This is a genomic window from Streptomyces sp. Ag109_G2-15 (assembly GCF_900215565.1).
GTDB lineage: Bacteria > Actinomycetota > Actinomycetes > Streptomycetales > Streptomycetaceae > Streptomyces > Streptomyces diastatochromogenes.
Window position 1 is genome coordinate 54,327 of sequence record NZ_OCNI01000002.1, and the last position, 54,334, is coordinate 108,660.

Below are 54,334 nucleotides of genomic sequence, written 5' to 3' on the forward strand. Positions count from 1 at the left end.
CTTGGAAGTCGCTGATCGCTGGCACCTGTTGCAGAACTTGTCCGCCGCGGTGGCGAAGACCTGCCACCAGCACCGCGACTGCCTGCGTAATCGTGCCGAGGAGGAGACGGTGACCGAGGTGCTGGAGCCGCCCCCGATGCTGTTACCGCCCGCGGAACTGCCCCGCCCGCAGATCATCGAACGCACCCGCCATCGCTACGAGGACATCCATCGCCTGCTGGAGAAACGCTGGACGATCAGCGCCATCGCCCGCCGTCTGAACCTCGATCGCAAGACCGTGCGCCGCTTCCGCGACACCGACCTCGACGAACTGCTGGTCTCCGCCCGCGAGCGCCGCCCCAACGGCGTCCTGGAGCCGTTCAAGGCATACCTCAACGCCCGCTTCACCGAAGCACAAGGCCAGGTCAGCGGTACCCGACTGTTCCTGGAGATCCAGGCTCGCGGCTACCGCGGCAGCCGCCAGGTCGTCCGCAAACACCTCGCTGCCCTTCGCGCGCACCGCCGAACCAGTCCGGGCCGACATTCCGAGCCCTCGCAAGATCACCTCATGGATCATGCGGCCCCAGGAGACGCTCACCGAGAGCCAGGACGAGCGCCTCCTTCAAGTCCGGCTCGCCTGCCCGGACATCACCCGGGCCTGCGATCTCGCTCGGGCGTTTGCCGACCTGGTCCGTCACCAGCGCGGCTACCTGTTGCTGGAGTGGATCCGGCAGGCAGAGCAAGTCGCGCCGAAGCCCACGAAGGGCTTCGCGGGCATTCTTCGCCAGGACCTCGACGCGGTGACCGCCGGTCTGACCTTGCCATGGAGCTCCGGGGTCGTCGAGGGACACGCAAACCGGGTGAAAACACTCAAGCGAGCTATGTACGGCCGAGCCTCGTTCGAACTCCTCCGGGTCCGGATCCTCACCCAGCCGTGAGCTCCACGGAACTGCGGGCAGAGCCGATTTCAGGGCTCTGACCGCAGTCCGTGAGCGGCCTGACAGCGATCAGCGATCAGGTACAAGGACAGGAAGGCGCAGGCCCTTTGGCCGACCCGCCGTAGGCACTTCATGTGCTCGCATGTGCCGGTCAGTCCTGGGCGCTTCGTGCTCTACCAAGCATTCCAGAGCCCGCCGTGACGGTGGCGGACCGGAGGGATATCTGCGTCGTCAAGGTCGTGGCCGGCGTGGTGCAATCCGCGGATCCGCTGGGCTTCGAGTCGACCCTGGAGCCGGGCCCGGCTTTCAGCCGTAGCGATCTCGGCAGAGAACGAGCCCTTTCTGCAATAGAGCACCATCCACTGCCAGGAGGTGATCCGGTGCAGCATCTTCGTAGGGGCAGGGCGACGGCCTTCGCGGGCGGCCTGGGCCAGTTCAGCGTGCATGTAGCGCAGGTCGTACAGGGACATCGTCTCCGAAGCGACGTCTCGGACGCGGAGTTGCCTGGGAGTTGTGCGGACGGTTCGGGACATCGAGAGCCTCCGTAGGGCCCTCTGGGCTTTCCAGAGGTACCTACGGAGGGTGCGTAGTGGTCAGCACGACTCAGCCCCCTCGTCGGTCGGACGATCTACCAGCAGGACAGTAGTCGCGCGGAGGCGTGGAGGCCGGGATTTTCTCCTCGCTCCGTTGCCAGGTCATGCCACTCCAAGATCATTCACGGAACTGCGGCCAGAGCCCAGTTCGCCTTCCGCAAGGGCTGCACCTACGGCACCGTGCTCGTCGACGTCGAGGCCGGCCGGGTCGTGGACGTATTGCCCGACCGTACCTCCGAGACGTTCGCGGCCTGGCTGGCTGAGCATCCCGGTGCCGAGATCATCTGCCGGAACCGCGCCACCGCCTACACCAAGGCAGCCAAGGAGGCCGCCCCGGACGCTTTGGAGATCGCGGATAGGTGGCATTTGCTTCAAAGCCTGTCGACCGCGGTGGAGAAGACTTGCCATCAACATCGCGATTGCCCGCGCAAACGCGCCAAGGAGGAGATGGTGACCGACGTACCCGAGGCGGCCCCAATGCTTTTACCGGCCGCCGAACTGCCCCGCACCCAGATCATTGAGCGCACCCGCCACCGCTACGAAGACATCCACCGCCTGCTGGAAAAACGCTGGACGGTCAGCGTCATCGCCCGTCGGCTGACCCTCGACCGCAAGACCGTGCGCCGCTTCCGCGAGACGGACCTCGACCAGCTGCTGGCCTCCGCCCGCGAGCGCCGCCCCAACGGCGTCCTGGAACAGTTCAAGGCATATCTGAATGCCCGCTTCACCGAGGCACAAGGCCAGGTCAGCGGCACCCAGTTGTTCCTGGCAATCCAGGCACGCGGCTACCGAGGCAGCCGCCAGGTCGTCCGCAAACACCTCCCGTCCTCCGCGCGGGCACCGCCGAACCGGTCCGGGCCGACAACCCCAGCCCCCGCAAGATCACCTCATGGATCATGCTGCCCCGCGAGACGCTCACGGACAGCCAGAACAAGCGGCTGCTTCAAGTCCGACTCGCCTGCCCGGACATCCCCCGAGCCTGCGATCTCGCCCGCGCGTTCGCCGATCTCGTCCGTCACCAGCGCGAATACCTGCTGCTGGAGTGGATCCGCCAGGCCGAGCAGGACGGACCGAAGCCCATGAAGGGCTTCCCCGGCTTCCTCCGCCAGGACCTCGATGCCGTCATCGCCGGCCTCACCTTGCCGTGGAGTTCGGGCATGGTCGAGGGCCACGTGAACCGGGTGAAAACGCTCAAGAGAGCAATGTACGGCCGAGCCTCGTTCGAACTCCTCCGGACCCGGATCCTCACCCAGCCGTGAGGAGTGCCACCTCGTGCTCATGTCATGGGGCGGGTCTGGTGGCAAATGCCGCTATGAGGGTGTCCGCCCTCAACCGCAGCTCGGGATCGGAAGTCCCCGCCACGCATACAGACACCTCATCGCCACCCACGGCCTTGGCAAGGTGCACTTCGACGTGATGGTCCGATCCGACGAGCGGATAGCTGTACCAGCGATCCGGGCGCTCATCATCGGTGGTCTCCAGGCCGAGTTCCACTGCCTGCCAGTCGGTGCCATCGAAGTCGTAGCTGGCATAGTGCGCCAAAAGAGCCAAGAAAGGCTGGACGTTCTCATTCCATATCCACCCCCGTACTGCGCGGTCCCCGTCTCCCTGTGTCACCCGGCCAGAGTGCCACACGTCTACGCCCGGCCCGTCGGTTGACCGTTCACGAAACTGCGGACAGAGCCCTGAAATCGGCCAGGGCCGCTCGCCGCCTCACTCGGTCCGGCGTTCAACGGAGTGACGGGCTTCAACGGAGTGAGGAGCTTCAACGAGCATCGCGCGTGTTTCGGCCGGGGCCACCGGCTCGTGGAATGTGCGGGTCATGTCGGACGACCAAGTGCGCCATCGGGGTCCCCCGCAGCAGCCGTCTACGCTCTCGGCATGCAGCGCAGCGATGTCACGCGGGACGACGGCACGTGGGTGGGCCTGTCCCTGGACGTACACGACCGCCACCAGCCCGGGCTGTGCGTGTTCACTGCCGGGCAGCGACTGCTGGTCTCCCAGCTGTCGCGGCCTGTGCTGCTCGCCGCTGTCGACGAGCACCTCCTGGGCGTGGACTTCTGGCGCACCGACGAGTATCGCTCCTTCGTCCCGCCGCTGCGCGCCGATGTGGGGCGCGCCCTGGCGGGCAGCCCGGAACGGTGGGCTCACCGCTTTGCGCAGTACCTCATCGACTCGCCGGACAGCCCGTTGCACGAGGGCCGGTGGCTGCTCTCACGCGAGAGTCCGCTCCGGCGCTGGCGCCACGCTGATACTTCACATGCCGAGTACTGGAACTCGATGCTCGTCGACGGCCATCCGGACGGATACATCGACTGGTTCGTCCATGCCGGTTCGTGGGAGGTCCTGCCGCTGCGGCCGATGCCCGATGACGACGACAGCCGGGTCAAGGCATACCGTAAGCAGGCCCGCGAAGGAACGCTCCCACCCGTCCTGTTGTGGTGGGTCAGCGGCCTGGACTGCCATCTGATCCTGGACGGTCACGCGCGGCTCGCCGCGGCGATCGCCGAGTCCATCGAGCCTCCGCTACTGCAGTTGCACCGCACGGTGCCGCGCGATGACCTGGCCGCACGCACCGATGAGGCCGTGGGCTTCTACGAGTACGAACTGGCACGCTTCGCCGAACTCCGTGCCGTCCACGGCCCCACCGTCCCGGACGGCGCCGCCACCGCCGGCCCACAGCTCGTCCGCCTCCTCCACGACCTGAACACCGCCGAACAGCTGACCTGGGCCTGGCCCCTGCCGGGCGGAGAGGCCCAGTGGCGTCGCATCGCACGCGAGGTGAGCGCCAGCCAGGACGGGCCCCGTATCTGAATCCTGTCGAATCCCTCCCGCTCACCGTCACGTCCGGGCTTACCGCCGTACCGCCAGGGGCGCGCACGCCGCGATGAAGGGGCGCCTCCCCCAGGCACGAGCTCTCACGCGTACGCGGGCTTTGGCGCAAGCCGCCTTCAGCAGGCGGTCCGCGGCCGAGTCGGTCCGCCCCGGCGGCCCTGGACCCGGCTGGCTGTCAGGCGACATGGGGAGATCCACTGGCAGGTCTGGGGTCACCGTCGAGCAGGAGATGGCCGATTTCAAGGTTCTTTCAGCGATCTCGTGAGAGAGACTCGTCGAAGGGGTCATGTAAGGCTGAATCGGTAGTCTGTGCGGGTGAAGTGCGAGTCTGTAACCGAGTTGGCGGAAGCCGAGTACCGAAGTGTCTGGGATCGCTTCTATGCGGAGTTCGCATTCCATCCGAGCGTCAACCCGGCCAAGTGGCCGGCCGTCAAGGAGCCGGCGGACTCCATCACGTGGAGCCTGGCGTCGCTTGACGAGGACCCGGGCTATGTGCGTCTCGACCGCTTCGTCACGGTTGTCGAACAGGGGCTGACCGCGTGCATCGAACCGCAGGCCAGGCTGTTCGCGCTCGACTGGCAGCACACCTCCTATTCTTTTGATCCCCATCGCGTCGGCGGCCCTGGGCAGGATCCATGGCCGCTGAGTCCCTATCCCGACGGTGATTACTACATCTACCTCTCTGAGGACTTCCAGCTTGGCAGCTTCGGGCACCCCTGGGAGGCGTCGGTGTGTCTGTTCGGCCAGAGGCTTCTCGATGCTGTGGCCGTCGAGGTTGACGACGTGCTGGGGCCGCCGCTGCGTCGTGCCGGCCGCCCATGTCCCGCCGTCTAGGGCCTCTGTTCTACTCGTTTTGCGTGAGAATCCGCGCACGCAGGGGAGAGAACGACGCGCGGCCGTACATGCTCCTCTCCAGAAGCTTGACTCTGGAGATGTGGCCTTCAACACGTGTTGCAGCTCAGCGGCTTGACGAGGCGAAGGCCAACTCGTCTGCACCAAACGGGCGTTCCTGCACGACGGGAGCGTCGGTCACGGTGATCTCCTTGCAGCCGAGGCCGGCACAGTCGGTGCCGGCGCCACGATGGTCATGCGCGGCCTGCCGTCGCCGCAACGCGGGCCGCCCCGGTTCACCCCGTCGGGGAATCCGCACGTCAACGGCACCGTGGCGCACTTCAGCCGAACGACTCAAAGGGGCCACCCGCACGGTGCGGCTTCCGGTCCAACAGAGCCGGTCCAGCCCAGGATTGGCTAGACACATTCCCGGACAGCGGCCGCCGCCCCCGGCATGTGCAGAAGGAGCTCTCCTCCGAGCAATGCTCAGGACCTGTGTGGATCGGCTCGGGGAGGACGTACCTTCCCGGGTGATTGATCGATAGGTCACCGAGCAAGACCGGTGTTCGCAGCACCGGCCGGGAAGGCACGTCCGTGCTCAGCGTAGTGAACGGCGACGGCACCACCGCCAACGGCTCCTCCCTGATTGACGAGATCGTCCGGGACGGGGCGAGAAGGATGCTGGCCGTCGCGCTGGAGGCCGAAGTGAAGGCCTATATAGCCGAGTTGGCCGATCAGCGTGACGAGAACGGCCACCGTCTGGTGGTACGCAACGGCTATCACCAACCCAGGAAGGTCACCACCGCGGCCGGCGTGGTGGAGGTGAAAGCGCCGCGGGTGAACGACAAACGCATCGACGAGGAGACAGGCGAGCGCAAGCGGTTCTCCTCCGCGATCCTGCCACCCTGGTGCCGCAGGAGCCCGAAGATCAGCGAGGTGCTGCCGCTGCTCTACCTACACGGTTTGTCCTCCGGCGACTTCGTGCCCGCGCTGGAGCAGTTCCTGGGCAGTTCGGCCGGCCTGTCTCCGGCCACGGTCACGCGGCTGACCCAGCAGTGGCAGGCCGACCACGCCGCGTTCATGGACCGCGACCTCGCAGAGGTCGACTACGTGTACGTGTGGGCCGACGGCATCCACCTCAATGTGCGCCTGGAGGAGGCCAAAGCCTGCGTACTCGTCCTCGTCGGCGTGCGGGCCGACGGCAGCAAGGAACTGGTCGCGCTCAAGGACGGCTACCGCGAGTCGGGGGAGTCCTGGGCCGACCTGCTGCGCGACTGTGCCCGCCGGGGGATGCGTGCCCCGGTCCTGGCGGTCGGCGACGGGGCTCTCGGCTTCTGGAAGGCCCTGGCCGAGGTCTTCCCCGCCACCCGGCATCAAAGGTGCTGGGTCCACAAAACGGCTAACGTGCTCAACGCTCTGCCGAAGTCCGCCCAGCCCAGCGCCCGCAAGGCGCTCCAGGACATCTACAACGCCGAGGACCGCCACCTCGCGGTCAAGGCGATCAAGACGTTTGCCCAGCTCTACGGCGCGAAGTTCCCCAAGGCGGTCAAGAAGATCACCGACGACGAGGACGAACTGCTGGCCTTCTACGACTTCCCCGCCGAGCACTGGATCCATCTGCGGACGACCAACCCGATCGAGTCCACGTTCGCCCCCGTCCGCCTGCGCACCAAAGTCACGCGTGGGGCCGGATCCCGCACCGCCGCCCTGGCCATGGTCTTCAAGCTCGTCGAGTCCGCCCAGCAGCGGTGGCGGGCCGTGAACGCACCCCACCTCGTCCCCCTTGTTCGTGCCGGGGCCCGCTTCGAACGCGGCCAACTGGTCGAGCGTCCCGCCACCGCCGCGGCATAGGGTCTGGTGCACCATGACTGACCATCACACCTACGGCACCAGCACCCACACCGCCAGCGAGCTGGTCCGGCTCGTCAGTGATCGCCTCGGGCAAGTCTTCACCGAGCGCGACAGCGATTACCGAGGCGTCTACCACCTCGCCAGCAGCCCCAACGGACGGATCGAGATCCAGCCCAACCCGATCCCCGGCGACGACAGCGAAGACGACCTCTATGCTCCGGAACACCCAGCGGCCCAGGTGCTGTTGCTCACCACCACTCCGACCGCGGACCCGGCCCTACAAGCCCGCCTGGGCTCCATCGAAGGGCTCATCCACCTGAACCACGAGACCGTGTGAATAGCTACTGATCCACAGCTTTTGACAATTGCTCGTAACGAAAGGCTCTGGCTGTGTCGCCGTTGGCCTGGTCTTCACTTGATTGGAGTCTGCGTCTCGCCGGCCAGACCGAGGTGGTCCTTGAGCGCGCGCTCGCCGGCGTCGGTGAGAGCGACGGCGCGGCTTGTGCCGATCCGAGTGATCCAGCCGGCGTCGAAGGTGTGACGACATAGAGCGGCGCCGACCGCGCCCGCGAGGTGGGGACGACGTTCGGTCCAGTCCAGGCACGAGCGAACGGGCGGGCGCCGCGTGGCAGGCGGTAGCACAATACCGAGTTCAGCGAGCCAGGCGGTCCCGGCACTGGTGAGAGTCAGTCCCCTCTCCCAGTCCAGCAGTCCCCGATCGGTCATCGCCTTGGTGATCGCGACCCCGAGAGCGCCAGCGAGATGGTCGTAGCATGTGCGGGCGCGGGCCAGCGCCCGGCTGCGGTTGGCAGCGGGCAGTGAGCGGGGCAGATCGGCGCGTCGAGGTGCCATCGAGGCAAGCTTTTCGATCAGTTCGGCCGTGTCGGGGTCGGCCAGACGAACGTAGCGACGGCGGCCCTGGCGCTCCTGCGTGAGCAAACCTCCGCTGACCAGGAGGTTCAAGTGCCCGGTCGCCGTCGAGGCCGCTACTCCGGCATGGCGCGCCAACTGGATCGCGGTCCATGCCCGGCCGTCCAGAAGGGCCAGGCAGAAGTTGGCCCGGGTGCCGTCGGCCAGCAGTGCGGCCAGGGCGGCCAGGTCAGGGCCCTCGATGCGAGCGTCATGGCTGCTCATCGTTGTCCATTGTCCACCTGCGATCCTTCGGCGCCCGCCGAAGCGTCCGCGTTCTACGGTCGGCCCCATGAACACCTCGACGCCCAGCAGCGTGTCCACTGACCTGTTGTCCGAACACGTGACCGTCACGCCGAGCATCCTGTACTTCGGAACGCCGGTCGTGCTGCTCTCCACGGAGAACGAGAACGGCTCTTTCAACCTTGCGCCGATGTCCTCGGCCTGGGCACTGGGCCACGTGATCGTCCTCGGTCTGGGCGCCGAGGGGCAGACCGCGCACAATCTCCGCAGCCGCCATGATCTGGTGGTCAACCTCCCCGCGCCCGCGCAATGGCGGGCAGTGGAACGATTGGCGCCGCTGACCGGGCGCACCCCGGTACCTGTGGACAAGCGTGCTTCCTTCCGCTTCGAACCGGACAAGTTCGCCGCCGCCGGTTTGCGACCTCAGCTCTCCGAGCTGGTTCGGCCGCCCCGCGTCGCCGAATGCCCGATGCAGTTGGAAGCCCGCGTTGCCCGGGCCCAACCCGATACCTCCGGAGAGTTCGTCATCGTCGAAGCCCATGTGCTCAAGGTGCACGCCGATCCCCGGATCGTCGTCACCGGGTCACAGCACATCGACCCAGCGGCATGGAGCCCGCTGATCTACAACTTCCGCCACTACTTCGGACTCGGCCGAGAACTCGGCCACAGTTTCCGCTCCCAGACAGCCTGACGAAGCCTGGCCCGCCGCGAAGAGCCATGCGCCTGGCGAGAGTTGAGCGCGTGCCCTCATCGGCATCCCACACTCGATTCAGACTATTCATACGGAATAATGCTGGTATCTGTGGCGGGGATGAGCTGTTCGAGGTCGAGCCGGTCGAGAAGCAGCAGCCGCGGCGTGGTCCGGCGGCGGTAGACAAGCGGTTCCGGGCGTTCGACCCGCACCAGGCCCTGCTGCCGCCGTCGCTGGACGACTGGCTGCCCGAGGGCCATCTGGCTCGGTTTGTCGCCGACCTAGTCGACGAGGTCCTCGATCTGTCGCCGGTCCTGGCCGACTACACCGAGAAGCGCGGCTTCCCGCCGTATGACCCCCGCTTGATAGTGCGCCTGCTGATCTACGGCTACACCACCGGCGTGCGGTCCTCCCGGGCGATCGAGCGCCGTTGCGTGGACGACGTGGCGTTCCGCTTCCTGGCCGCCGACCAGGCCCCGGACTACCGCTCGATCGCCCGCTTCCGCCGCCGCCACCTGGACGCACTCGCCGACCTGTTCCTGCAGTCGCTGCACCTCGCGCAGAAGCTCGGCATGGTCAAGATGGGCCGTGTCCCCCTCGACGGCACGAAGCTGGAGTTGAGGTCATACGTGACTGAGTTCGGCCACCTCGGCGCCGGGCGGCCGGAGCGGGTCTCGCCGCTCGCGCTCCCGCGCAGCGTTCCGAGCATGGCGGCGGGCGAGGTGGCCATCGACCTGGGCGTGCGCGGCCCCAACTTCACCACCGCCAGCGCATGCGCGTCTGGCGCCACCGCGATCGGAGTGGCTCGGGACCTGCTGCGGTCCGGTGCCTGCGACATCGTACTGGCGGGCGGCAGCGAGTCGGCTTGCTCGCGTATGACGGCCACGTGCTTCACGCGGATGCGGGCGCTGTCCCGGCGCAGGGCGGAACCGGCTCTGGCCAGTCGGCCGTTCGACGCGCAACGTGACGTGGCGGGTCAGCGGACGCAGCACGGCGTGGTCCTCGGTGTCGCGCGGGTACAGCGCGCGCAGGTCGGCAGTCATCATCCGGCGGCTGGCCGGGCGGGTGCAGCTCGATATGCGGCCGCAGCGCGGCGTACACGGCACCGGCCTTCCGCTCCACCAGCAGCCACGGCTCGTACCCTTCCCCCGCCAGCTCCTGGTGTTCCAGCACCTCCGCCCACCCCCACTGGAAGTCCCGCAACTCTTTGACGGCGGTGTCCCAGGCGGGAAACAGCGCGGTGTACGCCTCCTGGCGCCGGCCGCGCAGCCACTGCCCGTGCTCGATGCTGGCCTGGTCGGCGGTCTGCCGCTGAGTGCCGTGGTACCCCAGGTAGACGACGCCGAAGGTGCCGGCGAGGCCAAGTGCGGCGGTGAGGAAGACGGGCCACTGATCACTCATGGCATGCATCTTGCCTACATGGGCGCCGCCATGGAGCGGGTGAGGCAACATGCGGGCTGCCCCAGCCCCGGGCTCTTACAGAGTGATCCGTCCCGACAGCCACCACTCGAGGTACTTGGCCAGGTTCGGAGCCACCCAAGTGCGGCTGTCGTCCTCGTGGTTCCACGCAAAGACATCCGGCCGACCCAGCCCGGGGAGGAGTGCGAAGAGGTCTCCGTTTCCCGCATCTGCGAAGAAGAGCAGCGGATCGAAGGGCATGTAGAGCCTGGCGAGCTCTTCGTCCCTGCGAAGGGTGATGTTCTCAGCGGCGATCCGTTCGGCTGACCAGATGAGGCCTGCCCCGTACTCGCCTTCGATGCCGTTGCTTTCCCGAAGGAGAGCAGCAAGGTCCGCAGGCAGCGGATGCCCGAGCGCGGTCGCGCAGCTGAGCAGCGATGCCTCCGAGGCTGGCGGCTGGAAAACCGCCGGACCAGGCAGGGCAGTGACCAGTTCGGTCCACACGGCTGGAACGACCTCCATGAGACTGTTCGACTATCGAGTGTTCAAGCGGCCCCGTCGGCGTGCGCTGGTGTCTCACGCGTAGCGCGAGGCGCGACTGATCACCGCTCGGACAGTATCGTCCTGGTCCGGTCGGGCATCTGCGGCGCGGAGACAGCGAGCAGCAGGGGCGCAAACCGCGATTCGTCCGCAGGACGCAGGGCCTGGCGCAGCGTCACGTAGCGGACAGCCCGGGTCGGATCGCCGCCTCCGCGGACGATGCGCTTCCGCGTCGCCTGGCAGCGAGCTCAAATCCCGGGAACACCGTCCAGAGTCCCGCATGATCACTATGTGAAACGTGTACCGAAGCAGGTCGGACTGCTCTACGTCGTGCTCGTTGGGGCGTTCCTGGCGTGGTACACACGCGGCCACAAGGTCGAGCCTCTAGTCACCGTAGTCTCCGCGTTCACCGCCCTGCTCGCGCTGCCCGCCGCAGTAGTCGCCGTGCTCCGCCCCGGCAAGACGGGACTGGCGCCCACCCATCTGGGGGACGTGGCCGACCAGCTCGCCCAAGGGGTACGCCAGCAGTGGGAGGCCGAGGCCCGGCTACGCCGCCTGAACGACCCTTTCCCGCTGCCGGTCGCTTGGGAGGCAGCCGACGCGGACCTCGTCGAATCCTGGACGCAGCTGAAGGAGCTGGCCGAGGACTGGCCCGGCCAGTCCCCTGAAGCCGACTCTGCGTGGGCTGTCAACCCCGGGGGTCTGGCCGGCAAGGGGGGAGAGCTCGCCGAGGTCTTCGAGCGCGTCCCCACCCGCCGTCTGGTGGTCCTCGGCGAACCCGGCGCGGGCAAGACCGTGCTGCTGATCCGCCTCCTGCTGGGCCTGCTCGAGCACCGCCCGCCCGGCGGCCCCGTCCCGGTCCTCTTCCCTCTGGCTTCCTGGGACCCCGCCCGGCAGGACCTGTACACGTGGATGGCCGACGAACTCGCCCAGGACCACCCCGCTCTACGCGCCCTCATCCCCGCCAACCCCCCACAGGCCGGCACCTGCACCCAGGCGCGCGCCCTGCTTGCCCATCGGCTGGTCCTGCCCATCCTCGACGGCCTGGACGAGCTCCCCGAAAGGCTGCGGGCCCGGGCGCTGCACGCCATCAACCAGGCGCTTCCGGCCCGGCAGCCGCTGGTGCTCTCCAGCCGTACCACCGAGTACCGAAACGCCCTGACCACACCGGCAGGAGTGACCGTGCTCCTCAACGGAGCTGCGGGCATCCGTCTCCTCTCGCTGGATCCCGCGAAAGCGGCCGCCTACCTGGAACGCGACGCCGGAGGCCCGGGCACGAAGGCCACAGCCCGTTGGAGGCGGGTGACCGCTTCACTGGGCACTACCGCCGCCGTCTCCCAGGCACTGAGCACCCCGCTCGGCCTGTTCCTGGCCCGAACCATCTACAACCCCCGCCCCGACGAGCACCTCTCCGACCTACCTGACCTGTCCGACCCCGACGAACTCCTCGACCAGACCCGATTCCCCACCCGCCAGGACATCGACACCCACCTGTTCACCGCCTTCATCCCCGCCGCCTACCGCCCCCACCCCGACCAGCCCACACCTTGGAGCGCCCAACAGGCCCAACGCACCCTCGCCTTCCTCGCCCGCCACCTCGAACACAGCATCCACGGCACCCCCAACCTCGCCTGGTGGCAACTCCCCGCGCTCTGCCCCGACAGGCACTTGCGACAGGGCTCACTGTCGGCTCATGGCCGGACTACCAGCCAGTCTCCTGGCCTGGCTGCAAGTCGGGCTCCGGTCCGGGCTTGAGTCTGGGGGCGTTATCGGGTTCACGTGTGCAGTGATGGCCGGGGTCATCGCCTGGTCCGTACGAGACAGAAACCCAAGTTCAGGGATCCGCTGGAGCTGGAGAGGCAAATCCTGGCTCACCGTCGGACTCCCCTTCGGGCTGGTGTTCGGACTCATTGTCGTCGTCACGGTAGAGCCCGCGACCGGGTGGGGGCACGGGGTCGTGGCCGGACTCCTAGTCGGGCTCCTGTTCGCGCTCATGGGCGGAGTCAGGTCGGTACACCCTGACCTGGACAAGGCAGTGGGACCCGGCACGGTCCTGCGTCGGGATCGGCGCACCTTTTGGGTCATCACGATGGCGGTGGGGACCTTGGGCGCAATCGCGGATGGGATGGCAACCGCGTATGGGGTCGCAGGGCCGATTGGGATGCCAGTCTGGTCACGGGAGGGGTTCCTGTTCTTGCTCACAGCTGCGCTTTCGGGTTCGTGCTCGGACTCCCGCTCGGCTTCATGCTCGGACTCGCCCGGTCGGTGTGGATGCGGTTCCTGGTGGCTCGGACCGCATTGGCGGTGGCGGGGTGTGTGCCCTGGCGCTTCATGAGTTTCCTGGCCGACGCCCACGAGCGGCGAGGCGTACTACGCCAAGCGGGAGCCGTCTACCAGTTCCGCCACCTCGACCTTCAACGCCACCTCGCACAACACCAACCATGACCGGCCGCATTGTCGTTTCCCAAGAGCGCTGTGAGTGGTTCCCACTACGGTGGAGTCCGGCCGCTACACGTCGGCCTGACTCCGAGCCAGCTCCCGCCGACGCCGGGGGTGGCGACCGAGGACAGAGGGTCTCCGACTCACGTGCCGCATCAGCCCGTGCGTGGTCACGACGCCCACGGTGGGGATGCGTGGGATCTCCGCCGAAGGGGAATTCCGTGACCAGCGAGAAGCAGTTCAAGAAGGACGCCCGCGCGCTCGCGGATCAAGAGGGCATCTCCTACACCGACGCCTGCTGGCGCCTGTGGAAAGCGCCGGCCGCGCCGGCGGACGCGGTCCGGTACGGGTGGCAGCAGATCACGGTCGACGCGCTGTCCGCCGTCGTCGCCGAGCACGGCGTCGGACCGGTACGGGTGATCTGGTCCGAGGACACCCGCCGGCCGACGATCGCCGGACGCAACACCGGGCAGCGCTGGGGTGTGGCCGAGCCCGCCGCCGACGGCTACGTCATCCGCGAAGTCGCCGCGCCCGTGGGGGCCGTGGAGAAGGGCGCGCGGGTGCCCGTGCCGTACCGCACGGCCGGGTGGAGGTCGCCGCACTGTGGCCGGTGGTATGGCACTCCAATGACGAGCCGTTCTGGCGGTTCGTGCACAACGGCTGGTCCGTCGAGAAGCCCGGCCACTTCCCGGACGGGCTGGACCCGATGTGCCCGAGCCCCGATCTGCCCTACGAGGTACGCGGCTACACCGTCCCGGACGGGATCGTCGGTGAAGACCACTGGGGCGGCGCACCACGCTGGTGGACCAAGGCCTGGTGCACCGACCTCGACAAGGCCCGCGAGCTGGCCGATGCCCTGGTCGCCCACCGGCCGCACACCACCGAGCGTCCGGCCGGAGGGGACTGCGGGGAGCTGCGGGCCGAGGTCTGGGAGCAGGTCACCACGGACCGGTCCAAGCTGCCCAGCCGGGTCCACAGGGCCGATGCCGACCCCGACCGGCCGACGGTGCCGCACCTGCCGTTCGACACCTGGCCGCCCGGACTCCCCCGCGCCCAGGCCCGAACCCGCCTGATTCCCCGACGAGCAGCAGCCGCCGCACTACGAGCTGAAGGTATGGAACGAGCGCGACCGGTGGACGTCGCTCGCCTGGTTCACCGGCGGCCTTACCCCGGCCGGTATCGCGACGACGCTATTGCGGGTCAGGTCCACGCCGTACGCCATCACGTACCCCCGTGCTCGTGATCAACCAGGGCAGCACAGTACGGCTCCTTGACGAGCCGTGTAAGCGCCTGTGGATGGCCCGGCAGTCCGAAAGCGCCGCGCGGGCGGGACGTGCGTGTGTGGGATCTCGGCCAGGCGGCGCGCACGTCAGACTCCCCGCGGGCAAGTATCCACGCCCCCGCAGGCGGAGAAGGTTCTCCGAATCGCGCATGAACATCGACTTTTCCTCGCTTCGGCGCGGGCGTGGGCGTGCCAGGGAGGACTTTGCGATGACTCGCAACCGCCGCCGCAAGCTGGACATCCGCGCCGCCGCAGCCGACTCAGGTATCCGCTACACGCGGGCCCGCCGCCAGGCCCTCGAAGCACCCGGCGCCAGCATCCGTACCTACCGGGGCGACATCGGCATCTGCCGCACCTGCGGGCAGCCGGCCTACGACAGCAGCCGCGGCGCCAGCCACTTCGCCGAGCAGGAGGGCGCAGTGCTCTGCCCGGCCTTCTCCGCCGCCGCCAGCGTGCTCCGCATGGACTGGGACTGGCTGTCTCTGGAGCACGTCCGGGAGCGGTACCCGCGCACCGACGCCCCGTTCACGAGGAGGTACAGGCACCTGCGCGCCGACGGCCCGTTCCAGACGTTCACGGGCCCGGTCAGCGTGTGCTGCCACTGCGCTCAGCCCGCCTACCGGGACCCCGAGGTCGGCCCGGCGCACTTCACGAACCAATGAGACGGTGTCCACTGCCCGCGGTTCCCGCTCACCGGCGAGACCCTCACCATCCGGTGGCACCCGCGGTCGCTGGCCGACTGGAAGGCCGGATACCTCAACACCTTCTGACCGCAGGTCAGCGATGTCCTCGTCCCGGGTCTCGTGGCCCGGGGCGCAGAGCGGGGCGGCACGCCCTGCGGTCAGCTGGGGGTGCGGGCTGTGACCCTGGCGGGTCAGGGGTGCTGGTCCTTCTCGCCTGTCACAGCCGCCCCCAGAAGGTGGTGGACGGCGCGGACGGCGTCCTTCATCGCTTGGGCGGGAGCGTTCAGTTCGCGGCCGGTGATGTCGTCCGGGTACTCGCCGGCGGAGGTGAGCGTGTCGAGCGGGCCGGTCAGGGACGCCAGGGCAGAGGTCAGCTCGTACAGGGACCGCCTGGGGTCGGGGACTTCGGTGAGGTCGGTGCGCCGGGCGAGCTGCGAGGCCAGACTGCTGATCTGGGTGATCAGGTCCTCCGGGTTGGTGGGGTTCACTGAGCTCTTTCAGCGTTGCCGTTCCAGGGTGAGGACGGCCGCGGCGATTAACGTCATTCGATTCGGGCCGCATCGGGATCTGCGGAAGATGCGCCAGGACTTCAATCGTGCCTCGGTACCCGCGGACTCACCGCAGTGCGCTCCCACCCTCCTCACCACCGTCGGGTTCCGAGGGCACGTCGGCTTCCCTCCCCCGGCGGGCGGCGAGGAAGCGAGCGGCAGAGCCGGGCACGCCGACGCCGGACCGATGGGCCATGCCACGAGGGCTCCGATGGAAACTGTTCCCCTGGTCAGGGAGCCGACCGCCATGGCCTCTGTCCGTCCGTCAGGCGGCCGACCAACCAGTCCCGCCCGCACGAGGTCGAGACGGCTCGTCCATCGCGGGCGCTCCAGGACATCGCGAACCGGGACGGAACCAGCCTCGCCACGGTCCGCCTGGCTCTGCTGAAGGCCGGCACTCAACTGCGCCCCGCCGGGTCATATCCGGGCCGCCCGAGGAGGAAGTGAGCGCTCCGCTACAGGCGCGGGGTGGGCGCGATCCCGGCATCCGCGGTGGTGACCATCACCGAGCACAGCGTGCCCGGCCGGGCTCAGGGCATCGCCACGGGCCCGGACGGCAACGTCTGGTTCACCCAGCCCCAGGACGTCCAGATCGGGAGGAACTCCACTCCGGTCGGGATTGCCGCCGGTGCGGACGGCAATCTGTGGTTCACCGAATACAACAGCCACAAGATCGGGAAGATCACCCCGGCCGGGGCCATCACCGAGTACCCGGTGCCCACCGCGGGCTCGCGCCCGGACCAGGTCACCACCGGCCCCGACGGCAAGATGTGGTTCACCCACGTCAGCACCAACAAGATCGGCAAGGCCACCACCAGCAGTTTCGTCGACGAGGTCAGCGAGACAGTCCAGCTGGCCCGGACGTCGCGTCGTTTCTTCGATCCGCCCGACAGGGATCAGGCCGTCGAGGACGTCGACGACGAACTGGGACGCGGGGCATGGCTTCGAACTCGTCTCGTGAGTCGTCGTTCAGCACCGTGTGCGTATCAGGTGACGGATGCTCAGCGATGGCTGGGCCCGCCGGTCAGTCGATGCCTTCGATGATGCGGAAGTCGCGCTCGAAGCCGTCGGGGAGGGCCACCAGCGCCTTCTGGTATGCCTCGCTATCGTATGCCGCGACGGCCTGTTCGAAGCTGTCGAACTCGATCAGAACGACGCGTTGCGTGTTTCCGGCCTCGTGGGCGACGACTCGACCGCCACGGGACGGGATCCGGGACAGGACGCGCCCGCCCCCAGCCTGGACAGCCGGACCGGCCAGCTTGTCGTAGGCAGTCAGCCTCTCAGGGTTGGAAATGGCGGGGTAGACACTGACCCAGTAGCCCTTAGCCATGGAATCCTCCTGTGTTGGGCCGGACACGTCCGACTTCGAATTGACACTCAGATCGATCGATCCCGGCGCCGGGTACTGCGGTCAGTTGAATCGTCATATGCGCAGGTTAGGGCTTGATGTGCGGTCGAGGGAAAGACCAGTACGGGATAGACTCAGAACGGATCGTTATCAATCGGCAGGGAGGGCACGTGGCGCCGGATACGGTGAGCCTGCGGTACTTCCTGGTGCTGGCGCAGGAGTTGAACTTCACCCGCGCGGCCGCCCGGATCGGTATCGCACAGCCCGCACTCAGCGCCCGGATGCGCCGATTGGAGGCGGAACTCGGTACGGCCCTGCTGGTCCGCAACACGCGTAGCGTGGTATTGACCACGGCCGGCGCGGCTTTGGCGGAGTCCGCGCCGCCCGCGCTGGCGGCGCTGGACCGAGCATGGGACACCGCCCGGAGCGCGGCGGCCGGTGAACTGGGCACGCTGCGCATCGGATACAGCCTCAGCACCGGGGCCGAGACGGCACCGGCGCTGGTAGACAGGCTGATTCGCGGCAACAGCGGACTCGAGGTCGGCGCGGTCCCGATGGCGACTCCGGAGATCTCCCCCGCGGTCGCCGACGGCCGCATCGATGCCGGGATCACCCGCGGTGAACAGCCGGGCCGTGGCGTGCGCCGGTTCCTGCTGCGGCGTGCGCGCATCGGGGTCCAGCTGGCGCAGCACCATCCGCTGGCCGAACACCCGGAGATCGAGATCGCCGACGCGGCCGCGTATCCGCTGCGACTCCCGGACCGTGCGGCCAACCCCGTGATCCACGATCAGCTGTCCGCACTGTTCCGAGACACCCGACCACACCCCCGATTCCACACGCCCGCAGTCTCTTTCGACATGTCTCAGCGCGACCTGCGCGACGGGGTCACCCTCGCCCCGGCCGGAGAAGCCGCGGCCACGGCACAACCGGCCGGTCTCACCTGGCGACCACTGCGAGGCGCGCCCAGCCTGACGACCCACCTGGTCCTCCCACGCGAGCAGTCACCGCTACACCGCCGCATCCGTGCCGTCGCCAAAACCCTGGCGCACGAGCTGCACTGGCTGCCGGACTGACGCGCAAGCGGTCAAGCGAGACGGGCGCCTGCGGTGGCGAGGCCGAAGACCCTGCGCCCGGCGGACTGCGCGGTGATGACGACGACGGCGGTCTTGCTGAATGTCCGACACGACCTCGCTACGCCGGCGGATCAGCATCCGATGATGGCCCCGGGTCCGGTCCGAGTCGTACACCGCGGCGACATCCTCGCCCAGCCCGAGATCTCGGCGGATACCGCGCCTTCGCCGACGCCGAACCGGACAAGCACGGGTAACCGGCGGGAACGCCCGCCGTCAACGGCGTCCATGACGTCGGTCAATGCTTAACGCCAACCACTGTTCCATTGCTCCCCGAGGCCGGAAATGGCCACGCTCCTGAGACAGAAGCACGGCCATCGGCGTGAGAATGAGCAGAGAGCGGCAGGCCACAGCGTCGGCATGTGACGCGCGTTCTGAGATCCCACATCAGTCTAAGAACGCCGCACAGGGCACACACCCCTCGACCTCAGCCCATCAGGCGTCCGCCGTCCTGGGAGCCCTTCAGCGCGGGAGCGTGCCCTCCCGTGCCGTCGCGGGGCCTGCTCGTACTCGCCTGCGCCCCGGCTCGGGGCCGTCCTGCTGAGTGAACTCCGACAGGCGCCATCCGCCGGCAGCCCAACGCACGAAGCTCTACCAGTCGGTCAGGTCTACAAGGAGATCGCAGTGAGGGTCGTCCGGGGCCGGCTGTTGATGCTGCTCTTCCCCGATGAGGGCGGGGATTGAGGCGATCAGCGCGGTGCGCGTGTTGGTCAGGCGGATGTCGGCGCCGATGATGCCGGGCCGGTCGGGCCGCTGCACGTACAGGCGCATCAGGCCGTCGCCGTGCATCAGGAAGCCGATCAGGAAGGGGTTCTCGTCGTCGCCGGGTTCGGACAGGGCGCGCAGGACGGTGAGGGCCAGGCCCAGTTCGGGTTCCGGGTCCGGGGTGATCTCCTGCGGGCGAAGGCGGATGAGTGTCATCCCCATGGCCTCGCCGACGTCGCTGCTGCTGCAGATCTGGGTTCCGGTCAGGACGGCACGCAATACGCCGGGAACATAGCCAGGGGCCACCCGCTTGCCCGCCAGGGCCCGCGCCAGCAGGGAGACGCCTCTGGCTGGACTCTCCCTCGGTGCGTTCTGGTGGTGCACGGTCGAGGCAACCTCGGCTCCCCTGCAGGCGCCTCGCGCGCACCTCCTGCCCGGCACATGTCCTGGTAATCCCTGCCCGGCGCATGACGTAAGCTGGGCGCACCGACGCGGGGTGGAGCAGCTCGGTAGCTCGCTGGGCTCATAACCCAGAGGTCGCAGGTTCAAATCCTGTCCCCGCTACCAACGCACCGGCCCCCTCGACGCCAATCTCAAGGGGGCCGGAAGCATGTAGGACGCCGGGCCCACAGAGTGAACTCACCACCGACAAGCTCGCCCCGGCAGGTATGGAAGACGGCGCTGAGCAGTCGGTGCAGCCGGGGACGCTGCCGGGCGGAGCGCAGTTGTTCGGGTGGTTGCGCTTGATTCGGGTGTCGTTGAGCGTGACCGTGCCGGGCACCTTGAAGATGCCGCCCCCGCCACCGGCTCTGTTGTCGGCGACCGTTGCTGACGTCGGTTGTCGAGAAGACCTTGCTGATGAACATCTGGTTGCGCCGACTGCCGGCGTGGTCCGTGGAGACGGCGACGGCGTGCTGGCGGGCAAGCTCGGCGCGGACCTGCCCGATCTTCTCCGTTACCACGCTGACCGGCACGGCATGGACGAGGGCTGATGTCGTGGCGGGCGGAACCGGGAAAAGCGGCGGGGCAGGGCAGCAGTGTGCCGGGGCCCGAGCCGGTGCAACAAGCCGACGAACTCGTGAAGACTCACGGGCAAGTCTGGAAGCGAAGTGCACGGGCGCGAGCGCCAAGGCCCAAGGCTGTCCCCGTGCGCGGCGGGAACAGCCGATCCGGCCAGCGCTGTTGCACCGGCCGAGGGACCGGGGCCGCACGGGCGGGGAACAGAGGGACCAAAAGATCGTCCGCCCGACGCGATCCGGGGCCCCGGGTCCGGTACGCCCGGCCACCCGATATCGGGGCGACCGCTTATGCGCCTGCCCCGGACTCGGACAGAGGCCTATTCACACAGGAGGACTGTTTTATGAATGACCGACCCTTGACGCTCATGGCGGTGCACGCCCACCCCGACGATGAGGCCACTGGAACGGGAGGTGTCCTCGCGCGATACGCGGCGGAGGGCATTCGCACGGTCCTCGTGACGTGCACCGACGGCGGTTGCGGTGACGGACCGGGGGGTGTCAAGCCGGGCGATCCCGGGCACGATCCGGCGGCCGTCGCCTTGATGCGGCGTCAGGAACTCGAGGCAAGCTGCGAAGTCCTGAAGGTCAGTCATCTCGAGATGCTGGACTACGCCGACTCCGGGATGATGGGCTGGCCGGCCAATGACGCCCCCGGCTCCTTCTGGCAGACACCCGTGGAGGAGGGCGCTGCCCGACTCGCGGAACTCTTGCGGCGCTACCAGCCCGACGTGGTCGTCACCTACGACGAGAACGGCTTCTACGGCCACCCCGACCACATCCAGGCCAACCGCATCACGATGGCGGCGCTGGCGATGACCACGCTGACACCGAAGGTGTACTGGACGACGGTGCCGCGTTCGATGATGCAGCGGTTCGGGGAGGTCATGCGCGAGTTCGGTGCGAACGGGCAGGAGCCGGATCCCGCTGAGGCCGCCGCGATGGCCGACATCGGACTCCCCGACGAGGAGATCACCACCTGGGTGGACACCACCGCGTTCGGCGGCCAGAAGTTCGATGCGCTGGCCGCACATGCCAGCCAGGGCGAGAACATCTTCTTCCTCAGGATGGGCCAGGAGAGGTTCACCGAGTTGATGGGCGTCGAGACCTTCGTACGTGTCCAGGACACCACCGGAGCAGCCGTGCCCGAGAACGACCTGTTCGCCGGACTGCGCTGATCCGCCCGCCCCCCGAAGGTCAGAGAGCTCATGGTCCGTACGGCTCGATCGGGCGTGCTCGCACACCCGGAGGCTTGGCCGGGCAACTGGCGTTCCGCGCCCGGTGACAGGCAGACAGCCCGGTCCCGCACCACCTGTGGTGGTGCGGGACCGGGACGGGGCGGGGAGGTCGCTACACGAGTGGTCGTCGATGCCGAGAACAACGCTCTGATGTTCTCCCGGCAGCCGATCCCCTACCCGCGCGGGGATCGGCCGCGATACCTGCGCCAGCTCGGTCTCTACGGCTTCACCGGAACGGCCCTCAGCATGTTCCGGCATCTGCCGTGGAAATGCTGCGCTTCATCGAACACGGTCACGGCGTACGGATGCTCGGCGTCGTGGACGAAGGGTCGGAGGTCGACACCCCCGAGGACCTCGCGAGGGCCGGCACCTTGTTGCGGACTCACACCAAGAGTGCGATCTCCAACTCCTCCTGATGACCGCGGTCGACGGCCGCTCCCTGCAGTCCGGCGCCCTGCTCGCACGCTTCACCGCTGGCCTTGCCGGCGACGACCCCACCGGGCCGGAGGCGGAAGGCCGATTTCATCCCCGGCTGTACCCGCACCGGACCCTCCGTATGATCCGTCGCCAGGAGCGCCTTGTCCTGTGTTGAACTCGGCTCCAGCGCGCTCTGGGAGGTCTGCGAAAGGCATCCGACCCGCCGTGAAGAAGACGGACTGCACTGCTGGCTGACTCCCAGAAGCAGGAGCAGTTGGTCGTCGGGCTCCACTCCAGCTAGAGCGGGGCCGCCGACTGGCTGGCAGATGAGTGGAGCCGGGAGGTTCGGCCTCTTCGGGGGCCGTATGGCCCGTACCCTTCGTGGTGTCTACGGCGTCACGTAGCGAGCGCCATACTCTGGAGGCAACACCTCGTGCTCATTGCTCAGCGTCCGTCTCTGACCGAAGAGGTCGTCGACGAGTTCCGCTCCCGGTTCGTGATCGAGCCGCTGGAGCCGGGCTTCGGCTACACCCTCGGCAACTCCCTCCGCCGTACCCTCCTGTCGTCGATCCCCGGCGCTGCTGTCACCAGCATCCGCATCGACGGCGTCCTGCACGAGTTCACCACCGTGCCGGGCGTCAAGGAGGACGTCACCGACCTGATCCTCAACATCAAGCAGCTGGTCGTCTCCTCGGAGCACGACGAGCCGGTCGTGATGTACCTGCGCAAGCAGGGTCCGGGTCTGGTCACCGCCGCCGACATCGCGCCCCCGGCCGGTGTCGAGGTGCACAACCCCGACCTCGTCCTCGCCACGCTCAACGGCAAGGGCAAGCTGGAGATGGAGCTGACCGTCGAGCGCGGTCGCGGTTACGTCTCCGCCGTGCAGAACAAGCAGGTGGGCCAGGAGATCGGCCGTATCCCGGTCGACTCCATCTACTCGCCGGTTCTCAAGGTCACGTACAAGGTCGAGGCCACGCGTGTCGAGCAGCGCACCGACTTCGACAAGCTGATCGTCGACGTCGAGACCAAGCAGGCGATGCGTCCCCGTGACGCCATGGCCTCCGCGGGTAAGACCCTGGTCGAGCTGTTCGGTCTCGCCCGCGAGCTGAACATCGACGCCGAGGGCATCGACATGGGCCCGTCCCCCACGGACGCCGCCCTTGCCGCCGACCTGGCGCTGCCGATCGAGGAGCTCGAGCTCACCGTTCGGTCCTACAACTGCCTCAAGCGTGAGGGCGTCCACTCGGTGGGTGAGCTCCTGGCGCGCTCCGAGGCCGACCTCCTGGACATCCGCAACTTCGGTGCGAAGTCCATCGACGAGGTCAAGGCGAAGCTGGCTGGCCTGGGCCTGGGCCTGAAGGACAGCCCGCCCGGATTCGACCCGACCGCTGCCGCCTTGGGCGCGGACGACGACGCGGACGCGGGTTTCATCGAGACCGATCAATACTGAACGCCGCGCCGAGTCGCGCGGGAGCCACTCCTGGAGCGGCCAGGCAGATGCCGAGCCCTTCCCCCTCGACCCTCGAAGGCCAGGCATCCGCCCGCGAACACGAAAGCCGTCCCGGTGACACGGGGCCTGCCTCTTCGGCGTCCGCAACTCATTCGGCTTGCGGCCGCTGAGCGAGGACCGCGGTCTGCCGGTAGGCGCCTCAGACGGACTACGGAACGCGTTCAACGCGTGGGGCGGGCCACAGGACTCGCACGGAACGAGGTGGATCAGCCGGGCCGAGTTGGCAGCCGCCAACTGGGACGAGACCGATCGGTCCGGCACGCTCAGCCGAACCACCGTTGCCGGGGCAGGGACCCACTGGGCGCCGATCTGGAACGTGATGCGGACTTTGGCCGAGCTACATGGACCAGAGCATGTGCGACTCGTGGCCTGGTTCGACTCGATGCGCCCCCACCCCTTCGTTCGATTCCGCTCACGCGCGGCCCGCCGAGCCATAGCCGTACCTGTCCTGCCGCCACCACAATTGGAGCGAGAAGCCACCCTGCAGAGCCGGAGTGCCGATGCTCGACTCCTTGAATGTCGCGGTGTCACTCTTGATCGCCCTGGCCGCGCTGGCAGTGGCAGTGCATCAAGTCCGAAGGGCCACACGGATTGCCACGGACACCAACGGGCTCAGCGTTTTCTCGGCCCTCTACCGCGAGTTGCGGTCCGTGGAGTTCCGGCGTGACCTGGACCTGGTCATCCGCCATCCACCCCGGACGGGGCTGGTGGAGGGCTGGGGCGGTGACGGCACTCCGGAGGAGGAACGACGCATCGACGCCGCCTTCAACGTCTGCGCGACGCTCGAGTGGCTTGGCATCCTGATCGCATTCAGACTCATCGACGAGAAGCTCGTCGTCTCCGCGAATGCCACGATGATCATCCGGGCGTGGATCGCGCTGCAGCCCTTCGTTGAGCGTGAGCGTTCCCGTCGCCGCGACACCGGGATGGCCGGTGTCCCACCAGGCTTCATGCCCTTCTTCGAGCATCTGGCCGCTCGCACCGTCCAACACAGGTCCGGCGCCCGAGGCCGACAGCTGATCGCAAGCCTGAAGTTGAAAACAATGCCCGACACCCTCCACGTCCTCGACGTGGCCCCGCCACTTCAATCGCCCGATCCGCTGCCAGCCCCGCGCGGCCAGAGTACGGATCCCGCAACACCGCTGGACTGACCTCACAGCAGTTCTCCGCATCCGCCGCGGTGCGCGGCGTCGTGCATCCATCACACCTCGGCTCGACAACGGAGCGCGCATCCCGCTTCTCACGTAGTCATCACGGAAGCGCGGTCAGAAGGATGTCGGGATAGTCCTGGGAATCAGGTCGAGTGCCTGCGGGTAGCCCCTCAGACCTCGGGGTCGCGCAGGCCGACGCAGTCAAAGGCCCAAAAGACCTCTGAGTAAACGAAGGTGCCCGTCATCCACGGCTCGTGAGCGGACAACCGGGCGACCTGGAACGCGGCTTCAGGAATACGCAGCGACGGCGAACGGAAGCCCACCGCGCTGGCACCCTCGAAGCCCCGCGTGCCGTAGTAGCGCGGCGAACCCTCCAGGAATACCAACGGCACACCCTGGCTGTCGGCCGCCGCGAGGGCGTACTCGATGAGCTGAGTACCGATGCCCCGACGCTGGAACTCCGGGACCACGCCCAGCGGTGACAGGCACAGGACATCCACGATCCGGCGCGGAGCGTCCAACCGCGTCGCGCTCAGCAGGACATGCCCGACGATCCGGTCATCAACGGTGGCGACGAAGGACATCGGCGCCAACGCAGCCTCCGCAACGCGAAGTGCCTCCACGAGCCCGGGAACCCGCTCGCTGTCACCGAAGGCGCGCGTATGAACCTCGCGCACTTCTCGGTGATCGTCAGCGTTCTCTTGCCGGATCACCAGCCCGGCACCACCGGGAGCGATCCGGGAGCCTTCAGGCGCATCGTGTGACGTCATGGCCGCGAGGGTAGATCGCGGGGCGGCTCGTGCGCGAGGCAATTGCGCACCAGGTCGTAAGGGCTGGGTCTAAGGGTTCGCAGAGAATCAAGGTGTTGCTTCGCGGGATGCGGCTCGTTCTTGCGGTACGAGCGTCTCCGATGAGGTCCGTGGGCACCTCGCTGTGAAGTTCGGGGCGTTGTTCCCGCATCTGGACGAGCGTCAGCGGCGGCTCATGATGGGTGCCGAGGCCCGGATCCTGGGGCATGGCGGTGTCCGGGCGGTCGCGCGGGCGGCGCAGGTCAGCGAGACGACGGTCGCAAGGGCGTGGAGGAGCTGGAGGCCGGTGAGGAGCTTCTGGGGCGGGTCCGCAGGCCCGGTGGTGGTCGGAAGAGAAGGCTGCGGACCTTGATACGGGTCTGCGGCCCGCGCTGCTGGCACTGGTGCAACCCGACGAGCGGGGCGATCCGATGTCGCCGCTGCGCTGGACGGTGGAGTCGACCAGCAACCTCGCGGCCGCACTCACCCGTCAGGGGCACAGGGTGAGCGCGGACACGGTCGGAGACCTGCTGCGTGAGGAAGGCTTCAGCCTGCAGGCAGGCGCCAAGACCATCAAGGGCAAGCAGCACCCCGACCGTGACGAAAGGAACTCGTCGGCGACTACAGGAATGCTGGCTACCAGTGGCGGCCGGCGCCGGTGAGCCGGTACTGGTCAAGACGCACGATTTCCTGGACCGGCAGGGACCGGGCAAGGCGATCCCGTACGCGGGTGAGGGGCCGGGGCTCGGGACGGGTGTCGATGGCAGGGATGACCTGCTACAGGCCAGGCCAGCACCCAATGGCTTCGGGCACGTGGGCTGGGGAGGGCCGATGCCTCCACCGGGGCACGGGCCGCACCGGTACTTCTTCCGCCTGTACGCCCTGTCCGAGCCGCTGCCGCTGCACGACCGCCCGGGTGTCGAGGACGTGCACCGTGCCCTGAAGGGCAGGGAGCTGGCCTCCGGCACTCTGGTCGGGACCTCTCAGCGCTGAGCGCGTCACCGCTGGTCGTAGCCGTGGGCGCCGTACAGCCGGACGAACCGGGCCGCGGTGACCGTCCTGCGGTGCACCAGGTTCTGGGCCCGCCGCTCGTACAGCTCGACGCGCTCCTGCCCGCCCTGCCCGATCGGCTGGACGAGCCGGCCACCGGTGCGGAGCTGATCCACGAGCGGCTCAGGCACGCGCGGGAAGGCCGCGCAGACGATGACGGCGTCGTACGGGGCACGAGTCGGCATCCCGAGGGTTCCGTCGCCGAGTACGACCTCGGCATTGCCGACGCCCTGTCCGGCCAGCCGCAGGCGGGCCTCGTCGACCAGGTCGGGCCAGCGCTCGACGCTGACGACGTACGCGGCCAAGCGGGCCAGCAGCGCGGTCTGCCAGCCGTATCCGGTCCCGACCTCCAGGACCTGTTCGTCTCCGGTGAGGCCGAGAGCGGAGACCATCATGGCGATCAGCGAGGGCTGGGTGGTCACCTGCCCGTGGGGGAGCGGAACGGGCGTGTCCCGGTACGCGGATGTCACCTCGTCCGCGGGGACGAATGCCGCCCGGGGGATGCTCCGTACGGCCTCCAGGAGACGGGCGTCGGTCACGCCCACGGCGTGGGCGGCGCGGACCAGGTCCTCGGGGGTCCCTTCATGGGTCATCGGACCACGGGGCCGTGACGGCGGCGCCGGCGGCCCCGGTCGTGGTGCGTTCCAGAAGCCGCGCGGCGTGATCGTGCGCGCCGCCCGACGTCGCCTCGTCGCCCACGTGCTTGGCGCCGTTCTCGCGGTACTCGTTGCGGTGCCGGTGAGCGGGGTCCGGTTCCGGCCAGGCGCAGCCCGGGCAGTCGAAGCCCTTGGTCTCGTTGAGGTTGAGCAGCGTCAGCGCCGTACGGCGGACCGTCGTCTGCTCCAGGGAGTACCGCAGCGGGTTGGCCACCGCTGGCACGCCTACCGCCCAGGTCTTGGGCGGTGTGATCGAAACGTCCGTCTCCTCCGCGCCGCTCCTGTTCCTGTCCATGTGCCCCATCCGCCGCTCATAGGCTGCGCTGCCGCTCCAGCCCAGTGTCGGCATGTTCCGCGCACGGCGCGATCCGGGGCGGTCGGGCGCAAGGAGCGACCCGTGATCCGGGAGGCGCAGCGCGTCGGCGTCAGGACTTGGTCCCCGGGTCGGTGTACCGCAGCAGAGCGCCCACGCCCTCGTACAGCCTCAGCTCGCTCTCCGGTACGACGACCAGCTCGGCACCGGTGCCGACAAGGGCCCGGACGAGGGCCTCGTCGGCGCGTTCCTCGCGCGGGGCCCGCACGCCGAAGGACATCAGCTCCGCCTCGGTCAGGGCGAGCTGAGTGGGCTGGGAGCCCGCCCAGAGCCGCACCGAAGACCCTGGCGGCCGGTTCAGCAGCAGTGCCGCGACCTGGCCGCGCTGGAGGGCGGCGACGGTGGCGGCCAGCCCCTCCGTCATGGGGCCGTCCAGGGCACGCCGGCCGATGAAGATGTCCACGAGTTCCCGGTCGTGGGCGGCCATGCGGCCGCGGAAGACGCCGTCGAGCTGCGGCTCCAACAGGGCGCGTCCGGTGTCGGTGGGGGTCCTGCCGCCCACGCGTACGACCTTGTCCCGCAGGGTGTGCGGCAGGCGGCGGATCAGTACGTTGCACGCCCATTCGTCCCCGCCCACGACGACGGCGTCGGCATGGGCGCGCCGCGCCCGTTCGTCCAGCGGGTGACCGAGTCCGAGGGAGGTGCGGTGCCAGTTCGCCACCGCGACGTGGCGGTGCAGCCGCTCACCCGGGGTGACGGTGGACGCGGGCCAGGTGCCGGTCTCCGCCTCCAGAGTGACCCAGCCGTGGGTCTCGGCGGTCGGAAGGCCGCCGTAGTGGACGACTACAGCCATGTAGGGGATCTCCGGAAGGTGCTGGGTGACCAGGGGCATCGCGTCCGGCAGGGTGCTGTAGCGCGCGGAGTCGTGCTCGGGCGGCCTGGGCAGCTCCCCGTCCAGGACGAGCGTGCCGTGGGCGGCGAAGATGGCCTGACCGTGCATGCCCGGCACGTCTGTGTCGGCGCCGACCACCTCCTCCAGTACGTTCAGCAGCGCCGGGTCCGAGCCCTGACGGGACAGACTCTCGCGCAGCCGTCCCCAGCGCAGCGCGATCGCCCGCTCGGGATGCGGGACGTTTCGGGAGGTGTCCAGGTACACGGAGGCGAACGGGCCCGGCTCCGCGTAGAGGGGTTCAAGGAACGACAACCTCATCGCCACTCCTCGTCGATGGCTTCCCCTCCTTTGATGATGCGCGCCCCGGGGGCGATGGAGCTCGACGAGCGCAAAGCGGTGCGGAACGCGGGGCGGTCAGGCGCCGGCCGGCAGCAGCCGGCCCATCGTGAGCCAGCTGCGCCACCGCCACCGTCGACGATCGGGCCAGCGCCCTCTGCAGTACTGGCAATGCCGGTTTAGCTGCGGAATGGGCTGCGATAAGGACAGGACGACCTTCAACGCGCCTTTCCGGCACCGTGACGACACCGACTCCATGGCCGAGCACCAGATCGCACTAGCGTTCCGGGAACGCTTCGCCCGCCAGGATGCAGCCGAGGCCGCTCTGGACCAGCACCTCCAGCACACCACCGACCTCGTTCTCGGGGAGTCGGACGGTCCTGCGGCATGGCCGGTCGTCGCCGCACGGCCCGCACGCCTCATCCCCCGGATGGTGCCGGCGCTGTCACGGTCAGAGGCGCAGCACGTCATGTCCCAAGGCGCTAAGCGGGCGGAGACCCTGCTCGCCAGCGCCATCCCGATGCCGCGCCTTCTGGGCCCTCAGCTCTTCCATGATCTCCTCAACAACAATCCGCGCAAGGGCCTGCGACGCTGGGTCGACACCAACATGCTCGTCCCGGCCCGCGCCTCACGCCGGCGCGGCCTGCTGGTGGAGCTGCATCACGACGGCACCGTCGTCACCGCCGTCGACCTCTCCCACCTCGCCCTGCCGCCCAGTCACCCGGCGGTCCCACTGCCGGTGTCCTCACCGGTACTCATCAGCGCGGTCTTCGAGACCGTCGCCCCCAGCACCTGACTTCCGCCGGCCAACGGCTACCGCTGCCATTACGTCACCGACTGGATCGCCGACAAGACCCGCTGGGGCCTGAGCATCGACACCACCGAACAGGCCGCGCTCACCGAAGACCTGAGCCGATGCCCTGACGTCCCCATCACGGTCACCATGGCCCGCTAGTCCCGAAGAATGCCCCGTGCCCTGAACCGGCATGGGTGCCGTCGCGGGTCAGCCCCCTGCTCAATCGGCCAGACTGCGACCGCGGCTTGTGACCCGTACGTTGTGTCTGCACCCGTATGTCCGCAATCCGGACCAAGGAGCTGCGTTCTGGGCGCCGCCGGGGGCCCGCGCATGTCTGAGGCCGCCCCGGCAACACCGGCCGGGCGGCCTCAGGACCGCGGTTGCCGAAGGCGCGGGGTCACGCGAGACCAGTGTGAACCCGCCTCAGCGTGGCCGATCCGCCCTGGCAGCCCGGCCCGGCCGACCGCGGCGGCCCGGACGGCAAGGGGCTTCAGCGAGTGAACAGCTCGAGGTTCTTGCGGACGAAATCGGCTACTCCTGCAGCGGACCGCCCTGTGACCTCTGCCATGCCGTCTGCCTGGCGGTCGTAGCGGCCGGCCGCGTGTAGGCGAGCCATGGTGGAGATGTGCTGGAAGACATGGTCCGGCAGTCCCAGCGCCCCGAGATCGTTGTCGAGCCATTCCTGCAACGGGACGTCGGTGTAGCCGACTGTGCGGTGCAAAGCATCGGAAATCTCCGCGGCCAGAGCGGCGATGTCCTGTGATCGGGGGCCGGTCAGCTCATAGATCCGGCCGATGTGCCGGGCCGGATCGGCCAGAATCTCCTCGACGACCGCGGCAACGTCACCGGCCGCGATCGGGGAGGTTTTCGCCTTGCCGAAGGGCCACCTGATGACGTCGTCCTTGGCGATCGAGGAAAACGCGATCTGGAAGAGCGGGTTCTCCATGAAGACGGTGGGCCTGACCTGGACCACGGGCAGGCCTGACCAATCGAGAACCTGCTCGACCAGCCACTGCTGACGATGCTGATGCGACTCGGAGCCGCTGGTGGCGTCCATCTCGGAGACGGTCAGCTGCGACATGTTCACGAACGCCTCCAGCCCTCCATAGGCGCGCGCGACCGCCGCTGTGGTCACGGCGGCCAGCAGATACTGAGCCGACACGGCCATGCCGAAATACACCCGTCCGCAGCCGTCGAGGGCGTCGGCGACATCACGGGCACACGTCAGATCTCCGACCACGACTTCGGCGCCCGTCGCGCGCAGCGCCTGAGCACGGTCGTCATCCCGGCGCACCAAAGCACGGACCTGGAGGCCCCGGCGCTGAAGACCTTCCACCACTGTCCTGCCGACGGCGCCGACCCTGCCCGCAGCACCGGTCACCAGAATGGGCCGCACGCCTGCTTCCGGGGTGTAGTCCATGGGGGCAGCCTGCGGCCTGCACGACCAGGGCGCAACCGGGGTGACGTCCACCCCCGGACCACCCCAGGGAACGCTGTTTTTGAGACGATCGGATCCTCGCGGGCAGAGATCCGGGTGAGTCCGTCCACGGCGATCGACGACATGCGGCTGCCTGCGAAGAGATCCGCACGCGTCCAAAGCCCGGCCCGGCTCGCCCGCCCGCCCGAACACCAGGGCGACGCGCCGTGGACGGTGATGGCCGACCCGGAAGGCAATGTGTTCAGCGTCCTGGAGCCCCGAGAGCTCTACCGGGACACCGGGCCCATAGCCCCAGTGGTCGTCGACTGCGCCGACCCACGGGCCATGGTCCGGGTCTGGGGCGAGGCGATCGACTGGACCGTCCACGAGCTGACCGACGACCGCGCCCTGCTGCGCTCCGTCAAGGGCGTCGGGCCGTACCTGGAGTTCCGCCGCCCACCCGACGACGAGGCCGTATGGAACCGTGTCCATCTCGACGTGATGTCCGACCCAGTCGAGGATCAGGCGAAGGAGGTCGCCCGGCTCGAAGGCCTCGGCGCGATACGGGCCGATGTGGGTCAGGGTGACGTCTCCTGGGTCGTCCTGGCCGACCCGGAGGGCAACAAGTTCTGCGTCCTCGGCCGGGGCTGACGCTGAACTCCGTCCGCTTCCTCATGGCGGTGCGGCAGTGCGCGGCGCCGGGCCCCGCCCTCCCCGGCCGCTAACTCACGACAGCCTGACCGACACATACGGCAGAAGAGCCCTCTTTCCGCTGTTGGTGGGGAGCGCCCAGGCTTCCGCGGGGGTCAGTACAAGAAGTCTCGGCGAGTAGTCGTTGTAGGAGTGGAGGTAGACACCCTCGGCATCGGCTGGCATCGGCGCCTGGCTGTCACCGAGCAGGGTGTAGACCAACAGGAGTGGGAGTCAGGCGAGTCAGCCCCGGACGTACCGCGGGTACACGTTGATGTTCCGATCGCGCGAGGTCTTGACCTGGATCGGTTGGGGTCCAGCCGTAGTCGGCTGGGGAGACGAGCAGGTCGATGCCGTTGTATCGGATCGGGTCCGCGGTCTCCATCCGGCGTGCACGAGTTCACCGATGCGCCAGTGCCGTTCGATGGTCTCGACCTGCTGCGGGTCGAGGTCCGATGCCATCAACTGGCTCCGTTCAACGTCTCGTCCGGCCCCGGTTCCGCGAGATAGCGGTGCACAGAGGTCTTGGGGACGTCGGTCTTCGCGGCGATCTCGCCGAGGCTGCTCCCCTGCTGTTCGAGCAGCCGCGCGTACTCGATTTTGCCGGCGGGGTGGGCGACGGGGCGGCCGGTGCGGCGGCCAGCGGCTTCGGCCACGGCTCGGGCGTGGGCGGCGCGTTCGGCGGTGAAGGTGCGTTCCATCTCGGCGAAGAGTGCCAGCAGCAGGAAGGCGATGCGGCCCACGCCCTCGTCGGCGGTGTTGATCGGTAGCGGGTCGGCCAGTGAGCGCACGCCGATCTGCTTGCCGTTCAGGTCGTGGACAAGGTTGAGGACTTCGCGCAGGTTGTGGCCGCTTCCGGCCTCATCTCAACCGCAACGGCGAGTCAGTCGCCGAGGACCCGCTCCCACAGTAGCCCGTCCCGCCAACTCCCGTCGAGAAAGATCGAGGAGTGCGCGACGCCGTACGGGCTGAACCCGTTGCGGCGCAGCACCCGCTGCGACGGCAGATTCTCCAGATTGGTGGACGCCTCGGCGCGGTGCAACCCGAGTTCGTCCGTCATCACCCGGAGTACAAGCCCGACGGCGTGCCCGGCGTGCCCTTGATTCTGGGCGACGCTGGCGATCCAGTATCCGACGGAGCCGCGGCGCAGGTGCGGCTGCGGCAGGATGCCTCCGACGGTGACCTGCCCGATCACCTGGTCGTCGGCGAGCACCACGCCTGGCCAGACCGAGCCGGCCCGGTATCCGGCCAGCAGCCTGTCGATCCGCTCCGCCTGGCCCTCCGGGGTGAAGAAGTCGGCCGATTGGGCCGGTTCCCACGGCCGGAAAGCCTCGAAGTCCCGCACCCGATGCGCGGCTATCGGGGCGGCATCGGCGGGCTCGATCAGGCGGATCCTGGTGCTGTTGGGCATGGGCTGATCCTCGTCGCGGTGCGTCGGATGAGACCGGCCAGCCTATGCGAGGGTGCCCGCGCCGCCGCACCCTACGCCCGCCGAAGGATCGAGTCGATCGCGCAGCTCGTGTTCTCGATACCCTGCACGCAGAAAGTGCCTTCCACTTGGACCGACAGAACCCCTCGACAAGGTTCATCGTCCCAGCTCAGAAGGCACTTCGGTATTCCCTCCCCGCTTCCGGCCTCATCTCAACCGAAACGGCGAGGTTAGATGTCCGAGTCCGCGTCCGCCCCGCCCATCCCAACCCCTCCCTCAACTCCAGCCAGAGACAGGGCAAAAGCGCCGCAACGGGGATGTCAGCACCCGACCATGCCCGTACTCCGTGATGACCTGCGCGAACCCCAGGAGGCCGTGAGGGCCCGGGCAACCTCCATCACACCAGGCAGGCGCAACATCTGCCGCAACGGTGCCCCGGTCAGCGGTCCAGTGCGGGCAGGTGGGCCAGGCCGGTGTCAAGCATGATGCGGTCGACGGTCTCGTGCAGGGCGCTGTCGGCACCGATGACGGCCTCGAGCCCGCCGGGCAGCAGATCGCGCGGCCGGTACCAGTCGCGCAATTGCGTCTCGTCGACGTCATCGGCGATCGGCTTGGTGGCATGCCGGGCGAGAGTCTCGTCGAACGGCACGTCGAGGTAGTAGCCGTGGGTCGGGCCGCGGTGGTCGGCACGCAGTTGGGCGAGCATGTCGCCGTAGCGGTCGGCGTAGAGGATGCCTTTGGTGGTGGAGGCAGTGTCGACGGCTCGTCCCAGCCGGTGCCCTGCCCAGCGTCAGCGCCACCGCGTGCCCGCCAGGCCGTTTTGACCCGCCCTCCCCGGCCTGAAGGACGCCCCGTGCCGACCCGGCCCCCGTACACGACGGAGGCCGGGGCGGTCGCGGTGGTCCCTCACCTTCGTCCTCGCTGATTTCCAGAGCCTTGACAATGTCGTCGTCGGCGACTTCCTTGCCATTGCGCTTGTGGACGCTGCGGCTATTGATCCGGTCGGCGGACGACCTCATACCACGGGCCCGGGCGTACTTGCGCACTGTGCGGTGATCCTGCCCGGGCTAGCCGGCTGCACAACTGTGGGCGCGACCTGTATCGGTCAGGGCGTCTCAGCCATCCGTGTTCGAGGGGCCTTTCCGCTGCACCTCGCGCCGCCAGCGGGTGAGCTCGTGTCGGATGGTGAGCGTGTCCAGGTGGTAGCGGTAGCGGCCGTCCGTTCGCACTAGGTCCTCGAGCAGTTCGGCGTACGCTGCCACGGCGCCGACTGCGTCTCCGGCTTGTCCCCGCCATTGTGCGAGATTGCGCCGGGCTGTCAGTGTTTCAGGGTGATATCGGCCCTTGCTTCGCATGTTGTCTTCGAGTATTGCGGTGAAGGTGGTGGCGGCACCAGTCGCGTCCCCGGCTTCGCCCAGCTGGTGGGCGAGGTTGTTGCGGGCGATGAGGCTGATGGGGTGGTCCGGGCCCAGGACCCGCAAGGCATGCTCCAAGAGTTCGGCATACGAGGCAGCCGCGCCTAAGGCGTCCCCGCCATGTCCCCGCCAGTAGGCGAGCTCATTGCGGGTGTGGAGGGTGATTGGGTGGTCTGGCCCCAAGATCCGCGTTCGGGCTTCGAGGAGTTCGGCGAAGGCTGTCGCAGCGCCGGTCGCGTCCCCGCCATATCCCTGCCAATGGGCGAGGTTGTGTCGGGTGGCGAGTGTGTCGGGGTGGTCCGGGCCCAGGACCCGCACCTGGTCCAGCAGGAGTTCGGCGTAGGCGGTGGCGGCGCCTGACGGGTCCCCGCTATGTCCCCGCCAGTGGGCGAGTTCGTGTCGGGTGGCGAGTGTGTCGGGGTGGTCCGGGCCTAGGACCCGCACCCGCTTGGCGAGGAGGCCGTTGTATGCGGCTGCGGCGCCGGCCGCGTCCCCGCCCTTGCCCAGGCAGCGCGCGAGTTCGTGTCGGGTGGCGAGTGTGTCGGGGTGGTCCGGGCCTAGAATCCGCAGCCGCTTGGCGAGGAGGCTGGTGTACGTGGCTGTGGCGCCGGCCGCATCCCCGGCTTCGCTCAGGCAGTAGGCGAGCTCATCGCGGGTGACAAGGGTGTCGGGGTGGTCCGGTCCCTGGATCCGCAGCCGGTCTTCAAGGAGTTCGGCGTAGGCGGCTGCGGCGCCGACCGCGTCCCCGGCCTCGCCCAGGCAGCGCGCAAGGTCGTGTCGGGTACCCAGTGTGCCAGGGTGGTCCGGGCCTAGGATCCGCACCCGATCGGCAAGGAGTTCGGTGTAGGCGGCAGCGGCCCCATCAGCGTCCCCCGCCTCGCGCAGCCAGTGGGCAAGGTCGTATCGGGTGTCGAGGGTCTGCAGGTGGTCCGGTCCTAGGATCCGCATGTGGTCGGACAGGAGTTGAGCGAGAACACTTGCAGCGAGGGCAGGGTTCCCAGCTTCCCCTCGCCAATGGGCGAGCCTGGTACGGGTGGCGAGGGTGTGCAGGTGGTCCGGGCCTAGGATCCGCACCCGGTCGGCAAGGAGTTCGGTGTAGGCGGCAGCGGCGCCATCAGCGTCCCCCGCCTTGCCCAGGCAGTGGGCAAAGTCGTGTCGGGTGGCGAGCGTGTGCAGGTGGTCCGGTCCCAGGATCCGCACCCGGTCTTCAAGGAGTTCGGCGTAGGCGGCTGCGGCGCCGGCCGCGTCTCCCGCCTCGGTCAGCCAATAGGCAAGCTCATGCCGGGTGATGAGGGTGTCGGGGTGGTCCGGTCCCAGGATCCGCACCCGGTCTTCAAGGAGTTCGGCGTAGGCGGCTGCGGCGCCGGCCGCGTCCCCCGCCTCGCCCAGCCAATAGGCAAGCTCATTGCGGCTGGTAAGAGTGTCGGGGTGATCCGGGCCAAGAATCCGCACCCGGTCGGCGAAGACTCCGGCGAGAGCTACAGCCGCGCCTTCCGCGTCCCCGCTATGCCCCCGCCAGTGGGCAAGCTCGTGACCGGTAGTGAGAGTGTCGGGGTGATCCGGGCCAAGAATCCGCACCCGGTCGGCGAAGACTCCGGCGAGAGCTACAGCCGTGCCGGCCGCGTCCCCATTATGCCCCCGCCAGTAGGCGAGCTCGTGACGGGCGGCGAGGGCGTCGGGGTGTTCCAAACCCAGGCACTGGTGAACTGATTCGGTTAAGTCCTGGAAGTGCGCGATCGCAGCAGTGGTCTGACCTGCTTCGCCGAGACTTTTGCCCGTGCGGAACAGGACGGGGTGTGTGTCAGGGTGGTGGAGGGCCTGCATGGCGTGGTGACTGAGTGCGTCAGCGTTGGCCCGCAGAGTCTGAGCGAGGTCGGTGTCGCGGTCTACCTCAGGCCAGGCGGAGGTCAGGCCATCCGCAGCGGCTCGGGAGAGCCGCTCGCGTTCCTCAATAGTCAGCGTGTCGCGGATGGCGCGTTGGACGAGCTGATGGACGCGGACTGTCTGATCAGGGCTGGCAAAGTCGACTTCAGCGAGGTGGAGCCGGTGCAGGACGTGCAGCGCCTTGTTCACGTCCGCAGTGTTTGCCAGTCGCGGCGGCGCCGTGGCTGAACCGCCGGATGCAACCGTCGTTTTGCGGTGCTGGTCGAGATAGCTCCGCACAGATGGCGATTGCAGAACAGGGGCGGGAATGCCGTTGGGGTCCAGTAGGGAAATCAGCTCCAGGAGGGGGCCAGCCAGGCCTAGCGGGCGCTGGGTATCGGCGTAGTTGATGGACAGTGTCCAGGCGGCGGTGACGGTGTGGCGCTGGTCGTCCGGCAGTCCGCTGATGTCCGGCAGGACGTCCTCGAGGGTGCTGGTGCGGTCGGCCAGTTCGATGCGGTACTGGGCTACAGTGAGCCGGTTTTCGATGATGTAGGACGCGGCCTGGGCTAGAGCCAGGGGAAGATGGCCCAGCTCGCCGGCCAGGGCATGTAGGTCTTTGGTGCTCAGGTCCTGGCGGTGGGGTGCCAGGCGGGTGGTGAGGTAGTGGACGGCTTCGGTGTCGGTGAACAGGCCTACGACGACTTCGATGCGGTCGGTGGTGAGGCTGGTGTCGCGATTGCGCGTGGTGATTAGGGTGCGGCCCGAAGGGGTTTCCGGTGGCCATAATCCGCTCAGGGCACCAGCGTCGGGCACGTCGTCGAGGACGACCAGCCATGGCCTGGTCGTGGTCTGCAGCCATGCCAGGAACCAGCGAGCGGCACCCTCCTGGTCGTCCGTGGTCATGTTGTCGGCCCCTGCCAGATGGCTGATGGCAGCAGCGGCCTGCGCGTAAGCCGCGACGACGGCCTGAGTGGTCGAGGCCTGGACCCACACCAGCAGATCCACAGCCCCGACCGGGACCGACCAGGGCCGCCCTCTGTCTCCCTCACCAGCCCCGTTCTGAGCTTTGGGGGCGGGCCAGCCGGAGGCCGCACGGACTGCGTGGGCGTAGTGCACCGCCAGCTGTGTCTTGCCGACCCCGCCGATTCCGGTCACCACGCCCGCGGCGCCGGCCGGGGCGGCGGAACGCACGACGGTATCGCCGTGCGTGAGAGCCTGGGCCAGGTCGGCGACGGCGTCACGGAGCTGAAAGGCGCGTGCGAGGCGCGGGACGACTCCTACCTGCCGTGGCCAACTCGCTGCCCCAGCTTCGGCGGTCACTTCTTCCACTGTAGTGGGAGTGCCTGGGTGGCCGTGTCGGCGTACCAGGTCGGCGAAGCCGGACGAGCGCAGTGCCTCGTGGATGGGGACGGCGTGCAGGCGCCGCCAGTCCATGCCCCGGTCGTCCTCGACCGCCACACCGACCAGCCGTCCGTGGCAGAACACCGCAGAGCCGGATGCACCCCTCCACGGCCGCTGTCCGTCGGCCCTGTGCGCAGGCCACACCGGGCAGTCCAGCACCCAGCTGGAAGACGCAGTGGAGACCACTGGCAGCTCGCCCCGCAAGTACTCGAACTGAGCCTGCGCCCCGTTCTCCTCTGCGGCGAAGGCCGGAAATCCCGCCCCTTCAAAGGCGAGAGGGGCCACCCCGCTCGGTCGGCCCCACCGCACCGGCTTGCCGTCGACATGCACTGGCGCGTCGAGCCACAGCAGCGCCACGTCCAAGGCGTCACGAGGCGGAATGCCGTGCCGGGGATCTGGCCAGCACACCTGCGCGGCCCTCTCCACAGGGCTGGCTCCGTAGCGGGGGTGACCCACCCGCGCTACCACCTGCTGAGCCCACCGGCCCTTGTGCAGCACCACATGCAACGCCGTCAACACCAGTTGTGGCCCCAGCAGATATCCGGATCCCAAGCCCCCGGGCCCTCCGGTCCGCACTAGTGCCAGCCGCTGCGGATCCACCTCAGGAATCCCACGGCCGCGCCGAGGTTCCGCCCCCGTCGGCGCCGGTTGCGTCGCCCTCGGCGTCCGATGCGCCGGTGCCAGGATTGGATCCCGACGAGTCATCATCGGTGTGCAAGCCTCCGGAACCACGGCGGATCCTGGCCCGCTCCCCGCCCAGCGCCTCATCGCGGACCTGGAGCGTCAGTGTCAGAACCTGCCGACGCGTACTGCCCAGCCCACCGCCGGCTTCCATACCGGCGGTGGTTCCCAACGCGCCCACTTCCACCTTCACTCCGCCGTTGCCCTCGCGCCGGAACTCCACCTCCAGCGACAACTCGGCTTGTTCCACCTCGAACCGAAACTGCTCTTGGGAGCCTTCGGCTTGCGCCGCGTACAGCTCTCGCCGCAACTCGGCCAACGCCTCGGCCAGCGGAATCCCCACGTCGTCACCCCTGTTCAGACGCCCAGCCATGGGCGCCCTCACTCCAGTTTGTCCCAAGTGCCCCATGTCCTGTAGCCCTTCGCCCACACCGCTCCTCCGGGAAGGGGCGACGGCCGGTTTTCACGTTGCCCTATCTGGCCAGATCGAGTCTCCAACGGCAGTGCAGGCAGGTCATCGGCAGCCTTGGCCGAGCAACACCTGCGCGGCACAAGCCGCCACCATTGACGACCGCGACCCCGCTCCTGACGGTGCTGGTCCCGCCACGGAGCCCGGCGCCGTTCCGATCACCGCCATGTGGCACCTGGCAGCCCCAATAACCGCCAGCGACCTCCCCGACCCTGACGAAGGCGCGCCCGCGACCAGGGCGGCCGGGGGCGGGACGGCGTCCACCGCGGCCAGCAGGCCTTCCGCCGCAGCCTGCAGCCCCACCGTGACCGGGGCACCGGGCAGGCTCAGCAGCGCGTCCGCCGCGGACCGCACACACGCCGCGGCGACCTCCGCCGGCCGTACGAACCCGCTGCCTTCGAGCACCCGGTGGGCGTCACGCAGCAGCCCCAACGCCCGTTCGCCCGCCTCGCCCTGAGCCGCCAGGGCGTCGGCGAGGATCTCGTCGGCTCAGGGCAGCACGCTCCCGCCGGCCGGCGCCACAACCTCGTCGCTCACCGCAGCACCGGAGACCCCCCGGCCACCGCCCCCGCGCCGATATCGCGGATCCGCCCTACCCACCCGGCCTACGAGCAGCAGCAATCGGCACCGAGGCTGGCCGGCGCGGGGCCTTCCAGGACAAGGATGAACGGGTGCGGAAAAAATCTTGCAGAGCAGCTGGACGTTTCGCCGCCGCCTGACGGCATCCATTGTGTACGGCGCTGTAACAGCGACGCGGGAACCTCGGGAGGGACGATGCGGGGTCAACGGGCAGGGGCGGGGAACGGGAGGTGGGCCACGGGATGACGATCACCTCCGATCCTGTCTGCACCCAGACGATCTGCCGTCGTACGGATGCCGCGCCGGACTGCCGCACCTGCCCGTGGGCGGTGGCGTCCGCGCTGCAGCCCGGCAGCGAGACGCGCATCGTTCCCCAGGTGCTGGCCGACTTCCACGACCTTCACCGGGTGGTGTTCCTGAAGTACGCGCGCACCCGCGGCATACCCCGCGACGAGGCCGAAGACGTGGTGAGCCAGACGTTCCTGCTGCTCTACGGGGCCGGAGAGTCGTTCCTGTCGGCGGACAACCGGCCGGCGTTCGGCTTCAAGGTCCTGAGGGACGTGCTTGCAGACCATTTCCGGGCAGCGGACCGCAGGCCCCGGACCCTGCCCCTGGCCGCCGCCGGCGACCGGCGGGCCACCGACGGCGGCATCAGCGAACTGATCTGCCGCCTGGACGTGGAGAAGGCCCTCGAGCTACTGCCGCCCCAGCAGGCCGACTGCCTGCGGATGCGCCTCTTCCTGGACCTTCCCACCCCCGAGATCGGCGACTACCTGGGCATCACCCGCTCAACAGTGGCCTCGCACCTGTCCGCCGGACGCCGGCGACTGGCAGAGCACCTGGAGAACTACCGACCGTCCCGGCCCGGCCCCGGAAAGGAGCAGCACGCATGAACATCGACGAGCTGGCACAGGCAGCACGCGCTGCCCTGGACGAGGAGTACGCCGGCTACGACCCCGCCCCCGGCCGCACCCGGCTGGAGGACGACATCATCAGCGAAGCGGTCACCCCCGCCTCGCCCCCTACCGTTGATGCCTCGCCCGCCCCGGACAAGGTCTCCTCCGGATCCGGCTGGGTCACGGAATGGAGTGCTCAGGCGGCATGCCGCACCTCCGATCCGGACGAGATGTTCGTGCAGGGCGCCGCGCAGAACCGGGCCAAGGCCGTGTGCACGGGATGCCCGGTGCGCACCGAATGCCTTGCCGACGCCCTGGACAACCGGGTCGAGTTCGGCGTCTGGGGAGGCATGACCGAGCGTGAGCGCCGGAGCCTGCTGCGCCGCCGCCCGTCCGTGAAGTCCTGGCGCAAGCTGCTGGAGACCGCCCGCAGGGAGTACGAGCGCGGCGCCGGGATCGTCCCACTCGATGACGACGACCTGACCACGATCCTCGAACAGGCCGTATAGCCGACGGCCCCAACACCCTGCGCCCACGGCAGCCCCGCTCGTCCAGCTCGCGGCGGGCCGCTCCGCCGCACGCCGCGTCCGCCCCTCCGCCACGGGGGTTGCCCGGCATGTCCGGCCGCCCTTTGCCGTACGACATCGATTCCCTCGTAAGGAGACCGAGATGGCCGGCGAGAACCCCCAGCACAGCGACGGGAACAGGCCGTTGCTCAACCAGCGGTCCGCGATGATCTTCCTGCTGGGCGCCCTGGTCGGCATCGGTGCGGGCTGCCTGACCATCCTGGCCACGAACCCGTGGCCGGTGGCCGTCACCGCCGGCGCGGCGGCGATGGCCGCAGCCGTCCTGTTCTTCGACCGGATCATCGAATAGACCCCACTGCGGCGACCCCATCACCAAGCCGGGAAGCCGAGTTGCGTGCCTGGAGCAGCACCCGCCGGAGGCGGGGCCGACCGTTGGCCGACGGTGGGGCGTGCCCCCTGTCGGGGGGCCGCGTGCGGGGTGCGGGCCGGTCCCTTCGGGACCCTCGTGGATCGGGCGCCGGCCTGGGGCCGTTGGCCCCGGCACGAGCGGAGGTGTGCGGGTCTGGGGAGCTGCGGGGTGATCAGACACACCCGTACGCGGGAGCCGGTTGGCGCGGGCCGGTGGGAGGCGGCGCGGAGCGGCGTCCCCGCCGGTGCGCGTAGCCTTGCGGCGCCACCGTCGGGCGGGCTGCGGGCAAGGCAGGCTGGAACGCCGGTGGGCCGGGGCCGTCGGGGCCCGGCGGGGAACGTGCTGGTAGCAGCGGACGGGAGCGCGGAGGTGTGTGCGAACGCCGATCGGAGTCGTACTGGAACACCCGCGGACCAGCAAACAGACATCACGCCCCTATGGCCAGACAGCGGCCCACCGCCCGGAACAACGCGCCGCCGTCGAATGCGGCCCAGCAGCCGCCGCACCGTCGCCTCGGCCGGCAGGCACCGCTTCGGGGACAGCGGATCGGGCCGTACGCCCAGGCGCTCCAGGACGGACGGCGGGGCGTCGGTGATCCACTCGCCCACCGCCGGCAGGGAGGTCGCTCCGGCCAGAATCGCGCACGCGGGAAGCGCGAGCACGACGACCAGAGTGTGCCGTACGCCGCGCGGATCGCGAGGGTCGGCCACCTCGGCCAGTCGCTGCAGCAGGCCCGGAATCTCCTCGGGCACGGCCCCGGGATGCTCGCGGAGTTGGCCAAAGGCAGGGCGGGATCGACGATGATGCGTCGGTAGGCACGGTCTTCCACTTGGATCACGGGCGTCGAGAACTCCATGACCTTGGAAGCCTGTGCCTGTCACGTTCCGAGACCCCCGTCCACCTGACAGTTCGTCACGGATCGGGCGTCAAGCGACTGCAGCGAAAACCCTGGCTGCCCGCCGAACAACGAACCCCCGCCCTTCCGTGCTGGAAGTACGGGGGTTCGCGGTAGGGAGGTCACGTTCGCAGGTCGCGATCATCGACCAGGACGGTGCGGTGCAGGTCAACCTGGATCTACCCAACGGGGGCGGGACGGTGCTGCGAGTGATCGGCGACCCACGTCCATGCGGTCCACGTGCCGTGTCACGGGACGGTGGTGCCGGGCGTTTTCACGCCCTCCCTGGGGCGCGTCATCCGCCAGCGGCGTCCTCGGCCTCCCAGCGCAGCAAGTCGCCCGGCTGGCACTCGAGCACCTCGCAGAGCGCGGCGAGCGTCGCGAAGCGCACCGCCTTGGCGCGGCCGTTCTTGAGTACTGCCAGGTTGGCGGGCGTGATCCCTACGCGGTCCGCGAGCTCGCCCACGGACATCTTCCGCCTGGCCAGCATCACGTCGATGTCGACGGCGATCGGCATCAGATCACCTCGTCCAACTCGGCCTGCATCTGTGCTGCTTCGACGTCGCGTTTGACGGCCTGGGCGAGCAGCATCCGCAGCACGAGCACGATGAGCGCGACCCCCAAGATGGCCACGCCAATCCCGCCCATGATGACGGTGACGCCCGGGTCGTCCCGCTGGCCCGGCGCATTGAGGACCGTGACCGCGAACCACATGAGGGCAGCCGCCACAATCGCGCCGATCACGCCGTCCACGTACCGGAAGGCGGCGTGGGAGAACACGGTTCCGCGTCGCACCATCGTCACCAGTCGCCATACGCAGACCAGGGCGACCTGGACCGAGATCATGCCCAGGATCGTGATCACGCGCAGCGGGGTCAGCGGGAGCGACCCGTCCTCCGGGTCGGTTGCCAATGCCCACACCATCAATGCCTGCAGGAACACGGTGCCGGCGAGCACCACCACGAGCACGGCACGCAGCGCACGCACTGTCAGCTTTCCCATGACCCATCCTTCCATCGAGTTGCGATGGGAATCTATCGAATCTCGATAGGTGAAGCAAGGGCCGGGATGGCGCCTACACGGTGCTGCTCCTGTGGATGCAAGGGTTCTTCGGCGACGGGGGCGGTTCGGTCCGACTCGTGCGGACTGGACACGCCGTTCGTGGCGTACGCGGATGACAAAGCAGTACGGGGCCGGCTGACGCTGTCCGAGGGATGGCATCGGCGGTGGATCACGTTGCGGGTTCACCTGGCGAGCAAGGCGGGAACAACGGCCGGGGCTGCAGTTCAAGGTGTCGACCGCATCCAGGCACCGATCAGGTGCTTGCCCGCTGATCGCGGCCGTGAAACGGCGGGTCAGGCGCCTATAAGCACCCAGCGGACCTGCGGAGCAAACTACGTAGAGTGACAATCGCCGCAGCAGTCCTCACCCAGGGGCGGCATCGCTGAAAAGGCTCACTGGGGGCGTATTTTCATGATCAATGTCGCTGAGAATTGATGTCACGTGGTCGCTGCGGCAGCCCGTCGGAACCCGTCCACCATTACCGTCACCTCCACCAGCGGACACATGACCTGGCGGCCGTCCACCCCTGTGGTCTACATCGGCCAACGATCCTGCACCGGCCCCGCCGCTGACACCGCCTGCGATGCCCTCAATTTCTTTACCAGCCCTCGCACAGCCCGGAGTTGGGCCGAACAACACTCTGCCCACACCGGAAAGGCTGTAGACCAGGCCCGAGCCGAAGCCCTGGGACGATCCGTCTTCGGGGCGTTTCTTGAGCCGCCCCAAGCATCAGGAGACTCTGCAGTGAAGACGGAAACACACCGACAGGAACGAGAGCACGGATGATGGCCGGCATGCGTATCCTCATCGACGCCGTCAACCTGCCCGGCCTCACCTGCCCACCAGAGGCACTCACCGGTGACGACGCCCCGGCGCACCGCAATATCCACGTCGCCGTCCAACGCCGCGACCAGCCAGCCGAACTCCTCGACCCACAGCCCGGCGACTCCGCCTCCGTGACCTGGACCCTGGAGTGCACCACGGCCGCCTCGTCGAACGGCACGGACGTGAAAGGTCCTTATGTACAGGGCCGTCCGGGCGGCCGGTTCATCTACCTGTCGTGGGGCACTGTCGACGACTCTGGCGGCTTCACGATGTTCCGCCGAGCCAAGCTCATGCTCGACGCCGTACCCGACGAGGTGCTCGCCGCAGCCGCACGCACCGGCCTGTTGGTCGGCCGGCTCGGCCTGGCCGACGCGCGCGGCATGCCCCTGTGCGCGCGGGTCGTGCCACCCCGCATCACCTGGAGCGCCGGCCCCGCCGACGCAGCGCACGGACACCCTTCGGCAGGGCACCTCCGATGACTTCTCTGTCAAGTTCAGCGTGTTGAACTGAGCTTGTTCTCTGCACTTGTCAAGCGAGCGGCTGTGAATCCGTTGGATCTCGCTGGCTGAGCGTGACCGCCTTCGCAGCGGGCCCGGGCCTAAAGCCTGCCTTTAGGCGAGTGGCTCCGTGGCGTCCGGCCACGGAGCCTCCGCAAAAACCCGTTGGCGGACCACGGCGACCACTGCTACTTTCCCGGAGGCCGTGCGAGAGAACGAGGAGGTGGTACCCGTGAACGCAGTATCGACATGGGTGCTCCCCTCCGGGGTCACGGTCGGGCGATAGGTCGTCCGGGAGCGCCGTTCAAGAGCACTCCCGAAAGGCACGACCATGCGATTCACTTCCGAGCAGCGCCTCGACGACGGCGTCCTCGAACGCGAATTCACCCTCGGTGAGATCCCCGGCACCCTGTGGACGCCTGAATCCGCCGCATCGGCCCCGCTGATCCTGATGGCCCACAACAACGGCCTGCCCAAGGGGGACGCCCGGCTGGTGGCCCGGGCCCGGCATTCCGCGGCGTACGGCTACGCGGTGGCCACCATCGACGCCCCCGGGTGCGGTGACCGGCCCCGTTCCGCCGCCGACGAGCAGGCCCGCGCCGACCTCCGCCGGGCGATGCAGGCCGGCGAGCCGGTCGACGAGATCTTCGAGTCCTTCATCGGCCCGCTGGTCGAAAAGGCGGTCCCGGAATGGCAGACCACCCTGGACGCCCTCCTTGCGCTGCCCGAGATCGGCGGCCCGGTCGGGTACTCGGGGTGGACCGCCGTCGGCATTCGGCTGGCGGTGGCCGAACCGCGCATCGCGGCCGCCGGCTTCTTCGCCGGGGGTTACGTGCCCCGCGCCCAGCGCGAGGAGGCCCGGCAGGTCACCATTCCGCTGCTGCTCCTGCTGCAGTGGGACGACGAAGGGAACCCCCGGCAGCGGGCCCTGGACCTGTTCGAAGCCTTCGGCACCAAGGAGAAGACGCTGCACGCCAATATGGGCGGGCACGTCGGCACCCCGTGGTTCGAGGTGGACGACGGGAACCGGTTCTTCGCCCGGCACCTGAAGTGAGGCCGGGCCGTCAGGCCGGCAGCAGACGGTAGGCGGTGTCGACCAGGATGCCGCTCATCGTGGACAGGCCCCGGCCCTCCTCGATGGCGGTGGCCGGCAGATGCATAACCGCCCCGATCGCGGCGGTACCGGCCATCAGCGGTACCGGCCGGTCGGGGCGGCGCTCGGCCACCAGCGCCTCCATCAGCTGGGCCCACGCCGTGAGGCACTCGGCCCGTACCTTGCGGATCGCCGGGCAGGCGAACGACTCGACCACCAGTGCCCGGGCCGGGGTTGGTCCGTATAGCCCCCCTCACCGGGACGGTTCGCGGAGCACCTATACGGAAGACCCTGGCCTGAGGCTCCGTTCCCGTCGGCCGGTGTTCCGTTGAGAGATCCCCTTACGGAACACCTCGGCAGGTCGATGGTCGGCGCTGTCAATGAGCGAGCACGCTGTCGGCCGACCACACCCCATCACGATCCGTCCGGCCCCGTCGTCTGCCGGCCGTCTGCGAACCAAGCGCAACATGGAGCACCACGCCAAATTCCACACCGAACGCTGGTCACAGGCCGTAGTGACTACTACGCAGGGCTATCTGAGGGCTCAGTTCCCCACGGCCGGGGTTGGCGGGCAGCGCGCGGGGACGCTCGACGGCCACGGTGCCAGTGGTGGGGTTGCGCAGGACCAGGCGGCCGAAGGGGTCGTAGCCAGTGCGCAGGCCCTCGAGGTCTTTGTCCCGCAAGTGGCCGCGCAGCGCGCCGGCCCGGTGGGCGTCGCCGACAGCCGGTTCCCGCCTGGCAGGCTCCTGATCGAAATCCTGCATCAGCTCGTCGTCCATCCCCACCCCTGTTCCACCGACTCACCGTGGCGACACGGAAGCGAGGGCCTCGACCTTACGGTCGCGGTCCTTGTTGCGGTGTCGTAGACGATCGTGATGCCCAGGGCCTCGTACAGGGGCTCTTTCTTGTTGGTGTCGGGCTCCCCGGGGCGAGCGTTGTTCGAGCGCTCTGACGCCGCAGGCGGCGGCCGACATGATGTCGGCCGCCGCCTGGCGGAAGGGATTCAGGTTCGTATGCGTGGAGTGGTGTGGCGTCAGCTGGTCGCGCTGCCCGAGACCCACTCGCTCCACGGCATGTTCCAGTCGCTGAGGCCGTTGCCCGGGGCCAGCATCGTCTTGTCCGCGGAGTTCTTGACGATCACGACGTCACCGATCATCGAGTGGTCGAAGAACCACGCCGCGGTCTGCCTGCCGTCGCCGCCGCCCCTGACGTCCTTCAGGCCCACGCAGCCGTGGCTGGTGTTGACCTTGCCGAAGACCGAGTCGGCACCCCAGTAGTTGCCGTGGATGAACGTGCCCGAGTCGGTCAGGCGCATGGCGTGCGGTACGGCCTTGATGTCGTACGAGGGCTTGCCGTCCTTCTCCGTGAGGCCGACGCTCGCACCGTTCATATGGATCTGGCTGAACTTCTCGGAGATCACCATCTGACCGTTGTACGTCGGGTGCTCGGGGCTGCCTGACGAGATCGGGATGGTCTTGATCGTCTTTCCGTCCCGTACGACGGTCATCTGCTTCGTCTTTGCGTCGACGGTGCTGATCTGGCTCCGGCCGATCTTGAACGTGACCGTCTTCTGGATGCCGAGGCGGTCGAGCGTGACGGTGACGGTGGAGCCGGGCTTCCAGTAGTTCTCGGGGCGGAAGTCCAGGCGGTGGTCGTTGAACCAGTGACCGACGACCCGCTGGCCGCTGCTGGAGCTGACCTGGATCTCCGACTCCACGCCGGCCTTGTCGCTGATCGCCTTGTCGAAGTTGAACGTCACCGGCATGCCCACGCCGACGGTCGAGCCGTCCTCGGGAGAGAGGTGCCCGATGAAGTCGTTGGCCGGGGAGACCGTGGTGATCGTGGCGTTCCCGGTGACCGAGCGGCCCTTGACGTCCTCGGCCTCTGCGGCGACCTGATACTTGGTGGCGCGCTCCAGCCGACCGGTCGCCTTCCAGGACGTGCCGTCCGGGGACAGGGTGCCCGGAATCTCGGCACCGGTCGCGACAGCGGTCATGGTCACCTTGGTGAGCTTGCCGTCACTGACGGTGACCTTAACGGGGTCGTTGATCCCGACGCTGTAGGCACCTTGCCCCGGCGTGATCTTTATTTGGGCGTCGGAAGCGTCCTGGGCGCCCGCCTGATCTCCCTGCGCCTGCGATTTCGGCTGATCCCCGGTGCCGTTGCCGCTGGTGGCAGCGTTGCTGGTACCGCCGAGGGCCGTGAGTGCGATTACGCCGCCGAGTATGCCGGCCGTAGCCATCAGTCCGGTGTGTCGCTTACGTACCGCAATCAAACGCTTCTCCCATGCCACTGGTCATTGAATCCCTGGAGCTGGTTACCGAAGGAAGGCAACCGGCTGCAAAGAACCACCTTTACGCACTCATCGTCCTTAAGGGGTAAATTGTGGCGAATTCCACGCGCAGCGTGAGCGTCGCCGAGGCTCTGCTCGACGGCCGGATGGCGCGTAGCCGATCTGCTCTCGCCGATCGGTGCAGGGTCCAGGCCCTCGCGGGTACCGGAGACGATCAGCTCGCGGATGAACTCGGCAAGCGCGGCGAAAGACGTGGAAGACGAGTCGGCCGCCGGGTGTGGTGGTGTCCAGGCGCTCATGCAGCGAGCAGAAGCCGATCTCGCGGCGCCTCGGCTCGCCGACCATGTTCACCAGGTCCTTGAGTGAGCGGGCGTAACGGTCGAGTGCAGGGACCGCCAGGGTGTCGCCGGGCTGCAGGAAGGCATGGCACGCCGTGAGCTCGGGGCGGAGGTCGTCCTTGCCTGACTTCTTGTCGGCGAAGATCCACCGACACCCGGCCGTGGCGAGGGCGTCGACCTGGCGGTCGAGTTTCTGCCCGCCGTGCGCGGCCCACTCCGCCTCATCCACACCGACCCGCTCGACCGCGAATCGCACCACCACGGCGGGCACCACCGCCAGGGATGTGACCCGGATACGTCTCAAAGGGACAACGGGTTGATCTTGAAACCCTGAGGGGCTCGACCCCGTCACCCGTTCGGCTCGGTGTCGTTGGTGGCGGCGACTGCGCGCCCGCCCGGTCAGCTGTTCACGGTGCCGTTGCCGCCGTCCACGGTCGCCGTGTGGCCGCCGACGGTCACGAGGTCGCCGTCGGGCCCCGTGATCGTGTCGTCGCCGGCACCGCCGAACACGCGGCCGTTCGCGACGACGGAACCGCTGACGGTGATCGTGTCGTTGCCGCCCTGACCCTCGACGGTGAAGTCGACCACGCCGTCGCAGACGACGACGTCGTCGCCAGGGGTTCCGGTGACGCCTGGCTGGGCGTTGACGGTGCACGGCGTATCAACGGCGTGGGCGGTGAGGCCCAGGCCAGGGCAGCCACGGGCAGGGCGCAGGCGGCCAGCGCGGCTGCGAGTCGGGTCCGGAGACGGGGTGTGTCGATCGTTCTCCTACGCGCCATGGTGCCGAGCAGACCCAACCCGCGAGCAGTTGTGACTCGGGCACACGGCGCTGCAACCCCAGCGCTCCCCCGGCCGGGCGTGCCTCGTACCAGCGCCACCGCCACCGAGCGGCCGTGCGGCCGGGCTGAGTCAGGCCCTGGCCGGCTCGCGCCCAGGCAGCGGCTGGCCCGGCAACCACCAGGCCGGGGGCTGCGGAGTGCCGTCATTCCACTGGCAGAGCGTCAGGTCGTCCTGGTGCTCGTCACGGTGATCGCGCCACCGCGGACTCTGGACCAGATCAGGAACCGGCGGTGGGCGGTCGACTTCGAGATTCCGAGACAGGGCGGCAGGGCCTGCCAGGCGCACCCCCTCACCAGGACGTAGACGATGACCGCGAACAGCGCCTCATCAGGCGTGTCCTGGGTCCCGCCGTCCTGCAGCCGCACCCTGGACGGAGGAATCAACGGCTTCGCGATCTCCCACAGCCCGTCCGGAACAATCCGACTCCACGTACCCCGCCCGACCGCCACGTCGCAACCCTCGCGGGTCAGTTGATGACGCCCCAGGCCTGGTTCTGGCCGCCGACGCAGTCCCACTGTTGGACGATCGCCCCGTGATCCGGCGCCTTCAGGGTCGGTTGCGCGGCGTCGAGGCACTTGTCGCTGTACAGGGAGCGGATCTGCCAGCGGTTGTCAGGGCGCCGTTCCAGGTACCACTTCTGGTTCGTGCCGCCATGGCAGGGCCACTGGATGATCTTGGCGCCGTTGTCCTTGCTCCACCCTGCGACGTCCAGGCACTTGCCGCTGTGCGCGGCCACGATCTCGAAGACGTTCTGGTAGGCGAGGTCGTTGCCGGCCCGGCGGAAGGTGAAGCGCTGGTTGGCACCGCCCCAGTAGTCCCAGACCACCGTGCCGGTGCCGTCCTGGGTGCTGCCCTGCCACACGTCCACGTACAGCACTTGCTTGCCGTCGCGCTTCGACGTGTACGAGCTCCGGATCTTGTACTCGTGGCCGGCGTCCGTGAACGGGAAGGGGACGTAGCCGTCCGGGTACACCCGGTCCCAGGTGGCCTCCCAGTGCATCGCGGCCTGCTCGTTGGCCTTGCGGGCGGCGTCGTGCTCGGACTCGGTCACGCAGATCTCGTCACCCGGCACGGCCTTCCGCGCCACGAGCCCGTCCCGGCACCGGCCGTTGTCGTCGGTGTTCGAGTTGTTCGCCCTGTTCTGGGCCCAGGTCTGGTCGCGGACCTGGGGGGTCACGCAGACGTGGTCCTCAGGGTGCGACTCCCGCCAGACGTAGCCCTGCTTGCAGGTGTCCGGGCCGTACGGGCCCGCCTTCGTCGCCGAGGCTGGAGCCGGGGCCGCGTTCGCCGGGAAGGCGCCCGGCCCGGTGCCCGCCAGGAGCCCGGCCAGCAGGAGGGCGCACACGGCGGCTGGACGCGGGCCTTTGAACGTTCGACTTCTTTCGGATGTTTCGGACATCGGGGATGCCCCCTGCGCTGAGTGGGGTGTGGCATCTTGAAGCCCCCCAGCCCCCTGTCTTCATCGTGCACCCGGGGGCCGTGCCCCGCACTCGGACCGTTACTGAGTTCTTCGGATTGTTGTCGGTTGGTGGGTGAGGGCGAGTCCGGTGCCGGCAAGGCAGCCGTCGATCAGGTCGGGGCGGAGCTGAAGGTGACGCAGGCTCCGGCGGAGGGTGCGTTCGAGGTGCTCGTCGTCGGTGAAGGCGGTGTTGGCCAGCGGGCCTCGCACGGGGACCTACGCGGCATCCACCTGATGTGACGTCATGGGCCGATGCCAGCTGCTACGTCGCGGACTCAAACCGACGATGCGCCCTCCAATACCGAGGACGGTGCCCGTGCCGGATGCGGGCTTTAATCTCTGGCCCCGTCCTTGCCAGGTCGATCACGGACCCCGGGAAGGTCGGAGGGACCCTGGCTCCGCGTGGCTGTGACGACCGCTGCCGGCCGCCCTCGTCCGGCCCGGTTCGTCGCTGTTGGTGCCAGCCGTTGATGTCAGACATCAGCTGGTGGCTCGACAGTCTCGGGGATCGGCTACGACCGTCACCCCCGCGGCAAGCATCCTCGCGACCACAAGCTCTTCCAGCTCTCCATCACAGATGACTTCGGCCAATGGCGGATCCCCCTTGAGGATCGGCAGGTAGCCGGCGCTGCCGCGGAAAAGTGCCCACTGATCCCGTTCGGTGGTCCACATCCGCTCGTACTTGGATAGGTCTCGGCCTGTCATGAACACCTCTGGACGACAGGGTAGCGGGCGAAGGGCGAAGCTGAGCCGGGCGACTGGAGCAACTCGCCCTGGAGCCTCTGCTTCCAGTACATGAGTCGGGAGAGGACTCCTCGATGGATCGTGAACTGGGGCTGTTGCCAAGGAGATCACTCGCTGGGAGGGTGTCGCCGTGTGGATTGCCCTGGCGTCCTTGATTCTGCTGCTGAGGGCTGTCCCACAAAAGATCACCGGGGGCTCGGCAGTGAGCTACCCCATGGCCTCGCGGGCCGCGTCGAGAAACACCGACCGGTTGTCCTCCAGGTAGTCCCGCACACTCTCACCGTCGGGCAAGCCGTGCCACACGGTCTTGTTGAGGTCGAGGAAGTGCGTGTGTGCGGCGTCATGCACGGCCAGGGGGAACTGGATGCGGAGGAGCCGATCCGCGACCCATAGCCTGTACATGACGTCCCGGGTCGTGAGGTACCAGGCGTCGGTGTCCTCCCACTCGGACGGCCGGGTGTAGGCGCAGCGTTCCGCCTCTGCCGAGACCTCGATGAACCGCTCCAGCAGCGCCAGTCGTTCCGCGCGCCGGGTCTCCGTCAACGCGATCCGCTGCCGTTGCTGTTCGGCACGTTCCGCTGATTGCTGAGTCCTGTGCTGGACGAGGTAGGACAACACGCCGCCGAGGACAACGCCGCCCAGCGATATGAGTGACACCCAGAGCTGACCTGTCATGACGATCATCGTTCCATAGCGTCACTCTTTGAGACGATCTCGCTGTGTCTGGCGTGATCACGGCCCTCAAGCCGTCCTGGATAGCCCCGTTCACCGGGCTAAGTCCACGTCAGTTCGGCAAGCTGATCACCGCGCTGCGCCGCGAAGGCGCGGATGCGGTCCGCAGAGGACGACCGTGGAGCCTATCGCTGGAGGACCGGGCCCTGCTGGTCGCCACGTACTGGCGAACGAACCTGACACTGCGGCAACTCACCCCGCTTTTCGGGATCTCGAAGTCGGCCGCCGGCCGCATCATCGACCACCTCGGGCCCTCGCTCGCGCTCCAGCCCCGCAAACGGTTCCGCAAGGACACCATGCTGATCGTGGACGGCACCTTGATCCCCACCCGCGACCACACCATCGCCGAGCAGTCGAAGAATTACCGGTACTCCACCAACCACCAGGTCGTCATCGACGCCGACACCCGGCGCATCGTGGCCGTCGGCCGGCCTGTGCCCGGCAACCGCAACGGCTGTCTGAACAGGGCGGTACGAGATCACCTTCATGGATCCTCAGTCACGCAAAATCATGACGCATAGCCTCAAGCTGCTCGCCATTCGGGATGACCGAGTGCGGGAGCTCGTCGGTTACACCGAGATCACAGCGCATGGACTCCCTCATGGCGTCGATCAGGGACCAGAGCGAATGTTGCGCTTCAGCCGCTGATCATAGGGTCTCACCCGGCCGCGGGTTTCCCTGCTGCAGGCGCTTGACCTGTCCGTAGACCAGGGTCAGTGCCTCGTTCGCGTCGTGAGCCGAAGGAATCACCGTGTCAGAAGCGATCATCAATGCCTCTGACCAGCGGCCGCGGTAGGTGTCCTTGGTTTCTTCCAACGCCCGAATATCCTCGGCCTCGGCCGTTCGGTCCCGCATGAGGTACAGGTGACGGCTGAGTGCTGTGGAAAACTGCCGCGCGTCCCTGTGAAGCTCCGTATAGCAGCTGCGCCGCAGCTCGCGGTGCTCGCGGGCCTCCTCGAAAGCGCGGGTCATCGCCAGCTCACGTCGCTTGGCCCGGTCGGCACCGCGCTGGGTGAGCAGCGCGCCCCCGAGCGTTCCCCCGACACCGGCGACCGCGATCAGTACCGCCGATCCCCCTAACGGCCATCCCCTCGGGAGCCTTTGGCACCCGATGCGAGATGGGACGGCGGCTCGCGGACAACGACGGATTCGGGCAATCCGAACGGGCAGTGCAGCGTCGTCGAGAGTTACGGGACAGTCCTTACGGCTCCTAACAAAAGGAGGTTTATAGACCTTTGGGAATGACGGTGTGTCAGTTTTCTTTGATGCTGGCCGAAGGGGGTGCGAGCCAGACGAGACGAGGAAGACCGCTGCCAGACCGTGGGAGATCGACGACGAGTTGTGGGCGCGCATCGAGCCGCTGCTGCCGGTCGTCCCGCGTAATCCGCGGCGTCAAGGTCGTAAGCGTCTGGACAGTCGCAGGGTGCTGTGCGGGATCCTGTTCGTGCTGTACACCGGGATCCGCTGGGAGTTTCTGCCCCAGGAGCTGGGCTTTGGCTCGGGGATGACCTGCTGGCGACGGCTGCGGGACTGGAACGAGGCCGGGGTCTGGCAGCGCCTGCACGAGTTGCTGCTCTCCGAGCTGCGGGCCGCAGACCTGCTGGACTTCTCCCGCGCAGCGGTCGACTCGAGCCACATCCGCGCGATGAAGGGCGGGCCGGCCACCGGTCCGTCCCCCGGTGGACCGGAGCAAGGCCGGCAGCAAGCACCACCTGATCGTCGAGGCGCACGGCATCCCGCTCGCGGCAATCACCACCGGCGGCAACCGCAACGACGTCACCCAACTGATCCCGCTGATCCAGGCCGTCCCACCGATCCGCGGCAAGCGCGGTCAGCCACTGCGCCGCCCCAGGCATCTGTACGCCGACCGCGGATCCGCGACGACATCCACCACGCGTTCATCACCCTTGGCTGCGCCGTCACCTGCTGGCGACGACTGCGCACCGCACTTTGTCGGGAGTAAGGGCGGGCGATGCGCCCCAGGCGATGGCCTGCTCGGTGCGTCAGAACGCACTCACAGCAGTCGGGCCCGCGCGGCCTCACATCCGGGATCTCAGCACGTCGACCTCACAGCCCGGCGCGAAGGGATCGAAGCCGTGCTCGATCAGCCAGCGAACCACCAGCAGGCTTCGCAACGACCACCACGCGTGGATCAGGTCGAGGTCGATGTCGGTGCCATAGCCGGCGACGACGTCGTCGAGGTGCTCCTCGTGTCCGAGCGTGAAGGTGGCGAGGTCGTACAGGGCATCACCCTGGCCCGCCTCGGACCAGTCGATGATGCCCGTGACCTCGTCGCCGTCGACGAAGACGTGCGCGATCTGCAGGTCGCCGTGCGTGAACGCCGGAGTCCACGGCCGGAGCGCGGCCTCGGCGACCTGGCGGTTGCGGGTGACCAGGTCAGCGGGCAGGACCCCGTTCGTCACGAGCAACTCGCACTCGTCGTCGAGTTCCGCCGCCAGCGCGACGATGCTCCGGCCGGCCCGGCCCGGCAGGGGCGGCAGCGGCGCTTCGTGCAGCTTCCGGATGGCGGTGCCCGCCGCGGCCCACGCCGCCCGCGACCCGGTCGACGGCCCGCCGAGGCGCCCAAGCGTCGTCCCCGGGAGCGCGGCGATCGCGAGCACGGGCGGCTTGCGCCACAGGACCTCCGGGGTCGGGACCGGCGCTAGGGACA

At 68.5% G+C, this 54,334-nt stretch carries 54 protein-coding genes, 1 tRNA gene and 13 pseudogenes (2 of these 68 only partly in view); 35 read left to right on the forward strand and 33 right to left on the reverse strand.

The annotated features are described in order from the left end of the window. Positions 1–97: pseudogene (locus CRP49_RS49360) on the forward strand (ISL3 family transposase) (its annotated part extends 635 nt beyond the left edge of the window); the annotation flags it as partial. Between the two features lie 45 nt (positions 98–142). Here the strand turns inward: CRP49_RS49360 and CRP49_RS49365 are convergent. Beyond that, the gene (locus CRP49_RS49365; RefSeq protein WP_143670078.1) at positions 143–556 is read right to left on the reverse strand and encodes a hypothetical protein; all 414 of its coding nucleotides are present in this window, start codon (positions 554–556) and stop codon (positions 143–145) included. Here CRP49_RS49365 and CRP49_RS49370 point away from each other — a divergent pair. Continuing rightward, a complete protein-coding gene (locus tag CRP49_RS49370; protein WP_097257765.1) occupies positions 555–917 on the forward strand; it encodes a transposase in 363 nt (120 codons plus the stop codon). The genes CRP49_RS49365 and CRP49_RS49370 overlap by 2 nt on opposite strands. Positions 918–1,090: 173 nt before the next feature. Here the strand turns inward: CRP49_RS49370 and CRP49_RS36590 are convergent, their stop codons facing one another. After that, the gene (locus tag CRP49_RS36590) at positions 1,091–1,387 is read right to left on the reverse strand and encodes a hypothetical protein (protein ID WP_143670079.1); all 297 of its coding nucleotides are present in this window, start codon (positions 1,385–1,387) and stop codon (positions 1,091–1,093) included. A 243-nt stretch (positions 1,388–1,630) separates the two neighbouring features. On the opposite strand from CRP49_RS36590, the pseudogene CRP49_RS48455 reads away from it, so the two are divergent. After that, positions 1,631–1,942, forward strand: a pseudogene (locus tag CRP49_RS48455) (transposase); the annotation flags it as partial. 51 nt (positions 1,943–1,993) lie between these two features. On the opposite strand, the gene CRP49_RS48460 reads toward CRP49_RS48455, so the two are convergent. Continuing rightward, positions 1,994–2,329: a hypothetical protein gene (locus CRP49_RS48460; protein ID WP_143670080.1), complete on the reverse strand. Its 336-nt coding sequence runs from the start codon at positions 2,327–2,329 to the stop codon at positions 1,994–1,996. 77 nt (positions 2,330–2,406) lie between these two features. Here CRP49_RS48460 and CRP49_RS48465 point away from each other — a divergent pair, with 77 nt between their 5' ends. Beyond that, a complete protein-coding gene (locus CRP49_RS48465) occupies positions 2,407–2,769 on the forward strand; it encodes a transposase (protein WP_097257768.1) in 363 nt (120 codons plus the stop codon). A 22-nt stretch (positions 2,770–2,791) separates the two neighbouring features. Here CRP49_RS48465 and CRP49_RS36605 read toward each other — a convergent pair whose 3' ends face one another. Continuing rightward, positions 2,792–3,052 (reverse strand): hypothetical protein, encoded by a 261-nt coding sequence (locus CRP49_RS36605; protein WP_257033738.1) that lies wholly within the window; start codon positions 3,050–3,052, stop codon positions 2,792–2,794. Positions 3,053–3,391: 339 nt separating this feature from the next. Here CRP49_RS36605 and CRP49_RS36610 point away from each other — a divergent pair, with 339 nt between their 5' ends. The 4 genes from CRP49_RS36610 to CRP49_RS36625 all read left to right on the forward strand — a co-directional run bounded on the left by CRP49_RS36610 (position 3,392) and on the right by CRP49_RS36625 (position 7,364). Then, positions 3,392–4,324, forward strand: a complete 933-nt coding sequence (locus CRP49_RS36610; RefSeq protein WP_097257769.1) for a hypothetical protein — start codon at positions 3,392–3,394, stop codon at positions 4,322–4,324. Between the two features lie 336 nt (positions 4,325–4,660). Beyond that, on the forward strand, positions 4,661–5,179 hold the full coding sequence (locus tag CRP49_RS36615; protein WP_097259214.1) for a DUF2716 domain-containing protein: 519 nt from the start codon (positions 4,661–4,663) through the stop codon (positions 5,177–5,179). Positions 5,180–5,770: 591 nt separating this feature from the next. Beyond that, positions 5,771–7,027: an IS256 family transposase gene (locus tag CRP49_RS36620; protein WP_097257770.1), complete on the forward strand. Its 1,257-nt coding sequence runs from the start codon at positions 5,771–5,773 to the stop codon at positions 7,025–7,027. Positions 7,028–7,040: 13 nt separating this feature from the next. After that, positions 7,041–7,364 carry a hypothetical protein gene (locus CRP49_RS36625; protein ID WP_097257771.1) on the forward strand — a complete coding sequence of 108 codons (324 nt, stop codon included), beginning with the start codon at positions 7,041–7,043 and terminating at the stop codon, positions 7,362–7,364. A gap of 74 nt (positions 7,365–7,438) precedes the next feature. Here CRP49_RS36625 and CRP49_RS36630 read toward each other — a convergent pair whose 3' ends face one another. Continuing rightward, on the reverse strand, positions 7,439–8,161 hold the full coding sequence (locus CRP49_RS36630; RefSeq protein WP_097257772.1) for a helix-turn-helix domain-containing protein: 723 nt from the start codon (positions 8,159–8,161) through the stop codon (positions 7,439–7,441). Positions 8,162–8,228: 67 nt separating this feature from the next. Between CRP49_RS36630 and CRP49_RS36635 the strand changes: the two genes are divergently transcribed. From CRP49_RS36635 to CRP49_RS36645, 3 genes and pseudogenes are all read left to right on the forward strand, one after another. Then, positions 8,229–8,870: a flavin reductase family protein gene (locus CRP49_RS36635; RefSeq protein WP_097257773.1), complete on the forward strand. Its 642-nt coding sequence runs from the start codon at positions 8,229–8,231 to the stop codon at positions 8,868–8,870. 125 nt (positions 8,871–8,995) lie between these two features. Beyond that, positions 8,996–9,487, forward strand: a pseudogene (locus CRP49_RS36640) (transposase); the annotation flags it as partial. Between the two features lie 99 nt (positions 9,488–9,586). After that, a pseudogene (locus tag CRP49_RS36645) lies at positions 9,587–10,081 on the forward strand (beta-ketoacyl synthase N-terminal-like domain-containing protein); the annotation flags it as partial. Positions 10,082–10,346: 265 nt separating this feature from the next. On the opposite strand, the gene CRP49_RS36650 reads toward CRP49_RS36645, so the two are convergent. Continuing rightward, entirely contained in the window at positions 10,347–10,772 is a 426-nt protein-coding gene (locus CRP49_RS36650) for an SMI1/KNR4 family protein (protein ID WP_097257774.1), read from the reverse strand. Between the two features lie 327 nt (positions 10,773–11,099). Between CRP49_RS36650 and CRP49_RS36655 the strand changes: the two genes are divergently transcribed. The 3 genes from CRP49_RS36655 to CRP49_RS36675 all read left to right on the forward strand — a co-directional run bounded on the left by CRP49_RS36655 (position 11,100) and on the right by CRP49_RS36675 (position 15,191). Continuing rightward, complete coding sequence (locus CRP49_RS36655) at positions 11,100–12,563, forward strand: NACHT domain-containing protein (RefSeq protein WP_179851951.1); 1,464 nt, start codon at positions 11,100–11,102, stop codon at positions 12,561–12,563. 1,270 nt (positions 12,564–13,833) lie between these two features. Next, positions 13,834–14,490, forward strand: coding sequence for a hypothetical protein (locus CRP49_RS36670; RefSeq protein WP_097257777.1), 657 nt, complete (start codon positions 13,834–13,836; stop codon positions 14,488–14,490). A 248-nt stretch (positions 14,491–14,738) separates the two neighbouring features. Continuing rightward, the gene (locus CRP49_RS36675; protein ID WP_097257778.1) at positions 14,739–15,191 is read left to right on the forward strand and encodes a hypothetical protein; all 453 of its coding nucleotides are present in this window, start codon (positions 14,739–14,741) and stop codon (positions 15,189–15,191) included. Between the two features lie 212 nt (positions 15,192–15,403). Here the strand turns inward: CRP49_RS36675 and CRP49_RS36680 are convergent, their stop codons facing one another. Beyond that, a complete protein-coding gene (locus CRP49_RS36680) occupies positions 15,404–15,700 on the reverse strand; it encodes a hypothetical protein (protein ID WP_097257779.1) in 297 nt (98 codons plus the stop codon). Positions 15,701–15,709: 9 nt separating this feature from the next. Beyond that, a pseudogene (locus CRP49_RS36685) lies at positions 15,710–15,811 on the reverse strand (IS5/IS1182 family transposase); the annotation flags it as partial. A 417-nt stretch (positions 15,812–16,228) separates the two neighbouring features. Here CRP49_RS36685 and CRP49_RS36690 point away from each other — a divergent pair. Then, entirely contained in the window at positions 16,229–16,804 is a 576-nt protein-coding gene (locus CRP49_RS36690; protein WP_097257780.1) for a hypothetical protein, read from the forward strand. Here the strand turns inward: CRP49_RS36690 and CRP49_RS36695 are convergent. Further along, positions 16,785–17,090, reverse strand: coding sequence for a DUF1330 domain-containing protein (locus CRP49_RS36695; protein ID WP_097257781.1), 306 nt, complete (start codon positions 17,088–17,090; stop codon positions 16,785–16,787). The two genes, CRP49_RS36690 and CRP49_RS36695, sit on opposite strands and share 20 nt — an antisense overlap. Positions 17,091–17,278: 188 nt before the next feature. Here CRP49_RS36695 and CRP49_RS36700 point away from each other — a divergent pair, with 188 nt between their 5' ends. Continuing rightward, the gene (locus tag CRP49_RS36700; protein WP_097257782.1) at positions 17,279–18,181 is read left to right on the forward strand and encodes a LysR family transcriptional regulator; all 903 of its coding nucleotides are present in this window, start codon (positions 17,279–17,281) and stop codon (positions 18,179–18,181) included. A 648-nt stretch (positions 18,182–18,829) separates the two neighbouring features. Here CRP49_RS36700 and CRP49_RS36710 read toward each other — a convergent pair. Further along, positions 18,830–19,327, reverse strand: a complete 498-nt coding sequence (locus tag CRP49_RS36710) for a hypothetical protein (protein WP_143670081.1) — start codon at positions 19,325–19,327, stop codon at positions 18,830–18,832. 106 nt (positions 19,328–19,433) lie between these two features. On the opposite strand from CRP49_RS36710, the gene CRP49_RS36715 reads away from it, so the two are divergent. The 6 genes from CRP49_RS36715 to CRP49_RS36740 all read left to right on the forward strand — a co-directional run bounded on the left by CRP49_RS36715 (position 19,434) and on the right by CRP49_RS36740 (position 24,275). Continuing rightward, a tRNA-Met gene (locus tag CRP49_RS36715) sits at positions 19,434–19,510 on the forward strand. A 101-nt stretch (positions 19,511–19,611) separates the two neighbouring features. Beyond that, the gene (locus CRP49_RS36720; protein WP_097257785.1) at positions 19,612–19,935 is read left to right on the forward strand and encodes a hypothetical protein; all 324 of its coding nucleotides are present in this window, start codon (positions 19,612–19,614) and stop codon (positions 19,933–19,935) included. Between the two features lie 368 nt (positions 19,936–20,303). Next, entirely contained in the window at positions 20,304–21,137 is an 834-nt protein-coding gene (locus tag CRP49_RS36725; protein ID WP_097257786.1) for a PIG-L family deacetylase, read from the forward strand. A 329-nt stretch (positions 21,138–21,466) separates the two neighbouring features. Continuing rightward, entirely contained in the window at positions 21,467–21,613 is a 147-nt protein-coding gene (locus tag CRP49_RS48470) for a hypothetical protein (RefSeq protein ID WP_257033739.1), read from the forward strand. Positions 21,614–22,047: 434 nt separating this feature from the next. Next, complete coding sequence (locus CRP49_RS36735; RefSeq protein WP_097257787.1) at positions 22,048–23,064, forward strand: DNA-directed RNA polymerase subunit alpha; 1,017 nt, start codon at positions 22,048–22,050, stop codon at positions 23,062–23,064. Between the two features lie 560 nt (positions 23,065–23,624). Then, entirely contained in the window at positions 23,625–24,275 is a 651-nt protein-coding gene (locus tag CRP49_RS36740) for a hypothetical protein (RefSeq protein WP_097257788.1), read from the forward strand. Between the two features lie 170 nt (positions 24,276–24,445). On the opposite strand, the gene CRP49_RS36745 is transcribed toward CRP49_RS36740, so the two are convergent. Beyond that, on the reverse strand, positions 24,446–24,988 hold the full coding sequence (locus CRP49_RS36745; RefSeq protein ID WP_097257789.1) for a GNAT family N-acetyltransferase: 543 nt from the start codon (positions 24,986–24,988) through the stop codon (positions 24,446–24,448). A 274-nt stretch (positions 24,989–25,262) separates the two neighbouring features. Between CRP49_RS36745 and CRP49_RS36750 the strand changes: the two are divergent. After that, positions 25,263–25,789, forward strand: a pseudogene (locus CRP49_RS36750) (ISAzo13 family transposase); the annotation flags it as partial. Positions 25,790–25,837: 48 nt separating this feature from the next. Next, entirely contained in the window at positions 25,838–26,056 is a 219-nt protein-coding gene (locus tag CRP49_RS36755) for a hypothetical protein (protein ID WP_306459807.1), read from the forward strand. Positions 26,057–26,061: 5 nt separating this feature from the next. Here CRP49_RS36755 and CRP49_RS36760 read toward each other — a convergent pair whose 3' ends face one another. From CRP49_RS36760 to CRP49_RS36770, 3 genes and pseudogenes are all read right to left on the reverse strand, one after another. After that, a complete protein-coding gene (locus CRP49_RS36760) occupies positions 26,062–26,706 on the reverse strand; it encodes a protein-L-isoaspartate(D-aspartate) O-methyltransferase (protein ID WP_097257790.1) in 645 nt (214 codons plus the stop codon). 85 nt (positions 26,707–26,791) lie between these two features. Beyond that, positions 26,792–27,064: pseudogene (locus tag CRP49_RS36765) on the reverse strand (hypothetical protein); the annotation flags it as partial. Positions 27,065–27,194: 130 nt separating this feature from the next. Continuing rightward, positions 27,195–28,292, reverse strand: coding sequence for a hypothetical protein (locus tag CRP49_RS36770; RefSeq protein ID WP_097257791.1), 1,098 nt, complete (start codon positions 28,290–28,292; stop codon positions 27,195–27,197). 274 nt (positions 28,293–28,566) lie between these two features. Here CRP49_RS36770 and CRP49_RS47195 point away from each other — a divergent pair, with 274 nt between their 5' ends. Then, positions 28,567–29,106, forward strand: coding sequence for a hypothetical protein (locus tag CRP49_RS47195; protein ID WP_179851952.1), 540 nt, complete (start codon positions 28,567–28,569; stop codon positions 29,104–29,106). A gap of 490 nt (positions 29,107–29,596) precedes the next feature. Here the strand turns inward: CRP49_RS47195 and CRP49_RS36780 are convergent, their stop codons facing one another. Next, on the reverse strand, positions 29,597–30,526 hold the full coding sequence (locus tag CRP49_RS36780; protein ID WP_097259216.1) for an NAD(P)H-binding protein: 930 nt from the start codon (positions 30,524–30,526) through the stop codon (positions 29,597–29,599). A 210-nt stretch (positions 30,527–30,736) separates the two neighbouring features. Between CRP49_RS36780 and CRP49_RS36785 the strand changes: the two are divergent. Next, a pseudogene (locus CRP49_RS36785) lies at positions 30,737–31,174 on the forward strand (VOC family protein); the annotation flags it as partial. Positions 31,175–31,674: 500 nt separating this feature from the next. On the opposite strand, the gene CRP49_RS36790 reads toward CRP49_RS36785, so the two are convergent. The 5 genes and pseudogenes from CRP49_RS36790 to CRP49_RS36810 form a co-directional block, all read right to left on the reverse strand. Further along, positions 31,675–32,055 (reverse strand): recombinase family protein, encoded by a 381-nt coding sequence (locus CRP49_RS36790; protein ID WP_306459808.1) that lies wholly within the window; start codon positions 32,053–32,055, stop codon positions 31,675–31,677. Between the two features lie 41 nt (positions 32,056–32,096). Next, positions 32,097–32,624 carry a GNAT family N-acetyltransferase gene (locus CRP49_RS36795; RefSeq protein ID WP_097257792.1) on the reverse strand — a complete coding sequence of 176 codons (528 nt, stop codon included), beginning with the start codon at positions 32,622–32,624 and terminating at the stop codon, positions 32,097–32,099. A 457-nt stretch (positions 32,625–33,081) separates the two neighbouring features. Beyond that, positions 33,082–33,381: pseudogene (locus CRP49_RS36800) on the reverse strand (kinase); the annotation flags it as partial. A 376-nt stretch (positions 33,382–33,757) separates the two neighbouring features. Then, complete coding sequence (locus tag CRP49_RS36805) at positions 33,758–36,928, reverse strand: tetratricopeptide repeat protein (protein WP_257033740.1); 3,171 nt, start codon at positions 36,926–36,928, stop codon at positions 33,758–33,760. Between the two features lie 997 nt (positions 36,929–37,925). Continuing rightward, complete coding sequence (locus tag CRP49_RS36810; protein ID WP_220378255.1) at positions 37,926–38,348, reverse strand: trypco2 family protein; 423 nt, start codon at positions 38,346–38,348, stop codon at positions 37,926–37,928. A gap of 947 nt (positions 38,349–39,295) precedes the next feature. On the opposite strand from CRP49_RS36810, the gene CRP49_RS36820 reads away from it, so the two are divergent. The 3 genes and pseudogenes from CRP49_RS36820 to CRP49_RS36830 all read left to right on the forward strand — a co-directional run bounded on the left by CRP49_RS36820 (position 39,296) and on the right by CRP49_RS36830 (position 40,825). After that, a complete protein-coding gene (locus tag CRP49_RS36820; RefSeq protein WP_097257794.1) occupies positions 39,296–39,946 on the forward strand; it encodes an RNA polymerase sigma factor in 651 nt (216 codons plus the stop codon). A gap of 176 nt (positions 39,947–40,122) precedes the next feature. Then, a pseudogene (locus tag CRP49_RS36825) lies at positions 40,123–40,458 on the forward strand (WhiB family transcriptional regulator); the annotation flags it as partial. A gap of 160 nt (positions 40,459–40,618) precedes the next feature. Further along, positions 40,619–40,825, forward strand: coding sequence for a hypothetical protein (locus tag CRP49_RS36830; protein ID WP_097257795.1), 207 nt, complete (start codon positions 40,619–40,621; stop codon positions 40,823–40,825). Between the two features lie 20 nt (positions 40,826–40,845). Here CRP49_RS36830 and CRP49_RS48475 read toward each other — a convergent pair whose 3' ends face one another. The 3 genes from CRP49_RS48475 to CRP49_RS36845 form a co-directional block, all read right to left on the reverse strand. Beyond that, positions 40,846–41,766 carry a transposase family protein gene (locus CRP49_RS48475; RefSeq protein ID WP_306459791.1) on the reverse strand — a complete coding sequence of 307 codons (921 nt, stop codon included), beginning with the start codon at positions 41,764–41,766 and terminating at the stop codon, positions 40,846–40,848. A gap of 309 nt (positions 41,767–42,075) precedes the next feature. Continuing rightward, a complete protein-coding gene (locus CRP49_RS36840; RefSeq protein ID WP_030724363.1) occupies positions 42,076–42,297 on the reverse strand; it encodes a helix-turn-helix transcriptional regulator in 222 nt (73 codons plus the stop codon). Then, positions 42,297–42,782: a DUF2975 domain-containing protein gene (locus CRP49_RS36845; protein WP_097257796.1), complete on the reverse strand. Its 486-nt coding sequence runs from the start codon at positions 42,780–42,782 to the stop codon at positions 42,297–42,299. Before CRP49_RS36845 ends, CRP49_RS36840 begins: the two co-directional genes overlap by 1 nt. Before the next feature lie 501 nt (positions 42,783–43,283). On the opposite strand from CRP49_RS36845, the gene merB reads away from it, so the two are divergent. From merB to CRP49_RS36860, 3 genes are all read left to right on the forward strand, one after another. Further along, a complete protein-coding gene (gene merB, locus CRP49_RS49375) occupies positions 43,284–43,628 on the forward strand; it encodes an organomercurial lyase (RefSeq protein WP_179851954.1) in 345 nt (114 codons plus the stop codon). 8 nt (positions 43,629–43,636) lie between these two features. After that, on the forward strand, positions 43,637–44,146 hold the full coding sequence (locus CRP49_RS36855) for a DUF5990 family protein (RefSeq protein WP_257033741.1): 510 nt from the start codon (positions 43,637–43,639) through the stop codon (positions 44,144–44,146). Positions 44,147–44,495: 349 nt separating this feature from the next. Continuing rightward, entirely contained in the window at positions 44,496–45,218 is a 723-nt protein-coding gene (locus CRP49_RS36860) for a dienelactone hydrolase family protein (protein WP_097257799.1), read from the forward strand. 10 nt (positions 45,219–45,228) lie between these two features. Here the strand turns inward: CRP49_RS36860 and CRP49_RS36865 are convergent, their stop codons facing one another. The 7 genes and pseudogenes from CRP49_RS36865 to CRP49_RS48480 form a co-directional block, all read right to left on the reverse strand. Beyond that, positions 45,229–45,474: a hypothetical protein gene (locus CRP49_RS36865; RefSeq protein WP_097257800.1), complete on the reverse strand. Its 246-nt coding sequence runs from the start codon at positions 45,472–45,474 to the stop codon at positions 45,229–45,231. A gap of 286 nt (positions 45,475–45,760) precedes the next feature. Continuing rightward, the gene (locus tag CRP49_RS36870; RefSeq protein ID WP_143670082.1) at positions 45,761–46,036 is read right to left on the reverse strand and encodes a hypothetical protein; all 276 of its coding nucleotides are present in this window, start codon (positions 46,034–46,036) and stop codon (positions 45,761–45,763) included. Between the two features lie 254 nt (positions 46,037–46,290). After that, entirely contained in the window at positions 46,291–47,499 is a 1,209-nt protein-coding gene (locus CRP49_RS36875; RefSeq protein WP_179851955.1) for an Ig-like domain-containing protein, read from the reverse strand. Positions 47,500–47,628: 129 nt separating this feature from the next. Beyond that, positions 47,629–48,150, reverse strand: a complete 522-nt coding sequence (locus CRP49_RS36880) for a recombinase family protein (protein ID WP_257033742.1) — start codon at positions 48,148–48,150, stop codon at positions 47,629–47,631. A gap of 137 nt (positions 48,151–48,287) precedes the next feature. Beyond that, positions 48,288–48,476 carry a hypothetical protein gene (locus tag CRP49_RS36885; RefSeq protein WP_097257803.1) on the reverse strand — a complete coding sequence of 63 codons (189 nt, stop codon included), beginning with the start codon at positions 48,474–48,476 and terminating at the stop codon, positions 48,288–48,290. 458 nt (positions 48,477–48,934) lie between these two features. Beyond that, positions 48,935–49,177, reverse strand: a pseudogene (locus CRP49_RS36890) (transposase); the annotation flags it as partial. 17 nt (positions 49,178–49,194) lie between these two features. Next, complete coding sequence (locus CRP49_RS48480; RefSeq protein WP_257033743.1) at positions 49,195–50,073, reverse strand: RICIN domain-containing protein; 879 nt, start codon at positions 50,071–50,073, stop codon at positions 49,195–49,197. A gap of 183 nt (positions 50,074–50,256) precedes the next feature. On the opposite strand from CRP49_RS48480, the gene CRP49_RS49380 reads away from it, so the two are divergent. Beyond that, positions 50,257–50,427 carry a hypothetical protein gene (locus CRP49_RS49380; RefSeq protein ID WP_179851956.1) on the forward strand — a complete coding sequence of 57 codons (171 nt, stop codon included), beginning with the start codon at positions 50,257–50,259 and terminating at the stop codon, positions 50,425–50,427. Positions 50,428–51,138: 711 nt separating this feature from the next. Here CRP49_RS49380 and CRP49_RS36905 read toward each other — a convergent pair. Next, positions 51,139–51,615 (reverse strand): hypothetical protein, encoded by a 477-nt coding sequence (locus tag CRP49_RS36905; protein ID WP_097257804.1) that lies wholly within the window; start codon positions 51,613–51,615, stop codon positions 51,139–51,141. Between the two features lie 35 nt (positions 51,616–51,650). Between CRP49_RS36905 and CRP49_RS36910 the strand changes: the two are divergent. Then, a pseudogene (locus CRP49_RS36910) lies at positions 51,651–52,115 on the forward strand (transposase family protein); the annotation flags it as partial. A gap of 196 nt (positions 52,116–52,311) precedes the next feature. On the opposite strand, the gene CRP49_RS48490 reads toward CRP49_RS36910, so the two are convergent. Beyond that, positions 52,312–52,635 carry a hypothetical protein gene (locus CRP49_RS48490; protein ID WP_257033744.1) on the reverse strand — a complete coding sequence of 108 codons (324 nt, stop codon included), beginning with the start codon at positions 52,633–52,635 and terminating at the stop codon, positions 52,312–52,314. Positions 52,636–52,990: 355 nt separating this feature from the next. Between CRP49_RS48490 and CRP49_RS36920 the strand changes: the two are divergent. Then, positions 52,991–53,537, forward strand: a pseudogene (locus tag CRP49_RS36920) (IS5 family transposase); the annotation flags it as partial. A 165-nt stretch (positions 53,538–53,702) separates the two neighbouring features. Here the strand turns inward: CRP49_RS36920 and CRP49_RS36925 are convergent. Beyond that, positions 53,703–54,334, reverse strand: partial view of a phosphotransferase family protein gene (locus CRP49_RS36925; RefSeq protein WP_097257805.1) — the 3' portion only. 115 nt of this gene lie beyond the right edge of the window; only the last 632 of its 747 coding nucleotides appear in the window; its start codon lies off the right edge, out of view; its stop codon occupies positions 53,703–53,705.

Coding starts and splice junctions, on each gene's coding strand:
- CRP49_RS49370 (WP_097257765.1), top strand. CDS start 555: ATGCGGCCCCAGGAGACGCTCACCGAGAGCCAGGACGAGCGCCTCCTT.
- CRP49_RS36770 (WP_097257791.1), bottom strand. CDS start 28,292: ATGAGGTTGTCGTTCCTTGAACCCCTCTACGCGGAGCCGGGCCCGTTC.
- CRP49_RS48465 (WP_097257768.1), top strand. CDS start 2,407: ATGCTGCCCCGCGAGACGCTCACGGACAGCCAGAACAAGCGGCTGCTT.
- CRP49_RS36590 (WP_143670079.1), bottom strand. CDS start 1,387: ATGTCCCTGTACGACCTGCGCTACATGCACGCTGAACTGGCCCAGGCC.
- CRP49_RS36860 (WP_097257799.1), top strand. CDS start 44,496: ATGCGATTCACTTCCGAGCAGCGCCTCGACGACGGCGTCCTCGAACGC.
- CRP49_RS36625 (WP_097257771.1), top strand. CDS start 7,041: ATGACTGACCATCACACCTACGGCACCAGCACCCACACCGCCAGCGAG.
- CRP49_RS36760 (WP_097257790.1), bottom strand. CDS start 26,706: ATGACCCATGAAGGGACCCCCGAGGACCTGGTCCGCGCCGCCCACGCC.
- CRP49_RS36635 (WP_097257773.1), top strand. CDS start 8,229: ATGAACACCTCGACGCCCAGCAGCGTGTCCACTGACCTGTTGTCCGAA.
- CRP49_RS36905 (WP_097257804.1), bottom strand. CDS start 51,615: ATGATCGTCATGACAGGTCAGCTCTGGGTGTCACTCATATCGCTGGGC.
- CRP49_RS36695 (WP_097257781.1), bottom strand. CDS start 17,090: ATGGCTAAGGGCTACTGGGTCAGTGTCTACCCCGCCATTTCCAACCCT.
- CRP49_RS36630 (WP_097257772.1), bottom strand. CDS start 8,161: ATGAGCAGCCATGACGCTCGCATCGAGGGCCCTGACCTGGCCGCCCTG.
- CRP49_RS49365 (WP_143670078.1), bottom strand. CDS start 556: ATGATCCATGAGGTGATCTTGCGAGGGCTCGGAATGTCGGCCCGGACT.
- CRP49_RS36720 (WP_097257785.1), top strand. CDS start 19,612: ATGGAAGACGGCGCTGAGCAGTCGGTGCAGCCGGGGACGCTGCCGGGC.
- CRP49_RS36740 (WP_097257788.1), top strand. CDS start 23,625: ATGCTCGACTCCTTGAATGTCGCGGTGTCACTCTTGATCGCCCTGGCC.
- CRP49_RS36875 (WP_179851955.1), bottom strand. CDS start 47,499: ATGGCTACGGCCGGCATACTCGGCGGCGTAATCGCACTCACGGCCCTC.
- CRP49_RS36780 (WP_097259216.1), bottom strand. CDS start 30,526: ATGGACTACACCCCGGAAGCAGGCGTGCGGCCCATTCTGGTGACCGGT.
- CRP49_RS47195 (WP_179851952.1), top strand. CDS start 28,567: ATGGCCGAGCACCAGATCGCACTAGCGTTCCGGGAACGCTTCGCCCGC.
- CRP49_RS36845 (WP_097257796.1), bottom strand. CDS start 42,782: ATGGGAAAGCTGACAGTGCGTGCGCTGCGTGCCGTGCTCGTGGTGGTG.
- CRP49_RS36820 (WP_097257794.1), top strand. CDS start 39,296: ATGACGATCACCTCCGATCCTGTCTGCACCCAGACGATCTGCCGTCGT.
- CRP49_RS36675 (WP_097257778.1), top strand. CDS start 14,739: ATGACTCGCAACCGCCGCCGCAAGCTGGACATCCGCGCCGCCGCAGCC.
- CRP49_RS48490 (WP_257033744.1), bottom strand. CDS start 52,635: ATGACCCGCGCTTTCGAGGAGGCCCGCGAGCACCGCGAGCTGCGGCGC.
- CRP49_RS36610 (WP_097257769.1), top strand. CDS start 3,392: ATGCAGCGCAGCGATGTCACGCGGGACGACGGCACGTGGGTGGGCCTG.
- CRP49_RS48470 (WP_257033739.1), top strand. CDS start 21,467: ATGCTGCGCTTCATCGAACACGGTCACGGCGTACGGATGCTCGGCGTC.
- CRP49_RS36840 (WP_030724363.1), bottom strand. CDS start 42,297: ATGCCGATCGCCGTCGACATCGACGTGATGCTGGCCAGGCGGAAGATG.
- CRP49_RS36830 (WP_097257795.1), top strand. CDS start 40,619: ATGGCCGGCGAGAACCCCCAGCACAGCGACGGGAACAGGCCGTTGCTC.
- CRP49_RS36855 (WP_257033741.1), top strand. CDS start 43,637: ATGCGTATCCTCATCGACGCCGTCAACCTGCCCGGCCTCACCTGCCCA.
- CRP49_RS36795 (WP_097257792.1), bottom strand. CDS start 32,624: ATGCCCAACAGCACCAGGATCCGCCTGATCGAGCCCGCCGATGCCGCC.
- CRP49_RS36725 (WP_097257786.1), top strand. CDS start 20,304: ATGAATGACCGACCCTTGACGCTCATGGCGGTGCACGCCCACCCCGAC.
- CRP49_RS36870 (WP_143670082.1), bottom strand. CDS start 46,036: ATGGACGACGAGCTGATGCAGGATTTCGATCAGGAGCCTGCCAGGCGG.